The sequence below is a fragment of the Planococcus sp. YIM B11945 genome (genome assembly GCF_050864155.1).
Lineage (GTDB): Bacteria > Bacillota > Bacilli > Bacillales_A > Planococcaceae > Planococcus.
In genome coordinates this window covers 625,229-674,323 of the sequence record NZ_JBOZWR010000001.1, presented here as the reverse complement: position 1 = coordinate 674,323, position 49,095 = coordinate 625,229, and the positions used below count along the sequence as shown (strand labels likewise).

At 44.0% G+C, this 49,095-nt stretch carries 55 protein-coding genes (1 of these 55 running past the window's edge); 44 read left to right on the top strand and 11 right to left on the bottom strand.

Going from position 1 to position 49,095, the window contains the following annotated elements; all coding sequences use genetic code 11:
- Positions 1 to 25 precede the first annotated feature (25 nt).
- The 6 genes from ACRRQV_RS03550 to ACRRQV_RS03525 all read left to right on the top strand — a co-directional run bounded on the left by ACRRQV_RS03550 (position 26) and on the right by ACRRQV_RS03525 (position 5,124).
- Positions 26 to 697, top strand: coding sequence for a methionine ABC transporter permease (locus tag ACRRQV_RS03550; protein ID WP_432527685.1), 672 nt, complete (start codon positions 26 to 28; stop codon positions 695 to 697).
- A gap of 18 nt (positions 698 to 715) precedes the next feature.
- Positions 716 to 1,534: a MetQ/NlpA family ABC transporter substrate-binding protein gene (locus tag ACRRQV_RS03545; protein ID WP_432527683.1), complete on the top strand. Its 819-nt coding sequence runs from the start codon at positions 716 to 718 to the stop codon at positions 1,532 to 1,534.
- A 15-nt stretch (positions 1,535 to 1,549) separates the two neighbouring features.
- A complete protein-coding gene (locus ACRRQV_RS03540; RefSeq protein ID WP_432527749.1) occupies positions 1,550 to 2,629 on the top strand; it encodes an iron-containing alcohol dehydrogenase family protein in 1,080 nt (359 codons plus the stop codon).
- 531 nt (positions 2,630 to 3,160) lie between these two features.
- A complete protein-coding gene (locus ACRRQV_RS03535; RefSeq protein ID WP_432527681.1) occupies positions 3,161 to 3,745 on the top strand; it encodes a bifunctional transcriptional activator/DNA repair enzyme AdaA in 585 nt (194 codons plus the stop codon).
- Complete coding sequence (locus ACRRQV_RS03530) at positions 3,735 to 4,637, top strand: DNA-3-methyladenine glycosylase family protein (protein WP_432527679.1); 903 nt, start codon at positions 3,735 to 3,737, stop codon at positions 4,635 to 4,637. Before ACRRQV_RS03535 ends, ACRRQV_RS03530 begins: the two co-directional genes overlap by 11 nt.
- A complete protein-coding gene (locus ACRRQV_RS03525) occupies positions 4,630 to 5,124 on the top strand; it encodes a methylated-DNA--[protein]-cysteine S-methyltransferase (RefSeq protein WP_432527677.1) in 495 nt (164 codons plus the stop codon). Before ACRRQV_RS03530 ends, ACRRQV_RS03525 begins: the two co-directional genes overlap by 8 nt.
- Positions 5,125 to 5,706: 582 nt before the next feature.
- Here the strand turns inward: ACRRQV_RS03525 and ACRRQV_RS03520 are convergent.
- Complete coding sequence (locus ACRRQV_RS03520; RefSeq protein WP_432527675.1) at positions 5,707 to 6,150, bottom strand: GNAT family N-acetyltransferase; 444 nt, start codon at positions 6,148 to 6,150, stop codon at positions 5,707 to 5,709.
- Between the two features lie 259 nt (positions 6,151 to 6,409).
- Between ACRRQV_RS03520 and ACRRQV_RS03515 the strand changes: the two genes are divergently transcribed.
- Both ACRRQV_RS03515 and ACRRQV_RS03510 read left to right on the top strand, forming a co-directional pair.
- Positions 6,410 to 6,985: a dihydrofolate reductase family protein gene (locus ACRRQV_RS03515; protein ID WP_432527673.1), complete on the top strand. Its 576-nt coding sequence runs from the start codon at positions 6,410 to 6,412 to the stop codon at positions 6,983 to 6,985.
- Positions 6,986 to 7,591: 606 nt separating this feature from the next.
- Positions 7,592 to 8,767 carry a NupC/NupG family nucleoside CNT transporter gene (locus ACRRQV_RS03510; RefSeq protein ID WP_432527671.1) on the top strand — a complete coding sequence of 392 codons (1,176 nt, stop codon included), beginning with the start codon at positions 7,592 to 7,594 and terminating at the stop codon, positions 8,765 to 8,767.
- Positions 8,768 to 8,826: 59 nt separating this feature from the next.
- Here ACRRQV_RS03510 and ACRRQV_RS03505 read toward each other — a convergent pair whose 3' ends face one another.
- Together ACRRQV_RS03505 and ACRRQV_RS03500 are read right to left on the bottom strand one after the other, a co-directional pair.
- Positions 8,827 to 9,996, bottom strand: coding sequence for an MFS transporter (locus ACRRQV_RS03505; protein WP_432527669.1), 1,170 nt, complete (start codon positions 9,994 to 9,996; stop codon positions 8,827 to 8,829).
- Positions 9,997 to 10,060: 64 nt separating this feature from the next.
- Complete coding sequence (locus ACRRQV_RS03500) at positions 10,061 to 10,639, bottom strand: TetR/AcrR family transcriptional regulator (RefSeq protein WP_432527667.1); 579 nt, start codon at positions 10,637 to 10,639, stop codon at positions 10,061 to 10,063.
- A 148-nt stretch (positions 10,640 to 10,787) separates the two neighbouring features.
- Here ACRRQV_RS03500 and ACRRQV_RS03495 point away from each other — a divergent pair, with 148 nt between their 5' ends.
- From ACRRQV_RS03495 to ACRRQV_RS03480, 4 genes are all read left to right on the top strand, one after another.
- Entirely contained in the window at positions 10,788 to 11,006 is a 219-nt protein-coding gene (locus tag ACRRQV_RS03495; protein WP_432527665.1) for a hypothetical protein, read from the top strand.
- Between the two features lie 160 nt (positions 11,007 to 11,166).
- Positions 11,167 to 11,436: an excalibur calcium-binding domain-containing protein gene (locus ACRRQV_RS03490; RefSeq protein ID WP_432527663.1), complete on the top strand. Its 270-nt coding sequence runs from the start codon at positions 11,167 to 11,169 to the stop codon at positions 11,434 to 11,436.
- Positions 11,437 to 11,713: 277 nt separating this feature from the next.
- Complete coding sequence (locus ACRRQV_RS03485) at positions 11,714 to 12,040, top strand: IDEAL domain-containing protein (protein WP_432527661.1); 327 nt, start codon at positions 11,714 to 11,716, stop codon at positions 12,038 to 12,040.
- 180 nt (positions 12,041 to 12,220) lie between these two features.
- Entirely contained in the window at positions 12,221 to 12,757 is a 537-nt protein-coding gene (locus tag ACRRQV_RS03480; protein WP_432527659.1) for an RNA 2'-phosphotransferase, read from the top strand.
- A 305-nt stretch (positions 12,758 to 13,062) separates the two neighbouring features.
- Here the strand turns inward: ACRRQV_RS03480 and ACRRQV_RS03475 are convergent, their stop codons facing one another.
- Positions 13,063 to 13,797 (bottom strand): Bax inhibitor-1/YccA family protein, encoded by a 735-nt coding sequence (locus ACRRQV_RS03475; protein ID WP_432527657.1) that lies wholly within the window; start codon positions 13,795 to 13,797, stop codon positions 13,063 to 13,065.
- A gap of 285 nt (positions 13,798 to 14,082) precedes the next feature.
- Here ACRRQV_RS03475 and ACRRQV_RS03470 point away from each other — a divergent pair, with 285 nt between their 5' ends.
- The 3 genes from ACRRQV_RS03470 to ACRRQV_RS03460 all read left to right on the top strand — a co-directional run bounded on the left by ACRRQV_RS03470 (position 14,083) and on the right by ACRRQV_RS03460 (position 17,207).
- Positions 14,083 to 14,274: a hypothetical protein gene (locus ACRRQV_RS03470; RefSeq protein WP_432527655.1), complete on the top strand. Its 192-nt coding sequence runs from the start codon at positions 14,083 to 14,085 to the stop codon at positions 14,272 to 14,274.
- Positions 14,267 to 15,673 (top strand): amidase, encoded by a 1,407-nt coding sequence (locus ACRRQV_RS03465; protein WP_432527653.1) that lies wholly within the window; start codon positions 14,267 to 14,269, stop codon positions 15,671 to 15,673. Before ACRRQV_RS03470 ends, ACRRQV_RS03465 begins: the two co-directional genes overlap by 8 nt.
- Before the next feature lie 235 nt (positions 15,674 to 15,908).
- On the top strand, positions 15,909 to 17,207 hold the full coding sequence (locus ACRRQV_RS03460; RefSeq protein WP_432527651.1) for a M48 family metallopeptidase: 1,299 nt from the start codon (positions 15,909 to 15,911) through the stop codon (positions 17,205 to 17,207).
- A gap of 83 nt (positions 17,208 to 17,290) precedes the next feature.
- Here ACRRQV_RS03460 and ACRRQV_RS03455 read toward each other — a convergent pair whose 3' ends face one another.
- Positions 17,291 to 18,049: a GDSL-type esterase/lipase family protein gene (locus ACRRQV_RS03455; RefSeq protein ID WP_432527649.1), complete on the bottom strand. Its 759-nt coding sequence runs from the start codon at positions 18,047 to 18,049 to the stop codon at positions 17,291 to 17,293.
- A 696-nt stretch (positions 18,050 to 18,745) separates the two neighbouring features.
- On the opposite strand from ACRRQV_RS03455, the gene ACRRQV_RS03450 reads away from it, so the two are divergent.
- The 9 genes from ACRRQV_RS03450 (at position 18,746) to ACRRQV_RS03410 (ending at position 24,877) form a co-directional block, all read left to right on the top strand.
- Positions 18,746 to 19,126: a DUF1259 domain-containing protein gene (locus tag ACRRQV_RS03450; protein ID WP_432527647.1), complete on the top strand. Its 381-nt coding sequence runs from the start codon at positions 18,746 to 18,748 to the stop codon at positions 19,124 to 19,126.
- A 157-nt stretch (positions 19,127 to 19,283) separates the two neighbouring features.
- Positions 19,284 to 19,445 (top strand): hypothetical protein, encoded by a 162-nt coding sequence (locus tag ACRRQV_RS03445; RefSeq protein WP_432527645.1) that lies wholly within the window; start codon positions 19,284 to 19,286, stop codon positions 19,443 to 19,445.
- Between the two features lie 239 nt (positions 19,446 to 19,684).
- Positions 19,685 to 20,350, top strand: a complete 666-nt coding sequence (locus tag ACRRQV_RS03440; RefSeq protein ID WP_432527643.1) for an O-methyltransferase — start codon at positions 19,685 to 19,687, stop codon at positions 20,348 to 20,350.
- A gap of 153 nt (positions 20,351 to 20,503) precedes the next feature.
- Complete coding sequence (locus ACRRQV_RS03435; protein ID WP_432527641.1) at positions 20,504 to 21,022, top strand: cysteine hydrolase family protein; 519 nt, start codon at positions 20,504 to 20,506, stop codon at positions 21,020 to 21,022.
- Between the two features lie 66 nt (positions 21,023 to 21,088).
- Positions 21,089 to 21,295 (top strand): hypothetical protein, encoded by a 207-nt coding sequence (locus tag ACRRQV_RS03430; protein ID WP_432527639.1) that lies wholly within the window; start codon positions 21,089 to 21,091, stop codon positions 21,293 to 21,295.
- A 137-nt stretch (positions 21,296 to 21,432) separates the two neighbouring features.
- Entirely contained in the window at positions 21,433 to 22,206 is a 774-nt protein-coding gene (locus ACRRQV_RS03425; protein WP_432527637.1) for an SDR family oxidoreductase, read from the top strand.
- Between the two features lie 111 nt (positions 22,207 to 22,317).
- Complete coding sequence (locus tag ACRRQV_RS03420) at positions 22,318 to 22,698, top strand: DMT family transporter (protein ID WP_432527635.1); 381 nt, start codon at positions 22,318 to 22,320, stop codon at positions 22,696 to 22,698.
- Between the two features lie 230 nt (positions 22,699 to 22,928).
- Positions 22,929 to 24,134 (top strand): Bcr/CflA family efflux MFS transporter, encoded by a 1,206-nt coding sequence (locus ACRRQV_RS03415; RefSeq protein WP_432527633.1) that lies wholly within the window; start codon positions 22,929 to 22,931, stop codon positions 24,132 to 24,134.
- A 35-nt stretch (positions 24,135 to 24,169) separates the two neighbouring features.
- Complete coding sequence (locus ACRRQV_RS03410; protein ID WP_432527631.1) at positions 24,170 to 24,877, top strand: methyltransferase domain-containing protein; 708 nt, start codon at positions 24,170 to 24,172, stop codon at positions 24,875 to 24,877.
- Between the two features lie 124 nt (positions 24,878 to 25,001).
- Here ACRRQV_RS03410 and ACRRQV_RS03405 read toward each other — a convergent pair whose 3' ends face one another.
- On the bottom strand, positions 25,002 to 26,414 hold the full coding sequence (locus tag ACRRQV_RS03405) for an amino acid permease (protein WP_432527629.1): 1,413 nt from the start codon (positions 26,412 to 26,414) through the stop codon (positions 25,002 to 25,004).
- Between the two features lie 372 nt (positions 26,415 to 26,786).
- Positions 26,787 to 27,146, bottom strand: a complete 360-nt coding sequence (locus tag ACRRQV_RS03400) for a GNAT family N-acetyltransferase (RefSeq protein WP_432527627.1) — start codon at positions 27,144 to 27,146, stop codon at positions 26,787 to 26,789.
- A 384-nt stretch (positions 27,147 to 27,530) separates the two neighbouring features.
- Between ACRRQV_RS03400 and ACRRQV_RS03395 the strand changes: the two genes are divergently transcribed.
- Positions 27,531 to 28,052, top strand: a complete 522-nt coding sequence (locus ACRRQV_RS03395) for a peroxiredoxin family protein (protein ID WP_432527625.1) — start codon at positions 27,531 to 27,533, stop codon at positions 28,050 to 28,052.
- 49 nt (positions 28,053 to 28,101) lie between these two features.
- On the opposite strand, the gene ACRRQV_RS03390 is transcribed toward ACRRQV_RS03395, so the two are convergent.
- The 3 genes from ACRRQV_RS03390 to ACRRQV_RS03380 form a co-directional block, all read right to left on the bottom strand.
- Positions 28,102 to 28,251 (bottom strand): hypothetical protein, encoded by a 150-nt coding sequence (locus ACRRQV_RS03390; protein ID WP_432527623.1) that lies wholly within the window; start codon positions 28,249 to 28,251, stop codon positions 28,102 to 28,104.
- 138 nt (positions 28,252 to 28,389) lie between these two features.
- The gene (locus ACRRQV_RS03385) at positions 28,390 to 30,183 is read right to left on the bottom strand and encodes a M3 family oligoendopeptidase (RefSeq protein ID WP_432527621.1); all 1,794 of its coding nucleotides are present in this window, start codon (positions 30,181 to 30,183) and stop codon (positions 28,390 to 28,392) included.
- A 68-nt stretch (positions 30,184 to 30,251) separates the two neighbouring features.
- Positions 30,252 to 31,457, bottom strand: a complete 1,206-nt coding sequence (locus ACRRQV_RS03380; RefSeq protein WP_432527619.1) for an MFS transporter — start codon at positions 31,455 to 31,457, stop codon at positions 30,252 to 30,254.
- A 383-nt stretch (positions 31,458 to 31,840) separates the two neighbouring features.
- On the opposite strand from ACRRQV_RS03380, the gene ACRRQV_RS03375 reads away from it, so the two are divergent.
- From ACRRQV_RS03375 to ACRRQV_RS03360, 4 genes are all read left to right on the top strand, one after another.
- Positions 31,841 to 32,314 (top strand): HIT family protein, encoded by a 474-nt coding sequence (locus tag ACRRQV_RS03375; protein WP_432527747.1) that lies wholly within the window; start codon positions 31,841 to 31,843, stop codon positions 32,312 to 32,314.
- A gap of 307 nt (positions 32,315 to 32,621) precedes the next feature.
- Positions 32,622 to 33,191: a hypothetical protein gene (locus ACRRQV_RS03370; protein ID WP_432527617.1), complete on the top strand. Its 570-nt coding sequence runs from the start codon at positions 32,622 to 32,624 to the stop codon at positions 33,189 to 33,191.
- A complete protein-coding gene (locus ACRRQV_RS03365) occupies positions 33,192 to 34,307 on the top strand; it encodes an MGDG synthase family glycosyltransferase (protein ID WP_432527615.1) in 1,116 nt (371 codons plus the stop codon).
- Between the two features lie 19 nt (positions 34,308 to 34,326).
- Complete coding sequence (locus ACRRQV_RS03360) at positions 34,327 to 34,905, top strand: DedA family protein (protein WP_432527613.1); 579 nt, start codon at positions 34,327 to 34,329, stop codon at positions 34,903 to 34,905.
- On the opposite strand, the gene ACRRQV_RS03355 is transcribed toward ACRRQV_RS03360, so the two are convergent.
- The gene (locus ACRRQV_RS03355) at positions 34,862 to 35,311 is read right to left on the bottom strand and encodes a DUF2809 domain-containing protein (protein ID WP_432527611.1); all 450 of its coding nucleotides are present in this window, start codon (positions 35,309 to 35,311) and stop codon (positions 34,862 to 34,864) included. The two genes, ACRRQV_RS03360 and ACRRQV_RS03355, sit on opposite strands and share 44 nt — an antisense overlap.
- A 212-nt stretch (positions 35,312 to 35,523) precedes the next feature.
- Here ACRRQV_RS03355 and ACRRQV_RS03350 point away from each other — a divergent pair, with 212 nt between their 5' ends.
- From ACRRQV_RS03350 to ACRRQV_RS03280, 15 genes are all read left to right on the top strand, one after another.
- Positions 35,524 to 36,393, top strand: coding sequence for an HD domain-containing protein (locus tag ACRRQV_RS03350; RefSeq protein WP_432527609.1), 870 nt, complete (start codon positions 35,524 to 35,526; stop codon positions 36,391 to 36,393).
- 21 nt (positions 36,394 to 36,414) lie between these two features.
- Positions 36,415 to 37,410, top strand: a complete 996-nt coding sequence (locus ACRRQV_RS03345) for a macro domain-containing protein (RefSeq protein ID WP_432527607.1) — start codon at positions 36,415 to 36,417, stop codon at positions 37,408 to 37,410.
- A gap of 83 nt (positions 37,411 to 37,493) precedes the next feature.
- Positions 37,494 to 38,138 (top strand): vWA domain-containing protein, encoded by a 645-nt coding sequence (locus ACRRQV_RS03340; RefSeq protein ID WP_432527605.1) that lies wholly within the window; start codon positions 37,494 to 37,496, stop codon positions 38,136 to 38,138.
- Positions 38,139 to 38,274: 136 nt separating this feature from the next.
- Positions 38,275 to 39,261, top strand: a complete 987-nt coding sequence (locus tag ACRRQV_RS03335; RefSeq protein ID WP_432527745.1) for an aldo/keto reductase — start codon at positions 38,275 to 38,277, stop codon at positions 39,259 to 39,261.
- Between the two features lie 127 nt (positions 39,262 to 39,388).
- Positions 39,389 to 40,126 (top strand): SDR family oxidoreductase, encoded by a 738-nt coding sequence (locus tag ACRRQV_RS03330; protein ID WP_432527603.1) that lies wholly within the window; start codon positions 39,389 to 39,391, stop codon positions 40,124 to 40,126.
- Between the two features lie 275 nt (positions 40,127 to 40,401).
- The gene (locus tag ACRRQV_RS03325) at positions 40,402 to 40,545 is read left to right on the top strand and encodes a hypothetical protein (RefSeq protein ID WP_432527601.1); all 144 of its coding nucleotides are present in this window, start codon (positions 40,402 to 40,404) and stop codon (positions 40,543 to 40,545) included.
- Positions 40,542 to 40,715: a hypothetical protein gene (locus tag ACRRQV_RS03320; protein ID WP_432527599.1), complete on the top strand. Its 174-nt coding sequence runs from the start codon at positions 40,542 to 40,544 to the stop codon at positions 40,713 to 40,715. The genes ACRRQV_RS03325 and ACRRQV_RS03320 overlap by 4 nt, the downstream gene beginning before the upstream one ends.
- 276 nt (positions 40,716 to 40,991) lie before the next feature.
- Complete coding sequence (locus tag ACRRQV_RS03315; RefSeq protein ID WP_432527597.1) at positions 40,992 to 41,591, top strand: TetR/AcrR family transcriptional regulator; 600 nt, start codon at positions 40,992 to 40,994, stop codon at positions 41,589 to 41,591.
- 216 nt (positions 41,592 to 41,807) lie between these two features.
- Positions 41,808 to 42,311 (top strand): DNA topology modulation protein, encoded by a 504-nt coding sequence (locus tag ACRRQV_RS03310; RefSeq protein ID WP_432527595.1) that lies wholly within the window; start codon positions 41,808 to 41,810, stop codon positions 42,309 to 42,311.
- A gap of 483 nt (positions 42,312 to 42,794) precedes the next feature.
- The gene (locus ACRRQV_RS03305; RefSeq protein ID WP_432527593.1) at positions 42,795 to 44,270 is read left to right on the top strand and encodes a PTS mannitol transporter subunit IICB; all 1,476 of its coding nucleotides are present in this window, start codon (positions 42,795 to 42,797) and stop codon (positions 44,268 to 44,270) included.
- A gap of 28 nt (positions 44,271 to 44,298) precedes the next feature.
- On the top strand, positions 44,299 to 44,736 hold the full coding sequence (locus tag ACRRQV_RS03300) for a PTS sugar transporter subunit IIA (RefSeq protein WP_432527591.1): 438 nt from the start codon (positions 44,299 to 44,301) through the stop codon (positions 44,734 to 44,736).
- Positions 44,737 to 45,888 carry a mannitol-1-phosphate 5-dehydrogenase gene (locus ACRRQV_RS03295; protein ID WP_432527589.1) on the top strand — a complete coding sequence of 384 codons (1,152 nt, stop codon included), beginning with the start codon at positions 44,737 to 44,739 and terminating at the stop codon, positions 45,886 to 45,888.
- Between the two features lie 427 nt (positions 45,889 to 46,315).
- Positions 46,316 to 47,584: an extracellular solute-binding protein gene (locus tag ACRRQV_RS03290; protein WP_432527587.1), complete on the top strand. Its 1,269-nt coding sequence runs from the start codon at positions 46,316 to 46,318 to the stop codon at positions 47,582 to 47,584.
- Between the two features lie 86 nt (positions 47,585 to 47,670).
- Entirely contained in the window at positions 47,671 to 48,549 is an 879-nt protein-coding gene (locus tag ACRRQV_RS03285; RefSeq protein WP_432527585.1) for a carbohydrate ABC transporter permease, read from the top strand.
- A gap of 12 nt (positions 48,550 to 48,561) precedes the next feature.
- Positions 48,562 to 49,095, top strand: partial view of a carbohydrate ABC transporter permease gene (locus ACRRQV_RS03280; protein WP_432527583.1) — the 5' portion only. The gene runs 297 nt beyond the window's last position; the window shows 534 of its 831 coding nt (coding positions 1-534); its start codon is at positions 48,562 to 48,564; the stop codon falls past the right edge of the window.

The window sequence follows — 49,095 nt, the reverse complement described above, 5'->3', positions numbered from 1 at the left end:
GGCGCAAAAGTGGAGGTGATCGGCAATGGGGTTTGATTTTCAGCACATGATGGAATTATGGCCGGATATTTCAAAAGCATTCGGCGAAACGCTTTACATGATCGGCGTCTCGCTCGCAATTGCCATTGTGGCCGGGCTGCCGCTCGGCATCGTTCTTTTTGTAACTGACAAAGGCTTGTTTTTGGAAAACCGTTTCGTCAAATCCGTCCTCGGCTTTATCGTCAATATGGTGCGATCGATTCCGTTCATCATATTACTCGTTGCGCTCATTCCGTTGACGAAGCTGCTGGTCGATTCAACGATTGGTCCGGCAGCAGCAAGCGTCTCGCTGTCCGTCGCAGCCATTCCGTTTTTTGCCCGCATGGTTGAAACGTCGCTGCGCGAAATCGATAAAGGCGTGATCGAAGCGGCTGTAGCGGTGGGTGCCACGCCTTGGATGATCATCAAAGACGTCTTGTTGCCGGAAGCAAAACCGGGCATCATTCAAGGCGTCACCATTACGATCATTTCGCTTGTCGCCTACTCGGCAATGGCAGGGGTAGTCGGAGGCGGGGGGATTGGTGACTTGGCCATCCGTTTCGGCTACTACCGCTACGACAACACCATCATGATCGTCACCGTCATCATTTTGATTGTTCTCGTCCAAATCCTGCAGCAATTTGGGGATTGGGCGTCTAAAGCAATAGATAAACGATAGCAAAAGGAGAGAAGACACATGAAAAAAGTTTTATTGCCCACTATTTTACTTGTATTGACTATGATTTTAGCTGCGTGTGGAGGAGAAGAATCGAACGCTGACAGCAAAACGGCGAAACTCGGCGGAACGGCAGGGCCTTACAGCGATATGTTGAACAAAGCGTTCAAACCGGCGCTTGAAGCAAAAGGCTACACGGTTGAAATTACCGAATTCAGCGATTATATCCAACCGAATAACGCGTTGAACAACGGCGACATCGACGCCAATTTATTCCAGCATACGGTCTACTTGGAAAACTTTTCAAAAGAAAACGACATGGAGCTGACGGGATTACAGACGGTTCCGACAGCGCCAATGGGAATTTATTCGAATGAGTACGATTCCATTGAAAGCATAAAAGACGGCGCGACGATTGCGATTCCGAACGATCCGGTGAATGCGGCGCGGACGTTCCTCATCCTACAGGACAACGGCTTGATCAAACTGAATCCAGCTGCAGAAGAATTGACGGTATCGGAAAAAGACATTCAAGAAAACACGAAAAACTTGGTGTTCCAGCCAATCGAAGCAGGCGGCTTGCCGCGCGCGGTTGAAAGTTCGGACTTGGCCGCTGTACCAGGAAACTTTGCTTTAGCGGCAGACATGAATCTGTTGGATGCCCTTGTTCTTGAAGATATGCCGGATGAGTACCGCAACGTGGTGGCTGTAACGACGAAAAACAAAGATACGCAGCTGTCAAAAGATTTGCTGGAAATCGTCGAGTCGCCCGAATTTGAAGAACTGATCGACAAAGATTTTGAAGGCTTCGGAAAACCGGAGTGGATGGAAAATCGGTAAGGAAGTAGGGGTTTGATGGAAGAAATTATCGTCAAAGGCGCACCGGCTGAGTATAGTTGCGGTGCAGGTATACTACAAAACCTAGAAGAAAAACTGGCTGCCAGAGGAATCCGAAAAGCGCTGCTGCTGACAGGGAAGAAGTCCTGGGAAGCGCTGCAGCCGTATTTTCCGCAGCTAGAAACGATTGAACTGGCGTTTGACCGATACAACGGTGAAAGTTCCCTGGCCGAAATCAAACGCGTCTCTAACATTGCGAACGCTTTAGGGGTCGACGCCATTATCGGCGCAGGCGGAGGCAAAGTGCTCGATATTGCCAAAGGCGTGGCCTTTGAGGCCAGCATCAAGTCGGTGCTGATTCCGACGCTCGCCTCTAATTGTGCGCCGTGGACGCCGCTCAGCGTCATCTACTCAGAAGAAGGCGTGATGACCCATTTCACTGTTTATCCTGGGGCCCTCGATTTGCTGCTGGTCGAACCGCGTGTATTGCTGAATGCACCTACAGCATTATTTATTGCGGGCATCGGCGATACGCTTGCTAAATGGTACGAAGCGGACGTCCAAATCAGCCGCTTTGAAAATCCGCCGATAGCCTTGAAGGTTGCCCATTATACAGCAAAACTTTGTGCCGACGAAATGTTTTTGAATGCGGAAACGGCAATTGCCGACGCTGAACAGGGCATCTTGTCCGAAGCGTTTATCAACGTGGCTGAAACGATCATTATGCTGGGAGGGATGGTCGGGGGTTTCGGCGACAAATACGGCCGGGTCGCTGGCGCGCATGCCATCCACAACGGCATGACGATTTCACCCGAGTCGCACCAAGCGTTGCATGGAGACAAGGTGGCGTATGGCGTTCTGGTGCAGCTATTGCTGGAGAATAAACCAAGCGAAGCGGAGCGGGTCATAGCCTTTTACAAAAAAATAGGATTGCCGGTATCACTCAAAGAATTGGGAATACCGGACGAATGGATCGAGGGAATTGCTGTCCAGTCGACGCGTGAAAATGAAACGATTCATGTTTTGGCGGCTGGAAAAGTCCATGCGGATCAAGTGGCGCTCGCTATGCGAAAGCTTGAGGAACTGGTTGGCGTCTAGTAGCCGGTATTATAAACATCGATGCCTTTCAATTGGTCAACACTCAAACAAAAAAACGTTTAAAAAATGTGCAATCATAATTTTAATAAAGCCGGAACGTCCGCAAAGAATGGAAAATTCTTTGCGGACGTTCTTTTCGTTGGATGTCGCCTTGAATCAACTGACCCAACCATCTTTTTTGTGTTGTGCATATACGTGTTTGAATCGCTATTGCTGCTTTATGAATAAATAGACCATAAGCACAAAATCGAGGACGAATTAGAAGCTGCTGGTTGATAGAATAAGGTGAAGCGGCAAATTGAACCAGATTATGCAAAAGATTCAGCACCCATCCTATACAATAGACTTAAGACAGTGGAAAGAGGAAGCAGGAATAAGCTTGAAAGCTTCGGCTGAAAAGCAAGCGAAGTTCGCATAATCCATCGATATAGCCAGGTGCCGCGCCGAGTGTCAGCGAGCAAGTGCATAAAACAATGAGCAACCAGGTTCAGTGGAGTTGGATCAGCAACTCGCTCGAGAGGAGTGAAGGTAATGGTAAAAGAAAAATCGTTTTCCTTTAAAGAAATGTGGGAAAAAATCATCGCTTGCGACCGGAAATACGACGGTTTGTTTTTTACGGCCGTCAAAACGACCGGCATTTATTGCCGCCCTTCTTGCAGATCTCGAAAACCGAAAAAGCAAAACGTTGAATTTTATGCAACGCTTCAAGAAGCTGAAAGCCGGGGCTATCGTGCTTGCAAAAGATGCCAGCCGGAAGTGGAGCTTTCGCCCAACAGCGAATTCACGCGAAAGGTGATTTCGTTTTTGCTGGAGAATTACAGAGCGAAACTAAGTTTAGAAAAGTTGAGCGGACAAATAGGGATGAGCCCTTCTTATTTGAATCGGCTATTCAAACAAGAAACGGGGGAGACGCCTCGGACGTATCTTGAAAAAGTGCGGATCGACAAGGCGGCAAATTTATTGAAGAAGACAAATAAAACCAATCTTGAAATCTGTTTTGAAGCAGGCTTTCAAAGTCCTTCTCATTTCTACAAAGCGTTTCGGCAACTGAAAAACTTTTCGCCAAGCGAATACAGAAAAAAGAATGAGGAATTCCAGTGTGAACATGAAAACTGAAGAGCCTATCTTAACGTTGCGAGTGCCCGCTGAATTTAATTTCGAAGAATGCCTAGTGGTCTTGGAGCGATCCCCTTTAGAAAATTTGTATGGAATTCGAAATAAGCACATAAGAAAACTGCTCGTTCATGAAGGCGAAATGATTTTTATTGAAATTGCCCATGCCGAATGTGCTCTTCGTATCGAGTTTCTGACGGGTACTCCTTCGAGTGGGGGAATTAGCGCAGTGCAAGCCTTTGTCGAGGAGTGGTTTGATCTGCAAACGGATTTATTGCCATTCTATGAAATGGCCGCACAAGATCCCATTCTGCATGAACTCGTTAAGAAGCATTATGGGCTAAGGCTGCTGTGCATTCCGGATTTGTTTGAAGTATTGAGCTGGGCGGTGATGGGCCAGCAAATCAACTTGGCGTTCGCTTATACAATGAAAAAACGGTTTGTCGAAAATTTTGGGGAATCGTTTGTGGTAGACGGGGAAACACATTGGGCATTTCCAACATGTGAAAAAATTGCCGAAATTGAAGTGGATGAGTTGCGCCAGCTGCAATTTACTGCAAAAAAAGCCGAATATATCATCGGAATTGCACGAGCAATGGCGAATGGGGACCTTTCGAAACAAGCGCTTATGCGCGAAAAGGATGAACAGAAAGTGGAACAGGCATTAACGGCCATTCGCGGAATTGGGCCGTGGACGGCCAACTATGCAATGATGCGCTGTCTGCACGTGCCATCGGCTTTCCCGTTAGTAGATGTCGGGCTGCACAACGCGTTGAAAAAACTGTTGGAGCGGGAACATAAACCTGCCTTGTCGGAAGTTGAAGCCTTATCAAAAAAATGGAATGGGTGGCAGGCTTATGCCGCCTTTTACCTGTGGAGGACGTTATATGAGTGAATTGTATTATTTAGATTTTCAATCGCCGATTGGCGCCGTCGAAATCATTGGGACGCCTGACGGGATTTCTTCGGTTTTATTCAAAGAAGAAGACGTACTCGTTCACCTGCCAGGACCCGAGACGCCGCAAGTGTTGATGGATTGCCTGAAAGAACTGACCGAATATTTCAAAGGAGAACGCATGCACTTTACTGTTCCGCTCATCTCCGAAGGGACGGAATTTCAGTGGAAAGTTTGGCAAGCCTTGAAGAATATCCGCTATGCCGAAACCGCTTCGTACCGAGAGGTTGCCGATGCTGTCGGGTCTCCTAAAGCGGTCAGGGCTGTCGGAAACGCGAACAGCAAGAACAAAATCAGCATCATTGTTCCGTGCCACCGCGTCATCGGCTCCAACGGCAAATTGACGGGCTACGCGGGAAGTTTGAGCCGGAAAGAATGGCTGCTTCAGCATGAACAGGCAGTTAAGCATCAGCAGACAATCGTGTGAAAAGTGGAACGCCTGAATACGTAAAGCCGAAAAGACGGGTTGAGTGTCTTTTCGGCTTTTTGATTTTGCTTATACTAAGTTGAACTTAAGAATCGTCATTTCATCTACCGCTTCGGTCGCTTTGGCCATGGCTCTACGCGATTTATGTAGCGAGTAGTACTCCTGTCTCTGCATCGCTGCGCTAGCTTCGTGACAAAGTAACTGCCCCACACTCCCTTTGTGGCAATTCCCTGCCTAGCCCGTGGACGCGCCGAAGCTAAGAGATTTCTTACTACTATGAGAGACTAGTTGTAGAATTGCTGTTTTACTGCTAGCAGGCTAGAAGATATGGAGCACACCAGCGGAGACGCCTGCGGGATAGCGAAGTGCCGAAATCCACTCGGGCAAAAAGCCCGAGTTAGTTCGGCGCGAGCCCGCGGCAAGCGCAGCTGGTTTGCGGAATATCGACAAGTGAGAATCATTAGTTCAACTTATATAGAAGAGATGACCAGCAGGATCACTCTATTACTGCTAGCAGATATGGAGCAGTTTTGCGGAATATCGACAAGTGGGCATCATTAGTTCAACTTATATAGATTGGAATTATTGTTTTAGCCGCTTATACATAACAATGTGCGGTCCGATAGGCGGGTAGTCGAACACTTCTCCGTGGGGCAAGAACCCCAGTTTGGAGTAGTAGTCCTGAACGGTCGTTCGGCCTTTACACCACAGCAAATCAGCGCCGCGGTTTCGAATGATGCTTTCAGCAAAAGCTACTGCGGCACTTCCTGCCCCGAGGTTTGTAAAATCGCTCAACGTTGCCATTGCTCTAAGGCGGTATTGGAGAGTTGACGGGAAATCGGGGTTCTTTTCCCTGCAAAAAGAAGCGACGCTAATTAATTTATTATGATAGAATGCCCCGACATGGAAACTGTGTTCTTTGTAATCGGTATCGTATTTGCAATCGTCAAGAATCTGGTGGGGACGCAAGACGGTGTGCCGGATGATATAGGTCAGTTCCGCGTGAATTTCTCTCGTTTCGATCATTTGGGGTGGGCTCCTATCCACAGTTATTTTCCTGTTTTAACCATTCTTCTTTATTTCCATTATTCCTGCTTTTTTCAAAAAAATAAGGGAAAAGTACGATGTGGACAGTGCAATAGAGAAGGTTTAATATATATTTATTTGTAAATCAAAAATATGATAGATTTGGCATTTTACCAGTTTTTAAGATTAAATCAGAAGTAAAGAGTCTTGAAAGGCATTTTATAGTTGCAGGTTCCTACTAATATTAGGAGGAGTTCAAATGAGAAAGATTAAAATGCTAAACCGGGTATCGCTCGACGGTTATTTTGCCAGCTTAAATGAAGCGGCAAATGGAATGGATTGGTTTGTGCAAGATCCCGAAGTCGATCTTGCAGTCCGCGCCCATGACAGCCGTGCCGATACGCTCTTGTTAGGTGCAGAAACTTTCCGTCTATTTGAAAAAAGCTGGGTGCCGATTAAAAACGATCCGAATGCGCCCGAGCAATTAATTGCTATTGCGGAAGAGTTGACTGAGATGACCAAAATTACCTTTTCAACGAAATTGAGAAAATCCGATTGGGAGAATTCCTTATTCTATGATGGAGATTTACTCAATGTGGTGAAGAACCTGAAAAAAGAAGAAGGATCTGATATTCTCATCCTTGGCAGTGGTTCCATCGTTCAACAGCTCGCCGACCATAGATTGATCGACGAATATTTCTTTATTGTCACTCCGGTTGTTGCCGGAACAGGCAAGCAGTTGTTCAAAGATACACAGCAATTCGGACTGACACTTTTAAACATTCAGGCGTTTAGCTCCGGAAATGTATTGCTGCATTATGGTCTGAAAGAGTAAAACTATTTTTCAAAAAGGGCGTCCAATAGCCGGATTGGCCCTTTTTTTGTTTTAGCTACAGCTTTTGCGCAATTACGGCAATGCTATTCATGCAGTGCTGACGCATTTTGCTTTATTTCTCCTAGCAAAACTACTCCGATCCTTTAATTTCTTTTTTGAAAGACCGTGGAGACTAATAATCCCGAATAAGAAAAACGGTTCAGACGTATTTTCGAATAAGCTAATGAAAACCATCGGCCGAAGGGAAAAAGTATTCCTAGCCATTAACTGGTGCAAATAGAAGATTTTTGAATCTATTTCTATCTATAGTATTGAAAAAACTCCATTTATGGAAGTGAATTATAAAAAACATTCCTATCTTTCTGAAAAGAAGGAATAGCGTATATATTTAATTATATCAAAATAATTTAAGTTGATAAATTTATCTGCAGAAAGGTTTAAATTATTTACTTTTTGGGTTAAATCTATTAAACTCATCTAGTGCATTGTTATTTTGTGATAATGAAAGCGATTTTACGTAATAGGTATAAGGCGCAAGGAAGTTCAAACAAATTTAGCCTGGGTTTACCGGTTGAAAAAATTCTAATAGTTTGGAGTTAAAATGAAATGGCAGTTCTAATTGGAATTATCGGAATCTTGTTGCTGATAGGGATCTCTTGGGCGATGTCAAACGATAAGAAAAACATCAATTACCGCGCAGTCGTCATAATGATGGCGGTTCAATTTTTCTTAGCTTGGTTTATGCTCAATACGTCTATCGGTAAAAAGGTATTGCAAAAAGTTGTGGATCTCTTTAACAAAGTTTTGTCTTTTGGGAATGAAGGGATTGCCTTTGTTTTTGGGGACTTAGCAGGAAAAGATTACTTTTTCATCAATGTGCTCATGATGATCGTCTTCGTTTCTGCGTTGCTTTCCATCTTGACGTATACGCGCATTTTGCCGCTGGCCATTAAATACATCGGCGGAGCAGTAGCAAAAATTACAGGATTGCCGAAAGTTGAGTCATTTGTTGCGGTCAACTCCATGGTATTTGGAGACACGACAGCGATTCTTTCCGTAAAATCATATTTGCACAAATTATCTCCAAACCGCTTGTTTATTGTCGTTACATCTTCTTTGGTAGCGGTATCATGTTCAATTCTCGGCGCTTACATGCAGCTGATTCCAGCTGAATTTGTTCTAGTGGCATTGCCTATTAACGTATTTTCTGGATTAATTCTTGCGTCCATTGTAGCACCAGTAACGAATGAGGACGATGATGATATCGACATCAAAGAAATGATTCCTGAAAAGTCTTTGTTTGAAGCAATCGGCAACGGAGCTTTGATCGGCGGAAAAACGGCTTTGATTGTTGGCGCTATGCTGATTACATACATTGGTTTGCTGGCCATGGTCAACTATATCTTAAGCAATACCGTTGGGTTGACGTTCCAGGAAATCGTCGGGTATATCTTTGCACCGGTCGCATTTATCATGGGGATTCCAACATCTGAAATCGTTAGAGCCGGTTCCATCATGGGAACAAAAGTGGCTGCCAACGAATTTGTAGCTATGCTTGATTTCGTAAAAATAATGCCGGATCTATCTGCGAAAACAGTCGGTATTGTTTCGGCTTTCTTGATCTCTTTTGCAAACTTTTCGTCAATCGGAATTATTTTGGGGACGGTTCAAGCCTTAAACCAAGAAAAAGCCAGCGAATTGGCGAAAGTCGGTTTGAAAGTATTGTTCGTTGCTACAATGGGATCGGTTATGACCGGAACCATCGTCGGGATCTTCCTTTAAGAATTGAAAATGCAAAACCGCTCACTGCTTCTATAAAAGAAGCAGTGAGCGGTTTTTTATTATGCCTTTATAGTTGATTCTAAAGGAGATTTCCAAGCAAACGTCAACGCGATTCCAATTGCCAGCACGACTGTCGCAAAATAGAACGGGTAATTCAAATCAATGTCGAACAAAATGCCGCCGATGATTGGGCCGATGATGTTGCCGATGCTCGTAAACATCGAGTTCATGCCGCCGACAAATCCTTGCTCGTCTCCTGCGATTTTCGATAAATATGTCGTAACAGCCGGGCGCATCAAGTCAAAACCGACAAACACCGTCATCGTCACCACTAAAATCGACCAATAGCCCGTTACATACGTCAACACCAAGACAAGAGCGGTAGAGACGATCAAGCTGTAGCGGATCAAAGCAATTTCGCCGATCCATTGAGTCAGCCGGTCAAACAAGCCGACTTGGACAATGACCCCGACAATCGCCCCAAGCGAAATGACAATGGCGATGTCTTTTGCCGTAAAGCCGAATTTGTGGTCCACAAAAAGTGCAAACAGCGATTCAAACGAAGCCAGTCCGAAAGACGAGATGAGAATGACCATAAAAGCGATAAAATACATTGGCGAAAGAATGCGGCGGAACCCGGTAGCTTGTATGATCTGTTCTTCCACTTTGTAGCTGCGTTCCGGTTCTTTTAAAATAATCAGCGACAAAATCGCCGCAAGCAAGCCGAACCCGGCCGCAAAGAAGAAGGGAAGCCGTGTGCCGATTTCCGCCAAGAAGCCGCCGATCCCCGGTCCAATGATAAAACCAGTTGAAATCGCAGCGGACATATAGCCCAGTGCCTTCGGACGCGTGCTTGTGGTCGTGATATCCGCGATAAACGCAGTAACTGCCGGCATGATGAATGCCGCACTCACACCGCCTAATACCCGTGATACGAACAGCACTTCAACCGTTTTGCCGATCCCGAACAAAAACTCCGAGAAACTGAAAATAAACAGGCCGATAATGATCATCGGCTTTCGGCCGAACCGGTCGACCCAGCGCCCGGATATCGGCGACACGATCAATTGCGCAAGCGCAAAAGCGGACACCATATAACCGACAACCGTACCGGAAATGTTCAGCTCGTTCATGATCGTTGGAGTGACCGGAATGACGAGCCCGATGCCTAAAAAGGCGATAAACAAATTGATTAATAATGTAGAAAGAACTAACTTGTAACTTTTCACGTGAATGGCCTCCTAATGCGGTGAAACTTTTTCTTGTTGAATAAACCAAATCTTTGAAAGTGAGCTATCGGACTAAACCGCGCCAAAAAATGGGCCACACTGCATTCAGGCGTTTTTCATAGCCTTCGACTCCGCTATAGACAAATTCCGTCATGGTGCCTTCGCTTACGGTGAGGAATGCTAGTGCGGCGCTTGAATAGTCATCGGAATACAAAATGCTCTCTATGCGCTCCCGTTCCCTAAGCACCCTCGTTAAATGGCGCTGCATATTGTCGATAAACGGACTGATCAATTCGCCGACTTCTTTTTCCAACTTGACTGGCGGAAAATAAGCCACCCGCAAAATGAATTTCATCTGTTCATTTTCCTGGCTTTCTTGAATAAACCATTTAAAATACCCGATCAAACTCGCTTCAAGCGATTGGTTCCGGCTTTCGCTGAAATATGCGGCTAAGTGCTTCCGCTGCGTATCAAGTGCATACTTCATGGCAGAAAGGAATAAGTCGTCTTTCCCTGAAAAATGAGCGTAAATTGAAGGCTTCTTAATGCCGGCCTCCGCTGCAATTTGGCTTAAGGAAGCACCCTCGTAGCCGTCTTTTGCAAAATAGTCTAAAGCGATGAGAAGAAGTTTGGTAGATTTCATTTATTCACCTTCCTAACGGTCGTTAGTTTATTTTGGCATAAAGGGATAGGGGAGTCAATAAAGGTTTTGCGCATGACTATAATCATTTGTAGTTTTCAAGTACTGAATAAAAGAATAGACGTCTAATAAATTCTCCTGTTGACCGCGTTTGATCAGCGATTGTTTTAGATGGCAAACAGCAAATAAACTTTTAGCTGATAATCCAAACGCTACAAAGCTTTCAGGACAATTCATCCGTATATCTTCAGCGATAACTATATTTAAGAAGGGGTGGGAAAAAGATGCACTGAAAGAAGTCATCGATTCAAAGCACCCAACAACTACGAATGACAACAAAAAACGGGCTGCCGACCTGATGAAAAAATAAATAGCTATTTAAATATTAACTCGTATGATGCAGCTATTGGCACAATTCTGACTTTCTGTTATAGTTTTAAAGTCTCGTACTTAAAACAATATTTGGGTTTGATTATTCCTAATGTCAGTTTAAACGACGATATAAACTAGAGCCGAAAAGGGGAAAACAGATGAAAAAAATTATGGTAGCTTTTTTGTCAGTAGCGATTGCGTTCAGCTTTACTTATAGTGTTGCACCGGTTGATACGGCAGACGCTAAAGCTAAATCTTTTGCCAATTGCAAAGAAGTAAACAAAGTATATAAAGGCGGCATTGCCAAAACATCTAAAGTGAAAAACAAAGGCGGTAAAACAAAATACAAGCCGCACGTTTCAAAATCGCTTTACGAAGCGAATAAAGGAAAAGACCGCGATAAAGATTCCATCGCCTGCGAGCGATAAGAGCCGCCTCCGCCTAATGCAAAATTAAAAAACAGCCCCCGTTGAACGTAATTTTTCAACGGGGGCTGTTTTATTTTCTGAAAATAAGGGAACACCTTATATTAATATAAAACTTTATGGTGTCTCGAATTAAAGGCATATAAATTGTAATCCAAAAAGGACACGCGTAAAATTCTAATTAGCAACATTGGTGATACAACAAGTTGCAACAATATTAAAATGGAACAACACTCGCTGTCAGAAAGAGCGAGAAAACCTAAAAAGAAGGTGCAAACCCATGTTAAATGATAAAAAAACCATCTTAAAAATAAGCGACTGGGTGAAAGGCATTTCCCGCCACGGGGAGCTGATCATCGGTTTCATCGATTCTATAAATTTGGACCAAGAAGCGGTTTACCTAATCGTAGCCGAAAGTGACAACGAGGAATTGATCGGCAAAACCATTCCGATGTCCATCAAGCAAGTCGAAAGCATTCCGCAAAACGATACAAAAGACGTTGCGCAGCTGGAGTTCTTAATTGATCTTGCTTTATCAACAGGCGATGAGGCGTGGTTCCACGAGCTGACTGCTGAATTGAATTTGAAGAAGCAAGCGGTGAATTAAGGTTGGTTAAACAAAGATGACAAATAGAAAAAACGAAAGGATTCTACTCATCCTTTCGTTTTTTCTTTGGAAACAATTCGGTTCTCTTTCCATGGCACATGAGCCAGCAAAAACCGCCATGTTAATTGGATATATAAGGCTGGCTTCGACATATCTTACGATAAAAGGAGAGGTTATACAGTGCAAAACAAGAGGGATAAATTAAGCGTATTTATTAGCCTGATACTCAGGCATAACCCTCAGGCTGCTGGCATTTCTTTGGATGAATTTGGTTATGCCAGCGTAGAGGAATTGATAAAAGGCGTAAACAAAACGGGCAGAAGCTTAGATTTCGAAACCCTTAAAACGATTGTGAAGGAAGATAAAAAGAACAGATACAGCTTCAATGAATCAATGACGTTGATCAGAGCCAATCAGGGACATTCGTTAAACGTCAAAGTTTCTCTTAGGGAATTAGCACCTCCTGAGTTTCTTTACCACGGAACGGCAAAGGGCTCTCTAAACAGCATTCTTAGCAGTGGAATCAATAAAAGGAACAGGTTATATGTGCATCTTTCAGATAACAAAGAAACTGCGTTGCAAGTTGGCAAAAGGCATGGAGTGCCTGTTGTTTTAACAGTAGAGTCGGGGAAGATGTATAGAGATGGCCACCGATTCTACTTATCTGAAAACAATGTATGGCAAGTTGATTTTGTGCCAACAGAATATTTAGCATGACGATGCAACGGAAGTTTTATTGAAGTGCCGTTCTCTTTGTCGAAACAATTCTATCAAGGTATGGATACAAAAACAGCCACCTTCGAAACCAATGGGCTTCGAAGGTGGCTGTTTTGATTTGCCTAGCAAACTACGGTTTCTGTCCGTTAAAGCCCGATTGAGGCGACAGGATGTCGGTTACATAGGCGTTGCCGCAGGACGCGGCGCTTTTAGCCTATGTTCCTTAACTAACACTCAGTGGGGGGATGAAGCCCCCCCACTGAGTGAAGTTTCTCTTTATAAACACCTCAAAAACTTTTGCGATGCTACCGGCTCCGTATTTTACTCAGCAACCGAAGAATTTCTAAATACAGCCAAATCAGCGTCACAAGCAAACCGAAAGCGCCGTACCATTCGAAATACTTCGGGACGCGTTTTGCTGAGGCATTTTCGATATAGTCAAAATCCAGCACAAGGTTCAGCGCAGCAACTATGACGATGATTACGCTGATGGCAATGCCGATAGGAGAAGCTTCGTGCAGAAACGGGATTTCAAATCCGGCAAACCGGCCGATAAATGAAATCAAGTACACCAGGAAAATCGCTCCCGTCGCTGCGAAGACGCCGAGCCTGAAGTTCTGGGTTACCTTAATGAAGCCGGATTTGTACGCGAGCAATAAACTCAGCAAGACGCCTATCGTCAGCAGCACGGCCTGGAAGACGATCCCTTCGAATTGGACTTCGTAGCGGGCGGATATTGCGCCGATGAACAAACCTTCCAGCAAAGCGTAGAGAGGAGCTGTGAAGGGCGATGCTTTCGGAACAAAGATCGTTATCAAACCCACGATCAGGCTGCCGATGGCTCCAACAAGAATCAACGGAGTGGCGCTATTCGGGTCGGTCATAAACTGGTCCCAGGAATAAAGGAATGTAGCCATTAACAACAGCAGCAAAACGAAGGTTTTATTCACTGTGCCTTGGATGGTCATTGTTCTATCGGTGCCCGAGTTCCTGTATTTATCAAACGCAGCGTCTTTCAAACTTGGATTTCCGCTTCTCAAAAATGATCACCTCTTCTATATATTGTTAAGTTTTATCCCGCTTTAACGGGCAGTAAGACTCCTACTTCTACAGGTGGGAGATCAAGAAACCCCCACTGAGTGAAGTTTCTCTTTATTATAGCCTTTTATTGCATTCCTACACCAAATTCAGTTCAATCCGTTTTTAATCGGCATAGTTTTGAGTTAAACGGGTAAAAACGAAGAAAGCACGACTTAGGAATGCAGAAGCGAATGATTTTTTGATGAGAAATGATCATCCAAAATTATCAAAAGGAGGAAACCCGAGTGGAATACAAAGACTATATTAAGCAAGGCTTGGAATTGCAAGGGCTGCCTGTTACAAAAATCGACATTCCGTTTATATTCGATATGCTTGCAACCGTCCGGCACGCTCAAACGGCGCTGCTGAATTTTCCGGAAGTGAAAAGCACAGTGCCGATGGCGATTGTCGATAAGGAGGAGATCCTTCGTGACTGATTTAGCATTCTTAAACGCGTCGCAGCTCGCGCCGATGATCGAGAAAAAAGAGCTTTCCCCGGTTGAATTGACGGATCACCTTTTTGCCCGAATTGATAAAATGAATCCCAATTTAAATGCCTATATCACGATCCTGCATGAAGAAGCGCGTGGACAGGCAAAACAAGCGGAAGAAAACATCATGAAAGGCGGCTATAAAGGGCCGCTTCACGGCATACCGGTGGCGATTAAAGACAATTACCAAACAAGTGGAATCCGGACGACGGCTGGCGCAAAACTATTCGCCGATTTTATTCCCGTTGAACAGTCGACTGCCGTCAACAAGTTGCAAAAAGCAGGCGGCATTATGCTCGGCAAGCTGCACATGCATCAACTTGGCGGCGGATTGACGGGAAACAACCCGGATTTTGGCGTTTCGCGAAATCCGTGGAATCCGACCTATATTACAGGCGGTTCAAGCAGCGGAAGCGCCGCGGCGCTCGCAGCCGGAATGGCAACGACAGCAACCGGGACCGATACGTTCGGATCCATTCGAATTCCTGCCGCGATGAGCGGGGTTTACGGGTTAAAGCCGACTTTTGGGCTGATCAGCACATACGGAATTCTTCCTACCGCATTTTCCCTAGACCATGCCGGTCCGATGGCGCGGTCCGTTTCCGATTTGGCGCTCATGCTCAATGCGATGGCAGGCTATGATCCTCTCGACCCGAATAGTTTAAACGTTAAAGTGCCCGATTACGCCAAAGGATTAAATGAAGAAATTGCAGACGTTAAAATCGGGATACCGACCTTTTATCTAGAAGGTTTAGCGCCGGATATCGAAAAGCTGTTTAACAAAGCGATAGCCAAGCTCGAAAAATTAGGAGCCCACATCAAGCAAATGGACATTCCGGAATTGGCATTGGGCGCATTTTCTGGCCACGTGATTACGTCCGCGGAAGCAGCTGCGTACAATTACGAGTCTTTAAAAAGCAAGCCGGAACTCTACCCGCAAGATGTCCGGGTGCTTCTTTCTGCAGGTGCGCTCTCCAGCGCCGCCCAATACGTCCGTGCGCAGCAAGCAAGGCGAGTACTGGCTCAAGCAATTAAAAAAGCATTGAAGGAAGTGGATGTCTTGCTCGGTCCGGCTTCGCCCATCACCACTCCGAAAATCAGTGAAGTCTGGTCCATGCAAAACATGGAAGTGGTAAAAGCGTGTTTGCCGTTTATGGCGCCGGCAAACTTAGCGGGCATACCTAGCCTAGCCGTACCGATGGGGCACGATTCGAACGGGCTTCCTGCCGGGATGCAATTTATGGGAAATCATATGTGCGAGAGTCTTCTGCTGCGGGTTGGAAAAGCATGGGAGAGTATGAAACCGGTTCAGTACAACTTGATTAAACTGGAAGAGATATTATGAGCAAAGCCTTTTAGCAAACTGACGGTAAAACTTTTATAGCTTATAAAACAGCCTGAGATGCCTTCAGGCTGTTTTTTTGGGGGCAACCTATTCAAATGCTGCTTAACTGATGGAACAAAAATCCCTAGTCTGATTTTTCATTGTATTTGTAGAAAATTTCAGAAAATAATATTTGTTTAGTGAATAAATTATGCTATTATATGTAAGATATTACTAAAATTTAAGGAGAATATTAATGGACAGGTCACGGATTCAATCTAATAGGGAAACCACGTATTTTGTAATTAGCCTCACCGTCAGCATCCTCGTTTACATATTGGCATTGGTGTCGATCATCGGAATTGCTGTTGCTCTTATTGTTTTTGCATTTATGCTTTTTGCCAATGCGATGATGCTTGGATTTATCCGCGGAAATGGCGTGCGGATTCACGAAAGGCAGTTTCCGGATGTCTACGAAAGCGTACAAGCGTTGTCAAAAGAAATGGGCTTGAAAAAAGTGCCGGATGTCTTTGTCGTTCAATCCGAAGGGGCTTTGAATGCCTTTGCCACTCGGTTCTGGGGGCGGGATATGGTCGTTTTGTATTCTGAGGTGTTTGAATTGGCGCGCGAACAAGGGACGGATGAACTGAATTTCATTATTGCCCATGAATTGGCGCATGTGAAGCGGCGCCATGTATGGAAAAACCTGTTGATTATGCCAGCCGGGTTTATACCGTTTTTAAGCCAAGCTTACAGCCGTTCTTGCGAATATACGTGCGACCGCCATGCGGCTTTTGTGATTCAAAACGCTGCAGCATCCAAACGGGCACTGACGCTTCTTGGCATCGGCAAGAAATTGTACGCAGAAGTTAATGAAGAGGCGTACCGGGAACAAATTGAAACCGAATCGAACGGCTTGGTTTGGCTGAGCGAAGTGCTTTCTTCGCATCCGCGTTTGCCGAAGCGCATTCAAGCGATTCAACAATTTGAACAAAATGGCGGGCGCATCTATTCGCCCAATCAAGGCAAAATCGTCCTCAGCGCTTTATTAATGGCAGGCGCTTTAACCGCCGTTTATTTTGTCAGCATCCTCCTTTTCGCCGGGGGGAGTATGGCGTATTCTGGATTGTTGTCTTCAGGAATGGAAGATCCGTTTGCACTGAACGATGATTTTTACAGTATAGAAGGGCAAACCGATTTGATGGTCGCTGCTAACGACGGCGACTTGGCAGGAGCAGAACAAGCGCTGGCTAATGGCGATGATATCCATGCGAAGGATTCAGAAGGCGCGGATGCATTGATGTATGCCATCTATATAGGGGATTTGGAGTTGATTTCCTATCTTCTTGAAGCGGGTGCCGATGCCAATACGGCTGATGATTATTCGACAGGGCTAGGAGTTGCGCTGATCAATGAAGATTACCAAACGGCTTTAAAATTGATGGAATACGGGGCTGACCCGAACGCCAGAGATGGAAACGGGATGACGGCACTTGATATTTTTGGGGTATCATCGGAACAGGAATTAAAATCGGCATTGGAATCGGGCATTTAACATACAGTTTGCCGGAAAATAGAAAAATAGGTTTTGAACAAAACGCTGCAGCCCAATTAAACATGGGCTGCAGCGTTTTTTCATTAATGATGGTGAGTGTAATCGCGTTCAAAAGCACGGAATCCGATTTTAGCCAGTTTTACATGTCCAGCTTTTGTTGGATGAATGTCTCCCCGAATGACAAATTTTTCTTGGTTGTTGCCGAATGCTTTATAGGCATCCGTCAGTTCCACGTCTCTGAAGTCATCGGCCAACTCTTCGTACTCCTCATTAATCTCTGGCAAATATTGATCGGCTACCCGGTGCAGCGGGTCTTTCACTTGGAACGGGTTGTAGACGTTGTACAAAACGATTTCTCCATCAGATAAGGAGCGTAATTCGTGAATGATTTCACGGAGATCGTCAAAAACATCGCTGCTGGCCAATTTTTTTGCAAGCAATTGATGGAAGAGCTTGCTGTTGCCGCGGCTTTCAGCTTTTGCTTTGTTTAAAATCTCCAGAAAATCGTTTCCGCCGATGGTTACAGTTACGAATTCCGCTTGTCTAACGGTTTGCCGGAACTTTTTGTTGGTTTCCAGAGCGCCAAGCAAGTCATCGGTTTGCAAGCCTGGAATTCCTAAATTGTGGACCCGCACATCGGCTTTGTCCCCGATTAAATACGGAAACGCGTAATTGGCTGGGCGATCGTTATCCCGGTGAGGGCTCAAGCCAAAGGGAATCGAGTCACCCAAAGCGACAAGAGAGTCTTTTCCGTGATTGTGATAACCATTCGCAAAAGCACTGCTTACCGGCAAGGAAAAGACCATTAGAAACACAATGAATATTCTAGCTAATTTGCTCATAAGGCACCTCCTTTCCGTAGTTTTTACATACATTATAAATTAAGTATTCAGAAATGTCTGTATAATTTATAAATATTTTATTAAAAAGGATGGAATTTTAATATTTAGGAACTGGAAATTCATGTGACTATCCAGAAAAAATAAAAGGCAAAGGATCAATTTAGGGAACTATTTTTGCGGGAAATGAACTTTTTTTGAATTTATTTGCACTTAGAATGCAAAATGCTGTAAATTTATAGGCTTAAAACGGCAATAAAAGAATAAAAATTAAAAATATTTTTAAAAAAATCATTATTCCCGAAAAACGTGCTTGCTAAACTTCCAAAAATGAGTAGAAATTCAATATGGTAATCTTTCTATTTAGTTAGGTCCTAAGATTCACAAATGATAAGTAGAGAGTACATAAATCCTTTAGGTGAATCAACTGAATGAAAAAAGAAAAGAGAAAATAAAAGAAGAAAATATAACAGAATAATGACCAAAATTTATTTTTTTATTAACTATTTACATTCTGTATAATTCTTTGTAGTATTTTCATATCACCAATTAATCAAATTGCTAACCGGTTTCCTTTTTTATGATAAATAAGTATCAGTCAAAAAGAAAGTCTCTTATTGGAGGAGATTGTTAGAAAAAGCGTTCTTTAATACTGAGTTAACAAATAAAGAAATAGATAAAATGATGGAGGTTGTTTTTTTGGAACAAACAGCAGAAAAAATAAGCCGATTGCTCGATGTTGAAATTGAAGTATCGGGTGGATCCGCTTTTATTAAAAAGAAAAGATCGTTTCGCTTGAAAAGCGGAAAGCATCTTATTTCGGTCACCTTGGATTTGGATATTTCTTTTTCATCCATTCAGCAAGACGGAACTGCATCAAATAAAGCAGAAATCATCATGCTTCCTGAAGAATTCCCGGTTTTCTCGGCTGCCTTATTGCATTATCCGATTCCTTTGCCTATTACGTATTCACAGCGCTTTGCGGTCAAAGGTGATCTTTACAAAGTGCAACTGGAGTCCCAGGAAATTCCTGAGAATTTCGTAGAACGCCTTGAAGCAGCACTATTGGCCATCGACTGATCTACTTTTGTATTTTTGAAATTAGGAACAAGGCACAATCACATAAATAATTGTCCACAGTTTTCTTTTTGTAGCATATTTCTCGTTGGAATTCATGAAACACAGTTTGGCGTTACTGACTTATTAAAACTACTCACTTAAATGGAGGTTGTTCAGGATGACTACTATCGAAAAAGAACTGATGACAATGGGGAATACGACCAAAAAAGCAACTCAATCATACAAAGAGTTTGTGGAAGGCTACAAAGAATTTAAACTCAAAAAAACTCAGTTATTAAATATTTACCATGCACAGCAAGCCGATAAAGTAGAAGCTTAAAGCCATTATCCATCTACCTTTCATAAAAAAGCGTTCGACTTGCATTTTGCCGAGTCGAACGCTTTTTTATTGATTTAATATAAATAACCAAATACGATTTAAAAGTAAGTATATGATTGTTTACAGATGAATGGCGGTTGTGGAATTTGCCCATCTGGGATACGTGAAAAAAAGGTCAAACAGAAGCTGAAAAAAGATGTCAGACGAAGAATGGAACTAACAGTGAGGGAGCAGGTTAAATGAGACAAATTAACGATTACATTGATTCAGTGTTTACCAAGCAAGACACGATTTTAGAAGAAGTACTCGTTTCGATTGAAGATAATGGCATGCGTCCGATTTCGGTCTCGCCGCCTTCAGGAAAATTATTGACGATGCTCGTATCGGTGTCAGGAGCGAAAAGGGTGCTGGAAATCGGAGCTCTCGGGGGGTACAGCGGAATTTGCCTAGCCAGCGGATTTGGCGGACTGGAATGCATGCTGACATCGCTTGAATTGCAGGAAAGCTACGCCAAACTTGCCCAACACAATTTGGAAAAAGCAGGGTTTGGCAGCCAAAATGCGTATATGACGGGACCAGCGTTGGAAAGCCTGGAGAAGTTAAAACAGAAAGGCGAAACGTTCGATTTTTTCTTCATTGACGCCGACAAAGACAACTACGAAAATTACTTGACTGCCTGCATCGAACTCGCAGAAAATGGCGCCCTGATTGTGGCGGATAATGTTTTAGCGGGCGGAAGCGTTGCAGATCCCAACATGGAAGCGAAGCGGAATACCGAAGTCATGAAGAAATTCAATGAGGCGGTTGCGAACCATCCGCTGTTGGAATCCATCTTGATTCCGATCGGCGATGGTTTGACGGTTTCAAAAGTAAAGAAGTTAGGGACTGGAAAGCAATTTCGTTGAGGTTGTTTTTTTGCACGTTTGGTTAAATGCTTCTGCACTCAATTAGGTTTTTTTCTTGATTCTGCTGCATATTGAACGTTTCTAACAGGGATTTTAAGAAAAATGGCGAATGTATAGTCTTAATGGACATGTCAGGAATAGGAGTTGATAGGTATGCCAAAAACCGCTTTGCTCGTTATCGACGCACAAAATGAAATGTTCGCTGAATCGAATCCGGTCTTTCAACATGACAAACTGCTAGAGAACCTTCAGTCGTTAATTGAAAAAGCCCGTTCGGCCGATGTTGCCGTTTATTTTGTTCAGCACAATGACGGCGGGCTTGTAAAGGGCACGCACGATTGGGAAATCCCTTCGGTGATTCAGCCGAAAGAAGGGGAGCCGATTATTCAAAAATGGACACCAGACGCTTTTCATGAAACCGCGTTGCATGATCAATTAAAAGCAGCGGGCATAAATCAGTTGGTGCTTGTCGGCAATCAAACGGAGTATTGCGTCGATATGACATGCCGCCGGGCGTTCAGCCTTGGCTATAACGTGACTTTGGCTAAAGATGCGCATGGAACGTGGGATTCAGAACCGCTAAGCGCAAAACAAATCATCGACCATCATAACGGCGTGTTAAGAACATTTGCTGCGATAAAAGAAACGAAGGAAATTCAGTTTACCGAATAAAAGAGGATAAAGTCCATTCTTATGCTAAAGATAAATCTATTAAGAAGAATTTGGATTGGGGAGACCATGGAACGCTTTGACATGAGTTTTAAAAATAAAAAAGTACGTGTGTATTTCGGTTTGATCGTGCCGGTCATTATTGTGGCGATTATTATGCATTTTGTTTTGCCGCCTGCATATCAAATGATTCCCACATTTTTAGTATTGTCCGGAATTGCTGTATTTTATCTTTGGGTGCTTATTGATCGGCGCAGGCAAAAAGGAAATAAATAGCTTTCATTCTCCGTTAAAACCATCTTTCTATAGATGGTTTTTTAAGTGAATCGGGCATGAAATAGCGGGAATATGTATTGTAGGGAGCATTTTGCGTTTTCAAACCATATTTAATGTTTTATTTATTGAGGAGGCCAATGATGAGCTTGAATGGAAAAATAGCCATTGTCACTGGCGCTAGCCGGTTAAATGGAATTGGAGCCGCGATTTGCCGCGAGCTGGCGGCAAGCGGCTGCCAAATCTTTTTTACGTATTGGACAAAGTACGATAAGCAAATGCCATGGAGCATAGATTCAAATGAACCAGAGATGCTTGAAAAGGAATTAAAAGAAATGGGCGTAAACGTTTTCCGTCTAGAAACAGATCTGAGCCAGAATGAGGCAGTCAAGCATTTATTAGTCTGCGTAACGGAGCAACTGGGAGATCCGGACATCTTGATCAATAACGCTGCCTATTCTACCAGCAACGATTTTACTTCGCTTACTGCGGAAGAGTTGGATCGGCATTACTTTGTCAACATTCGGGCAACGACGCTGCTCAGCAGCCAATTTGCACGAAACTTCAAGAAAAAGGCCGGCGGGCGGATCGTCAACCTCACTTCCGGGCAATTTCAAGGGCCGATGCCCGGTGAACTGGCCTATGCAACGACAAAAGGAGCAATCGATGCGTTGACGATTACTTTGGCTGCAGAACTCGCACCTATCGGCATAACGGTCAATGCCTTAAATCCAGGGCCTACGGATACAGGATGGATGTCAGAAGCAATAAAAGACAGCTTAGAACCCCGCTTTCCATTTGGCAGAATTGGGGAACCAAGAGATGCTGCTAAGACGATAAAATTTTTAGTGAGCAGCGACGCAGAATGGATCACAGGCCAGATTATTCATTCTGAAGGCGGATTTCGCCGGTAAAAGGATTATTCCATTTGCTTTAAGGGGAACTAAGAAATAAGCTGCCGCTGCATGCGAAGATGGTTTAGGGTCGTGCAAAGCTTCTAGAATAGTCAAGTGGAGGTCAGATTTATGCCCTATCTTTTTTTAGCGCTCGCGATAATCGGAGAACTCATCGGTTCATCGCTATTGAAAGCATCAGAAGGATTTTCAAAGCTTGTTCCAACTGCAGGAATGATCGCATCGTTTGTCTTTTCTTTCTTCTTTTTGTCTTTAGCCCTCAAATACATTCCTTTGAATGTTGCTTATGCAATTTGGTCAGGGCTTGGCATGGTCGCCACTACCATAATTTCCGTTCTCATCTGGAAAGAAAAAATCAATTTTGCTAGTGTAGCAGGCATCGTGTTGATTATTATCGGTGTGGTAATTTTGAATTTTTACGGTCCAAGCCAGGGAGAGTCAGCAAAAGCCGGAAAATCAGCCATTCAGCAAAATGAAGCAGAAACACGTTGACCCATTTCCTTAACGGGAGCGGGTTTTTTACATTGGAAAGAAACGCTGTTTTCTTGAAAAGTACTTTCAAATTTGAATTCTTTTGTTTATGTGACCCTAAGGGTGATAGGCTTATTAATGTACATAGAAAATTGAAGAACTCGCTAGATTTAAATCAAGGATCCATCTGCTTTAAAAAAATGGTTTAAGGTAAATCAAAAGAGTTTGAATAAGAAAGGTGCAGGATAAAAATGATTCAAAATCCAACAGGAAAAGCGCGGCTGGGGCTGGCGCTTCTTCTCAGTTTGCTGGGGATTTTAGCCCCGCTCAACATCGATATGTATTTGCCAAGTTTTCCGGGGATTGCTGCGGATTTCGGAGCTCGAGCCTCGCTCGTGCAATTAAGTTTAACGACATGCCTCATCGGTCTCGCTGTCGGTCAGCTAATTATGGGTCCGATCAGTGATGCGCAAGGCAGAAGAAAGCCAATATTGATTGCCGTTTCGTTGTTTGCACTTTCTTCTATTCTATGCGCACTTTCAACGTCGATCACCATGCTGATTGTGGCGCGATTTTTGCAAGGCTTCACCGCATCTGCCGGCGTTGTTTTGTCGCGTGCAGTTGTCCGCGATGTGTTCAGTGGACGGGAACTGACAAAGTTCTATTCATTGCTGATGGTCATCAATTCGACGGCACCATTAGCTGCGCCGCTCGCAGGTGGGGCGATTCTCGCTTTGCCTTTTGCCAACTGGCAGACGATTTTTTATTTTTTAGGCTTTCTTGGAATTCTGATTGTGGTGACGGTCGGGGCTAAATTGCCCGAAACCTTGCCGCTTGAAAAGCGCAGTCCGAGTTCAATCGGGCAGTCGGTTCGGACAATGGGCAGTCTGCTGAGGGACCGGGCGTATATTGGCTATACGCTGATTGCAGGCTTTGTCCACGGCGGCAGTTTCGCTTATGTTTCCGGAACGCCGTTTGTTTACCAAGGAATATACGGTGTTTCGCCTCAAGCCTTTAGCGTGCTGTTCGGCATGAACGGGCTTGCTATCATATTGGGAAGTTACTTGATCGGCAAGTTTAGCGGAATAATCCCGGAAAAACGGCTGCTGCAAATCGCTGTCATGGCTGCCAGTGCTGCCAGCTTTGTATTGCTGATTGCCACCATTCTTCAAGGGCCGCTCGCGTCCATCGTCGTTCCTATTTTTATTTATATGATCACAATCGGCATGATTTTGACCAGTTCGTTTACGCTGGCACTGCGCGAACAAGGTCACCGTGCGGGCAGTGCGAGTGCGGTCATCGGCATGCTTCCGCTTTTGATCGGGGCCATTGTATCGCCTTTTGTCGGTATTGATGAAACAACGGCAGTACCAATGGGAGCAATTTTGTTTATTACTTCTTTCATCGGTTTGATCGCCTTTTACACGCTGCCTGCAAAAAAGGAAGTTTTCAGTTAGATTGAAAAAATTGCAAAAAGGAAACGAGGTGCAGGATGAAAGAACATGTAAAAGAAATCTTCAACCAACTGGCTGCAATTTATGAAAATTCTGTTGATGCTACAAGCCTGTACAATTCCGAATACGAACGCCCGGCCATGATGGCTGAACTTCCTCGTGATCTAAGCGGCATGAACGTATTCGACGCCGGTTGTGCAGCAGGCTGGTATACAGAGCAATTAGCCGATCGCTGTGCAACAGTAACCGCAGTCGATCTTAGTCCTGAAATGGTGGAAGCCGCAAAAAGGCGGGTGGGGGAGCGAGCCGACGTTTTATGCCTCGATTTGGAAAACGAGTTGCCTTTTCAAGCGGAATCGTTCGATCTGATCCTCAGCTCTTTGACGCTGCATTACCTTCCTGATTGGAACGGGGCTTTCGCTGAATTCCGCCGGGTGTTAAAGCCAGGCGGCATCTTGCTGTTTTCAGTCCATCATCCGTTTACGGACATTCGATTGCTTCAAACGCCAGCTTATTTTTCCATTGAACCAATCATTGACCGGTGGAATAAAGAAGGCAAAGAATTCGACGTGCCGTTTTACCGGCGGCCGCTGAGCGGCATACTGAATACGGTGTTGAAACAGTTCACCTTGGAAAAAGTCATTGAACCTCAACCAACAGCGAGCTTTAAAGAACGATACCGCGAAGGATTTGAGCGGCTGATGGCAGGGCCGCAATTTATAATCATTAAAGCTACTAAAAATTAGCCGTTATAGAAGATGCAGAACTGCCATCAAACCATCAAAAAAAGCAGCCTCAGTTCGGTGGGAATTCCGGACACAGGCTGCTTTTTTGATGGTTTTATTTCGTTGCAGGCATCAACGAGCACCTTTACAACTTCGCTAGATTCTTTTGGGCAATCAAGCTCTTTTGTTCCATTTTGTTTTTTGCTACCAGGTTGTAGTACAAGTAGCAAGCGATCATAAACGGAATGCCGCAATACAAAGCGATTCGTTGCTCCTCAATAAACGCCAGGCTGACAAGAATCAATAGATTCAACCCAAAAGCCAATAGAGGAACAATCGGATAAAGTGGCATTTTGAATTTCAAGTCTTTCACATCTCCGCCTTGGCCAAGATAAGCTCTGCGCCCAAGATAAGCGGAAAGAGCGATGGAAGCCCATACCACGACACAGCCAAACCCTGCGATTGACAACAGCCACAAGTAAACCGTATCTTCTGCGAACACGCCGCACAAGAGGGAGAGGCAGCCGACAAGCATGCTGGCAATTAAGGCATTGAGTGGAACCCCTTTTTTCGTCAGCTTGCCGAACCGGCTGCTGATCATTCCTTTGCTGGACATGGACCAAAGCATGCGAGAAGTCGCGTAAAGCCCAGAATTTGCGACAGACAAAACCGCGGTAATGATGACAAAATTCATAATATCAGCTGCGTACGGAATGCCAATTTTGTCAAACACGACGACGAACGGGCTCTCGACCAATCCAGCTTCTTGCCAAGGGAACAATCCCGCAAGGACAAACATGGCCAGTACAAAGAAGATCAAGATGCGCCAAATGGTGCTATTGATGGCTTTTGGAATGTTCTTTTCTGGGTCTTCACTTTCACCGGCTGCAATCCCGACCAATTCCGTTCCTTGGAAAGAGAAATTGACGCCAATCATGGTGATAAGTATGGCAATCAGGCCATTTGGAAACAATCCGCCGTGGTCCGTAAAATTCGAGAGCATAGGAGCAGCTGCGCCGCCGTCCATTTCCAAGAAACCGAACATCGCAGCACCGCCTAAAAGAATAAATGCAATGATCGTTAGCACCTTTATGCCAGCAAACCAGAATTCCACTTCGGCGAAACTTTTTGAAGAAAAGGCGTTGACAGCAAAAAGCAATACCGCAAACAGCACACACCATACCCAAGTCGAGATATCCGGGAACCAGCGCTTCATTAAAATACTGACGGTTATTAACTCCAACCCGATCGTTACGGCCCAGTTAAGCCATGAAATCCAGCCCACCATGTAACCGGTCGAAGGGGAAATGTATTTTGTGGCATAAGTTTGGTAAGATCCGGCATCAGGCAATGAAACCGACAACTCGCCCAAGCAAAGCATGGTCAAGTACATGACAAATCCTCCGAAAATATAAGCGAGCAATGCTCCGCCGGGTCCTGCTTCTCCAATGGTAAAACCTGATCCTAAAAATAATCCTGTTCCAATAACCCCGCCAAGCGCAATCATCGATAAATGGCGGCCTTTTAATTCTCTTTTTAATCCTTGCTGTTCGATCATTCTACTTCCCCCTGTTGTGTCAACTTCTTAAGATGCAAGCGCTTTTTTTTGAAAAATTCCACTGGCTGATGACTAGTGATAAAAAAATGTCTTGTTAAATAAAAAATTCCTCCAACCAACTATGTTCCATCTTACCGGTTTGAAAACTTGGAGTAAAAAAGGCCAGTAAATGAAAAAAGCCAATCGTTTAGACCTATAAAAAAATCCTTAAATATTATACCAATAAATGAATTTTTCTAAACCATCTTGATTTATTATTTTAAATTTATGATTTCCTTGTAGAGAATCGAATAAAAATGACATGATAAAAACCAAGCAAGAAAGCGAATTCCGCTTTTTGCTTGGTTTTTTATTAAAGCAATGAATTCCTTTTCAAACTGCGTGATAGGTTTCTTTGCATTTTGCTAAGAAAGTATTAGTTTCTTTGTTAGCATGCATTTCAAGAGTGTCGTGTAATTGTTGAACCTTTTCAACCATGGTCTGGCCAATTCCTTCATTTCGGAATGACGGGTTGACTGAAACGTGGTGAATTGTAAACGACTCATTGTTTACTTCAATTCCGATCAAGCCCACGATGTCATCATCAAGTTTCCATAAATACAAATTCCAATTCGGATTTTCTTCATAGTGCTGCATCATGGATTGCAACGTTTTCAAGTCCCGTCCGCCTGGCATAAACGACATTAAACCCATGGCGACTTTTTCGGCCGATTTTTTGTATTTGGTTAACACATCTCATCCTCCTTCAATACTGTACTGCTTATCATTAAATTGATAAATGAAAAATATAATTCTGCACTGCTCCGAATGAGCATGCAGCTTGATTGAAATGACGGCTATTTCTTACTCTGCCGGATCCTAACTTTCCCTGAAAATAGAAAGTGGCACTTTCACTCTAGCTTAAACAAGTTATCACCGAGAAGATAGAGGGTAAAAAGCTTATCTTTGTCCATGGCATTAAACAGTTTGGCCTACCGTTTTTTGGTGATTTTTTACTTTTTTCTGTTGTCTCCTATAGAAAAATGATTTTGTTAAAAGTAAGTTGGCTAGAAAAAGGGTTACAAAACTTTCAACCGGGAAAATGAATATAAAATTTAGTGTTAGGGAGGTATTCTCATGAGCGGTTTCGCACTTGGACAAGAAACACCGGATTTTTCACTTCCAGCCACTACAGGAGAAACGTTTACGTTTAACGATCATAAAAGCAAGCAAGCCGGATGGCACCTCATCGTGTTTTTCAGAGGGTCTTGGTGTTCGGCCTGCATTAAAACGCTCAAAGATTTAGAAGAGAACAAGGCTTATTTTAAAGGCGAAAACATTCACGTGATCACTATTTCTACCGATTTCCTTGACGATTTAACGGCCATGGCCGAAGAACATCAATTTTCGTTTCCTGTACTGGCGGATGAAAATTTAGAGGCATTGAAGGCTTATGAAGTTTACTTTCATGGGGATGGCGCACCTTTTGAGGATACCGGCACGCACGGGGAACCGGCTTATTTTTTGGTCAATGATAAAGGAGAACTTCTTTATCAGCAAAGGCAAACCAACCCGTATGGACGACCGACAGCGGCAGAAATCCAACAAATTGTTGCTTTTATCCGCAAAAAATTGGATAGAAGCAAAATAGGTGCTTAATGCCAGACGCCTGGACAATGTTCCAGGCGATTTTCTATGTGAGAAGGGTTCAGCAGCTTTTGTTTTCCTTCTTTTTTGAAGAAGTTCCCATCGAAACGCCTAAAGCAATTGCAATACATAAGTATACGATATTATCTAACGTTATCCACAAAACGAAAAATGGCAGTGCCATGGTCCAAGCATACTGTGGTTTATTCATTGTCCCATCTCCTTTTTTTCTTTTATATATTATTATACGGATGAATTGTCAGAAAGTTTCATGGTTCGGAAAGAAAAAGGAGTTTGACGCCGCGTGCAAAAGCAAAGGACGCATTTTCTCAGCTGTGCGTCCTTTGCTTTATGACTTCTTGATGAAAGACAGACGAATAAACTCTTCGACGTCTTTTGCGCAGTGGTCCATTCCTTTTTTCCAAAACGTTTTTTCGGTTATGTCTTCTCCAAGATGCTTCATCGCTAAATCTTCAATGGCCATGCTTCCTGAATCCCGAAGCAGCGCCAAGTATTTCGGTTCAAAATTTTTTCCTTCATCCAGCGCTTTCACATACAAACTGACCGAAAACAAATACCCGAAAGTATAAGGGAAGTTGTAGAACGGAGAGGACGTGATATAAAAATGCGGCGTCGACATCCAAGAACGTGAGGAAATAGAATCCATCGCCCCTTGATGCGCTTCGTTCATTGCATCGAACATCAATGTATTCAATTCGCCGGCAGAAAGAACGCCTTCTTTCCGTTTTTGGTAGAACCGTTCTTCAAACAAAAATCTGCCATGCAAGTTCATAAAATTCATGGCACTGCGTTTGATCTTTTCATCTAATAAAAACAACTTTTCTTCGGTTGTCGCAGCGTTTTCTATTGCGGCATTCAAAACGATCATTTCTGCGAAAGTTGATGCGGACTCGGCCATGCTGAGCGGATAATTGCGGTTCAGCCCGTTTACCGAGTTCATTGCGTAATTGTGAAAAGCATGGCCCAATTCATGAGTCAGCGTCAAGAGGCTGGTCATGGAACCATCGAATGTCATGAAAATCCGGGATTCTCCTGTCAGCGGAAAGCCTGCGCAGAAAGCGATGCTGGATTTATTTTTCCGCTTGGCCGATTCAACCCAGTTGTTGGCAAATGCGCTGCGTGCAAAAACTTCGAGCTTGGGACCGAAAGCCGCAAATTGGCGCAGCATGAAATCGATTCCTTCTTGGTAACCCACGCTCGGGTTTTTGTCATTGATGGGTGCCCAAAAATCATGCGAAAGCAACTTTTCTTTTCCCAATAACGCCGCTTTGTAATTCAAGTAGTCAACAAACGGCTGTTTATGCTCAAGAACTGCTTGCCACATGGCCTCGAGCGTTTCTGCTTTCATTCGATTGTCCTTTAACGGCATGGAAAGGGGGTGTTGGATTCCATGTTTTTGATCGGTTTGAATTCGGAAACCGACGATGCGATTTAAGATATGTGCCAGCAAATCTTCTTTTTTGGCCAATTCACTTTCTAAGGCAAGAAACGCCTTTTTACGGATTTCTTCATTGGGGTGAGAACGGTATCCAAGCGCTTGGCCAAACGAGCACTTTCTTTGTTTTCCGTTAATGGGAACAATTACGCGGATGTCCTCTAAAATCGAGCGGTAAAGCTGGCCCCAGGAATGAAAGCCGTCTACCGCCAACATAGCGATCAGCTCTTCTTCTTCGTCGGATAACTGCAAGGCAGCTTCGAGCTGCCATTGGGTCAAAACAAACGAATAGTCCTTTAAAGCGCTGCTTTGCAAAAACTCCTTATCAAGCTCAGAAACAATTTTTTGGAATTTCTGAAGAACAGTAGAAAAGCGGGCTTTAAGCTTTGTGCTGGTTCCTTGGAGAACTTTTGCGTGTTGGTTTGAGGGGTTTTCAGCAAGCAGACAGGTGGCGAAAGATGAGATTTGGGAAACTGCTTTTTGGAGCTCGCCGACTTTTTCCAATAGATTTGATAATTTATGGGTTTCTTCTATAGTGGTGAACTTAGAAACTGCAGCAAGCTGATTTTCCAATAAAGACAGTTCGGTTTCGATCCATTCACTTAGAGTTGCTAATTCTGTGGAATTGCCGCTTCCAGGGAAAATTGAATTCAAATCCCATTTTTTAAAATCGATTGTCTGTTTCATGCTATTCTCCTTTTCTTTATTGAAAGTTTCATGGAAACAGGCAGCCAGAAAAATCCGGCTGCCATTTTTTATTCGTGAACGGAATGCAGTGATTGAGCTTTTCCTTTAAAAGAAATTAAGCCGACCATTGCCAGCAAAAGTCCTGAAAAGAGAAAAGCGCTGCGAACACCAAACAGGTCAGCTAATATCCCCATTAGCAGAGAAGCGACACCAAACGTGCCGGTTCCGATCGCCCCAAGGGTCGTAAACACCATTGGCAAATGGTCTTTTGGAACGCTCGTTTGAACGAGTGTTTGCTGAGGTATGTTTTTCAGCTGGGCAAAAACACCGAGCAGCAATGACAAAATTAATGCGGCCCAAGGCAAACTCGTTAAACCGAATAAAACCGTTGCAAAGCAGGAGGCAACGGCCCCGAAAAAAACAAAGAAGCTAAAATTTTTGTCTACAATCGAAGAGAACTTCAAGCAAAACAGGCTGCCGCCGATCAAGCCCAAACTGAATGCCCCGTTAATATATCCCCACCACGCTTCGCCTGCATGCAAGACGTCGCTGACAAACACATAGAGAATGGCCGCAATCCAAACGGTTCCAGCGATTGTCTCGAAAAAGTCCATCCATGCAATGCGCTTTAATGTGGGCGTTTTCGAAACCGTATGCCAGCCCAGTTTCAACTGATCCCATTTCCCTATTGTGTTTGATGATGTAAATTCGGCTTTCACCAAAAATACAAGCAAGGCTCTTGAACAGAAAAACAAGCCCGCAGTCGCCCAAATCAATCCATTCGCTGAAGCAAGGACAAGCAATAAACTGCCGATAAACCACATAACCGTCTGAATCAACTGCGTGACGGTTTCCGTAATGCTGTTGGCTTTCAGCAATAGTTCATCATTGACGTAAACGGGCAATAACGATTTTGTCACAGGGGTGGCGCAACCATCTAAAAAAGCAATACAGGCAATGATGAAAAACACCGCGTAATATGTTGTAGATGTCATCGCTGGAAGCAATATTGCCAAGGTGATCATCAGGATGGTTTTTACAGTTTGTGAACCAGCCAACAACCCTTTTAAATTGAAACGTCCCATCAAAAGCGGCGTTAAAGCGTTTGAAACAAACATAGCAGTGGTGATCAGAAACGGCACAAAAGCAGCAGCTGTTGCTGAACCCGTTAAACGGAAAATGACGCTGATGACGCTGACAATATACAAAACATCGCCGATATTGGCGAGTGACTGCCCGGCCAACAGCAAGTGGAAATTCTTATTAAACTTCATGTGAAATCCCCCAAGTATTTATCTTTTTAAATAGCGATAAACAAGAGGAGATATCAGATTGGACGATTTGACACGCGCGTTGCTCCTTTCATAGAGGCGATAAATCTTGGAGGAAGTGATTCATCGAAAATTTCGATTATTATCATTATACTATAATGTTCTGGAAACAAAATGGCGTTTGTTGAAAAAAATGGATATAATTAATGCGTAACCCGACATATGGGAAGGAAAATTTGTGGCCTGATGAAATTCAACATATTATTTTTTTGGAGGCTGATTAAAGTCTCAGCAAGGCGAGTGGATAAAATGGAGTTTTTTGAAAACATTCTTGCTTTTAAACTTGAATAAATTCATTAGAGTACCGGTTTCTGCCGATATGCTGTATTAAAAATAAGGAGGCGAAATCATTGGAAGAAAACGAGAAATGCTTAGGCTGTGCATTAACATCGAAAAGCCTGCCCGTCCTTGTGGTATATGAAGATGACAATGTCTGTTGCTTTTTAGACCACGATCCATTTAACGAAGGACATACGTTGATTTTGCCGAAGCAGCATTATCATTATATCGATGAAATGGACGGAGAGACAATAAATTCCATCATGCACGCAACTCAACTAGTATCAAAAGCGATTAAGAACCTCTTTAACCCTGACGGCATAACGATTTGCCAAAATGGCGGCAAATTTGACGATCTGACTCATTTTCATATGCACGTGGTGCCTCGCTTTGAAAACCAGCCATTTGCTGAATTCTATACCGATGAGCCTTGGGAAAATGAGAAACTGAGAAACAAACTGCCTTTCACGCGTATTGAAATAGCGGAAGCCATTCAACACATGATGGAGCAAAAACTATAAATCCGTTTCACGTCGTTTGATCAGGTAAAGAGAATGAGATTTTTCATTCTCTTTTTTCATTTTGCTGCTAAAAAACTTCTATATAAGAACCCTGCTGCAGCAGGCGAGCTATGAACCTTTTGCAGATTTAAGCTTCAACAGAGTTACATTGATCTTGCTTGGCAACGTTTCTCACTCAAGTCTCCAAGTTTATAACTTTCTAAGCCTTAAGTCTTACAGCAAAAAAGCCCAGCGCCTGATGTGCCGGGAATTTGCTGCATGTACACTATTAGTATAGTTACAGCTTTGGACGGGAGGAGTTGGAGAAATGGAAGTATATATAGTCTTTACGGATACGAAGACGGCTTTCTCCAAATTGATTAAATTTTATACGCAGCATGCCTATAGCCATGTGTCGCTGTCGTTTGATCCGGGACTGGATCAAATGTACAGTTTTGGCCGAAAAGACGGCATGTCAGGGAGCAGCATCGGATTTGTCAAAGAGGACAAAAACATGAAATTGTTTCAGCGGGCGCATTGCGCAATAGCAAAATTCCCTGTCCCTGAGAAGAGCTATTATAAAATGCGCAAATGTATAAAGGACATGGAGAAAAATCAGGAACATTACAAGTACAATATGACGGGTTTGTTCGGCGTCGTGATGAAAAAAGAGCTTCAGCGCTCGAATGCCTATTTCTGCTCTCAGTTTGTTGCGGAAGTGCTCATGCAGGCAGGTTTGAACATTTCCGACAAACCGAGTGGACTTGTCATGCCGAGCGATCTTTATTCACTGGAGCAACTTGAATTCATTTATACTGGCGCATTGAACGCTTATCCTTTATTGGATTCTATCCCTTATGGCTACGAAGAAGAGCCACTTTTAATGGAGGCGCTGTAAATGAAAAAAATAGTGTTTTTTCCGCTGCTCAATAGCATGCCGTCGGGCCACCACCAAGTGGCAGATGCGTTGTGCGAGGTGTTGTCAAACGGCAAAGGTGACATCGAATGCAAGAAAATCGATTTGTTGAGCGAATGGAACCGGCATGTGGAAGCGGCGGCGGTCAATACGTATTTAAAATGGATCCGAAAGGCGCCGAACTCCTATGCATGGGTGTACCGCCAGCTCGCTTATAAACCCCAAAAAAACCACTCGTTCGGTTTTTACGAAGCGATGTTTTTAAAAAAGGTAGAGCGTATTGTAGAAACTGAGAATCCTGACTTGATCGTGTGCACGCACGGGTTTCCGTCGCTTTTTATCAATAAATTAAAAAGGGAAGGTAAATGCAGTGTGCCTTGCTTGAACGTCTATACGGATTTTTTCATGAACGATGTCTGGGGCAAGAGCCATATCGACTATCATTTTGTGCCGAACAACTCCATGCGGCTCGAACTGCAAAACGAGTTTCGTGTTCCAGCTGGCCGCATCATCATCACGGGCATTCCAGTCAGCCCGGTATTTGATGAGAATGCAAGTAAAAAAGGTGAAGACGATGACTTTACGATTATGGTTTCGGGCGGCAGCACAGGGTTAGGGAATATCGGAAAAATCATGGAAGCGGGAATCGGCCAACCAAGTTGCCGCTACGCCATTCTTTGCGGCACAAATCACCAATTGTACGAACACATTAAAAACAGGAACATTTCGTCCGTTGCACCTTATCCTTACATTGCCTCCAAAGACGAAATGAACCGCCTTTACAGCGAGGCGGACGCCATTGTCACAAAACCAGGCGGAGTGACGGTCAGCGAAGCGTTAAAAAAAGAAGTTCCCATTTTTATCTATTCCGCGCTTCCGGGGCAAGAAGAAATCAATTTGCGCTTTTTGGCTGAACAAGGCCTTGTGTTCAAAATTCCGCAAGACGCCAACTTGCCGGAATTTATTTGCGAAACTTTAAACAATAAAGACAAAATGAACGCATACCGCGAAGCCGTAAAACGCTTTAAAGATTCATTGGCTTTCTCCGACGCTTCGGCGATCGGCATATGGATTGAACAAGTTTTAGCAGCAGAGTAAGGGGGAAGGAGGTGCCGAAATGCTTGAAGCCATTCTCGGTTTTTTGGAATCCATTGGATTGATTGGGCTTTTTGCGGTCATTTTTATTGAAGGATCTTCTTTGCCTTTTCCCGGGGTTCTTGTCGTATTGGCATACGGCGGGCTCTTGAAAATGGACTTTTTGGATACGGCTTTGGTTTCGGCCGGGATGGCAGCCTTTTACAGTTTGGCTAGCCTTCTTCCTTATTATTTAGGAGACAAGATGGGGCAGCGGCTCCACAAAAAATTTCAAAACGGCATTAATCGGGCAGCCAAACTTTTTCGGCGCTACGGAATATGGAGCATTGCGCTATCGCGGCCGTTTGGCATCGGCAATTACATTTCCTATATGGCCGGGATGAGCCGCGTCGGCATTCGCACATACTTGGCGCTGACGTTTTCAGGAATTTTTCCGTGGTGTTTTGCCATTTTGTGGCTCGGCAATTACTTCAATGGCAACTACGAAGCGTTCCAGGCGTTTTACCACGAATTTCATTTTATCGTTTACAGCGCTGTTGCCTTTTTAGTGGCTGTTTTTATCGTTTTTTCCTCTCGAAAACAACTGGTACGTTCAAAATAAAAGGTACTGCTTTGTCCAAAGCGGCGGCAATCCCTATTCCTGCCGCATAGCGGAGCAAATCGATTAACAGAAAGCCGTGCCCTAAAATCAATGCCCCGACCGTCGTTTCGCGGAATTGATTGATCCACTCCGCTTGGTACAGCTGGCTGAACTCGACGCTGAAACAAAACAGCAGGCTAAGTGATGCTGCAAGGCGAATTTTCTTGTAAACCAGAAAAAATCGGCAGCCGAAATAAACCTTCATCGCCCAAAGTGCATCGCCGGCATGATCGGCTAAGAAAGTTGAAAGCGCCGAAGCATAAGCTCGAATGGCTAAGCCCGTCATCACGGCGAGCAGAGCAGCGGCCAAATAAATGGCACGTTTTTTATTGCCAGTTTGAATACGTATAGAAGATGGAGAAGCCAAGTGCATCCCTCTTTTTCGAAGATTTGTCTAAAAGTGTACGGGTCTTTCTTGCGGGAAGCAAGCAACAATAAAATCGGAAGCGGCAGTAGATCGCTTTACCAATGCTAGAATCCAATCCAGCCGGATCATGGCTGGTTTTAATTTTGAAAGCGTGTAATTCAGAATCTGTTACAATGGACACAACATCTTCTCGGATAAAGGAGTGGCCGTTTGTGAATAAGCTAATCGACAAAGCGCTGCAGTTTGCGGCAGTCAAGCACCATGGGCAGATGCGCAAAGGAACAAACATCCCGTATATCACCCATCCGGTTGCGGTGGCTTTAATGCTGCAAAAAGAAAAACAGAGGGATGAAGTTGTGGCTGCTGGCTTGCTTCATGATACGCTCGAAGACACCGAGGCAACCGAATCGGAACTGGAAGCACTTTTTGGCCTAGACGTCTTAAATCTTGTGAAAGCGGCTACAGAACCGGACAAATCCTTGCCTTGGGAAGAGCGGAAACTGCATACCGTCTCCCGGCTTTCTTTCAGGTCCACGGAAGAACTCCATCTTATTATTGCGGACAAATGGCATAATCTCCAGTCGATCAAAAACGACGTGGATAGATTGGGCGAAAGCGTCTGGTCCCGGTTCAACCGTGGCAAACGCGAGCAATCCTGGTACTATATGGGCATCGCCCACGCATTAAAAGCCAGAAAGAAAGAAGTGCCGCTCGTCCGGGAGTTTGAACGGGATGTGTTTCAGCTGTTTGTCGGGGTGGACAAGCTGGCTGAGGCAGACATTGAGCTGTTATTCCGCTGCGCGTTTTTAATTGATCCGTTTGACCGGCAAGAGCTGAAACACCGCGGACTTGAACGGTTTGCCGAAGAAATCAAAGCGAGTTCCCGCGCGCTTGTTAAGAAGGAAGATTACGAATCGATCAAGCCGCTTTGGAATTTTTTGCACTTAAAAGGCGTGGAATTTGAATGGACTGCCGAAGGGCCATTCATCATCCTGACTTTTTTGCAGGAATTAAAGGACCGGCTTGCCTGGTCAGATGAACAATTATACAAGCAGTATGTGAAGCACCATAACAAACTGTAACGAGAAAAGGAGAGGAAATTCATGCCTTTAGCAATTGTTCGCAATGACATCACCAAAATGAATTCAGATGCCATCGTCAACGCGGCGAATTCAGCGCTTCAAATGGGAGGCGGCGTATGCGGGGCGATTTTCCAGGCCGCGGGTGCACGTAAACTGCAAGCCGCATGCGATAAAATTGGCCATTGCCCGGCCGGGGAAGCGGTATTGACCGACGGGTTTGATTTGGATGCGAAATTCATCATCCATGCCGTTGGGCCGATCTGGCATGGAGGCGGACAAGGCGAAGAGCAGCTGCTGCGTGCTTGCTACAAGAATTCGCTGCAGCTTGCGCTTGAACATGGCTGCGAATCGATTGCGTTTCCGCTCATTTCCTCCGGCATTTACGGCTATCCGAAAGACCAGGCGCTGCACGTAGCGATGAATGAGATTGGGAAGTTTTTGATGGACCACGAAATGCAAGTGTATCTCGTCGTATTCGATGCAAAAGCGTTTGGGTTGAGCAGGAAACTCTTTAAAGAAATAGAAGCCTATATCGATGAACATTATGTCGATGAACAGGAAATGTCTTATTCGCGCAACCGAAAAATCATGGAGCAGGAATTGCGGATGCAGTCTGCCATGCAAAGCCCACTCGAAAGTTTGCAGGAAAAGAGCTTGACCGACATTCTCGGCCAAATAGATGAATCGTTTTCACGGCGTTTGCTTCGGTTTATCGACCAGAAAGGCATGACGGACGTGGATGCGTATAAAAAAGCGAACATCGACCGTAAGCTTTTTTCGAAAATCAAAAATTCGCCGGACTACACGCCGCTCAAAAAAACCATTGTCGCATTTGCCATCGCGTTGGAACTGGATTTAGATGAAACGAACGAATTGTTGAACACGGCAGGCTATGCCTTGTCCAACAGCCACAAATTCGATGTCATCATCAAGTATTTTATTGAAGAAAAGAACTACGATATTTTTGAAATCAATGAAGTGCTGTTTAGCTATGGGCAGCTGCTGCTCGGGGCATGAAATGTCGCTTGAGAGGCGACCTGTTCGATTGAAGAAAATCGTATCCTTAAGTTGTAAAGAACACACTTAAGGAGGACGACTGAATGACGAAAACAGAATTGGTATTCATACTCGATAAAAGCGGTTCGATGGCAGGGCTTGAGAGCGACACGATCGGCGGATTTAACGCCCTGCTTGCCAAACAGCAAAAAGAGCAAGGTGAAGCTACGGTGACGACGGTTTTATTCAACCACCAGTACGAATTGCTGCACGACCGCATACCGGTGAACAGCGTAACGCCCATGACAGAACGGGAATACGAAGTGGGTGGAACGACTGCGCTGCTGGATGCCATCGGGTCAACGATCCAAAAAATCGGCAACGCACAAAAGCGGACACGGGAACAAGACCGCGCCGGCAAAGTGATGATAGTCATCACGACGGACGGCTTGGAAAACGCCAGTTGTGAGTACACTCACGAAAAAATTAAAACGATGATTGCCAGCCAAAAAGAAAAGTACCAGTGGGAGTTTATCTTTTTAGGCGCAAATATTGATGCCGTGGCGACTGCAGGGAAATTTGGCATCGCTGAAGAGTTTGCAGTGAATTACCATGCAGATGAAGCAGGTACAGAGTTGAATTTCAACGTACTAAGCGAAACCGTCAGTTCGTTCCGGAAAGGCAAAAAAATCGACCGGAACTGGAAACAGAACATCGAAGCCGATTTCCAAGGGCGGAAACGGCAATAAATTTGGGAGAAGCCACATTTTGTTGTGGCTTTTTTTCTTGTCTATCGGATTTTAGGCGATTGAAAGGGGTATAGGGAAGCATGTGTTTTTTTAGGAAGGCTGCTTTAACATTATAAAAAGAAAGCGAGTGGACAAAATGCAGACACGAAAATTAGGAAGCCAAGGCTTGGAAGTTTCGGCAATCGGTTTGGGATGCATGGGCATGTCCGATTTTTACGGCGGCCGCGACGACAACGAATCGATCAAAACGCTGCATCATGCGATTGAAGAAGGCATTACGCTTCTGGATACGGCGGATATGTACGGAGTCGGTGCAAACGAAGAATTGGTGGGCCGCGCAATCAAAAACCGCCGCGACCGGGTAGTGCTTGCGACAAAATTTGGCAACGTCCGGGCAGAAGACGGATCGTTCCTCGGCATCAGTGGCCATCCGGATTACGTGAAACAAGCGTGCGACGCGAGCCTTCGGAGGTTGGGGGTCGACCACATCGACTTGTACTATCAGCACCGCGTAGATCCGAAAGTTCCAATCGAAGAAACCGTCGGCGCCATGAGCGATTTGGTGCAGGCCGGGAAAGTCCGCTATTTGGGTTTGTCGGAAGCGGGCGTCCAAACGATTCAAAAAGCCGCAGCCGTCCATCCGATTACCGCGCTGCAAACCGAATATTCGCTTTGGAGCCGGGATGTGGAGGATGAAATCTTGCCGGCAGTGCGCGAACTCGGCATCGGTTTTGTGCCATACAGCCCGCTCGGCCGCGGCTTTTTGACCGGCCAAATCAAATCGTTTGAAGACTTGGAAGAAGACGACTACCGCCGATTCTCGCCGCGCTTCCAAGGCGACAACTTCCAGAAAAACTTGGATTTGGTTAAAAAAGTGGAAGAAATGGCTGCGGAGAAAGAATGCAAACCCGCACAGTTGGCGCTAGCATGGCTGCTTGCGCAAGGAGAAGACATTGTGCCAATTCCGGGAACGAAGCGCATCAAGTATTTGGATGAAAATATCGGAGCGCTTGGTGTACAGTTGGAGCCGGATGATTTAGCACGGATCAATGATATCGCACCAAAAGGCGCTGCTGCTGGAACGCGGTATCCCGAAGCGGGGATGAAAGGCGTTAATTTATAACACTTTGGCTGCTCGGCAAGCAAAGTGCCTTATTTGGACAGTCAGAAGCAGCTAATAAGCGGCATTGCGACACGTGTTAGAATAAAAAGGAACCGACAATGGATAGAGAAACGGAGATGTTTGGATTATGGCAGCAAGCAAAACAGCAATTATCACGGGCGCAAGCAGCGGAATCGGGCAAGCGACCGCTAAAGAATTAGCAGGCAGAGGTTATCAAGTAATGCTCGCCGCGAGACGCGTTGAACGCTTGGAGGACTTGAAACAAGAAATCGAAGCGCTTGGCGGAAAAGCCGCGTATTTGGCAACAGATGTAACTTCTGCCGACCAAATGAACGCATTGGCGGAAGAAACGTTGAAACAATTTGGGCGCATTGATGTATTAGTGAACAACGCGGGCCTTATGCCGTTGTCGTTCTTGAACAAATTAAAAGTCGACGAATGGGACAAAATGATCGACGTGAACATTAAAGGTGTATTGTATGGAATCGCGGCAGTTCTTCCGCATATGGAACAGCAAAAAGAAGGCCACATTCTGAACATTTCCTCCGTAGCGGGACATTCGATTACACCGGGGAGCGCGGTCTACAGTGGCACGAAATTTGCGGTGCGGGCTATTTCCGAAGGGCTTCGCCAGGAAATCGATCCAGCGCTGAACATCCGTGTCACCATTGTCTCGCCGGGTGCAGTTGCGACGGAACTTGTCAATTCAATTACCGATGAAGACGTTTTGGAAGGCTTTAAGAGCGGTCCGGAAATGAAATTCCTGGAAGCGGAAGACATTGCACGCGCAATCGGCTATGCAGTTGAACAGCCTGATTATGTCGACGTCAACGAAATCTTGATCAGACCGCGGCAGCAGCCTTGATTAGAATAATTTTAAAAAGTGGGATTCCTTTTTTAGGGTTCCTGCTTTTTTTATGTGAAGAAAAAGGAAGGGGAGAGTTTGTCGCAATTCGCAGCTCGTTTGTCGTAATTCAAGTCGTGTATGTCGCAATTCGATGCGATTTAATCGTAACTCAGTGCGTATGTCGTAATTCGGCAAGCTTTGGTCGTAATTCACACTCTGTATGTCGTAACTCGTAAGCTGATGAAACTTTTTCTCCTTTTTCGGAAAAAAAGAAACGGAAGGGGAGGGGAGTAATGGACAAGCATCCAAAAATCAATGTCCCTAAGTCCAATTTTGAACGGGCGTTCGATGCTGAGGTGCTGCTTTTATTTTCCGTAATGCTCGTTTATCTTTTCAGCCAATATGGCGCTTTGCCGGATTGTTTCTTCTTCCGGTGATTGGAACAGTACTGTGGATTTTTATAAGCGTCATCGCGAAAATGCCGCATGCGTTCAATTTCCTCAACTTAACGGAGTCGAATGCGGAAGCGCATTACCCGAATGGACGGCTGAAGGTTAATGGGCTGAAAAACGAGTGCGTCATCTTATGTATCAAATCATTCAAATAGCTGGGAACGGGCAAATGGATTAGGGTCAGTTATATTGGCAAGAGTTTTAATAGTGATTCCGGGAAGTGTGGCGTTTTTCTTCATTCGCATACTGCGCTTTTAAGTTATTCGCTAAACTGTGAGTAACCCACAGTTATGAATTGTTATCCACAACGACTGAAAGTTATTAACTTTTTGACAATACAACTGTACTAAATAAAACGGGAGAGGAAAAATATTTTGATACAGTCGTATTAAAAAGACTGAATATTACTATTATTGTGATAACATAGAAGTATGCCAAAACTAATTGATTCTAATAAAAGAAAAGACTGGATTGCAGAAGCTGCCTGGAGAGTAATTTTAAAGCATGGGATTGAAGGGGCATCAGCGAGAAATATTGCGAAAGAGGCTGGATTGTCTTTAGGATCACTGCGTTATTATTTTACAACGCAAGAAGAATTGATGGAATATGCCAATAGGCTAATCTATGAAAGGATTACAAAGCGAGCCGATGAAATCTTTAAAAAAGACATCGATCCAAGAGAAAAAATTGTGCAGGTATTGTATGAGCTTATCCCAAAAGGCGGAGAGTTGGCCCAAGAAACTGAAGTGAGGTTAGCTTTTAAAGTTCATGCACTCCATACGAAAGCTTCGTATGCAGGTGATGAAGACGGGGTCTATATGGCTGTCAAAACCGTCATGTCCAATTTGGTGCTGCTAAATTTGTTGAAGAAGGAAACGAATCTGGCATTGGAGACAGAACGGCTTTATTCTTTTATGGACGGCTTGGCATTAGACAGCTTACTGAGACCTGAACATTTGGATGAAACTAAAATCGGAGAATTGCTCATCTATCATTTAAATACCATTTGCAAAGAAGAAACTAGAGGATAAGCAATACCTTTAGTTTCTTTTTCTGCAGTATACACTAATTTCGTATAGTTATGCACCATGAAATTAGTTTACATAATTATAATACTGAATAAAATATTCTTTTTTTTTGGCTATATACCAGTGTTTGTGAACTATGCTTATTTTGTTTTCGTTATAATGTTTAAATTGCTGACTTAGAAGAGAACTAAATTTTAATAAGAGAGAGGTGCCATATTAATGAAGAGAATTGCCATTATAGGATCGGTTGGATCAGGAAAATCCACTTTGGCTAGAAAACTGGGAAACAAACTGAATATCGAGGTGTTTCATTTAGACGCACTGTTTTGGAAAGCCGGATGGCAGGCAACTTCAAAAGAAGAACAGCGAAATGTGCAGATTAGATTGGTCGAACGGCAGCAGTGGATTATTGATGGCAACTACAACGGAACTATGGATATCCGGTTGAATGCAGCCGATACCATCATTTTTTTGGATTTTAATCGAATCCTTTGCACATACCGGATATTAAAACGAATGATCCGCTATCGAAATAAGCCCCGGCCAGATATGGCGGAAGGCATCAAAGAGCGGTTCGATGTGAATTTTGTAAAATGGGTATGGCGCTATCCGAAAACCAACCGCCCCCTTGTACTTAGCCGGATTGACCAATTAAAAGAAACAAAAACGATCATCGTGTTAAAAACTCCGCACCAAGCAAAACGGTTTCTGGATGCGCATTAATGTTGAATAAGAAAATTTCAATCGATTATTTAAGGGAATTTAACCTGTTAATTATTATAAAATTCAGAAAATAATAAAACCAAATTCATTGGGGATATGTTACTATTTATTTAAAAGCACAATTTAATGGGATTTGAGAATATTTAGGCTTTCCGATGAATAGTATTCTCTATGTGCAATTTGGAAACAAGAGGAGTATGATTTTATTTGTAGTAAAGGCTTCTATAAAAAGAGCTATTTTTTAGAGGATTTTACAATATTGGATTAAGCGGCAGTCAGAAGAGGTAGAAAGACTAAGTGGAGTTTTTTAGGTTTTGACGTCTCTGCTTAATTACATATATATAGAAGGGAGGGTTATCAAACTAGAAAATCCATAATAGGCGATTCTGTTTCCTTTCTTTCGGTTTTATGCAAGGAAATGACGTTCTGGCTATAGTTGTACATTGAAAACTAAATACATTTTTAAGAAGAGAGGGATATTACATGGCAGAAGCTACAACTCGCGCTAAAATTCAGCGTTTTGGTAGTTATTTAAGCGGAATGATTATGCCAAACATCGGGGCTTTTATCGCCTGGGGACTTATTACAGCTTTATTTATTCCAGATGGCTGGATTCCGAATGAAAAATTAGGGTCATTGGTTGGTCCAATGATTACGTATTTATTGCCATTGTTGATCGGTTTTACCGGTGGGCGTTTGGTTTATGATTTCCGAGGCGGTGTGCTTGGTGCGATTGCGACCATGGGGGTAATCGTCGGAGCAGATATTCCGATGTTCCTTGGCGCCATGATCATGGGACCTTTAGCCGGTTATTTAATGAAACTAATCGATGGTTTGTTCCAGCATCGCATCAGAACCGGTTTTGAAATGCTTTACAACAACTTCTCGGCCGGTATTCTTGGAGCGATCCTAGCAGGAATTTCCGTCTATTTCATCGGTCCGATTGTCACTTCGTTGACGAACGCTTTGGCGTCCGGCGTAGAAGTGATCGTAGATGCGGGATTGCTTCCGCTTGCGAGCATCATCATTGAGCCAGCCAAAATCTTGTTCTTGAACAACGCCATTAACCACGGTATATTGAGCCCGTTAGGCGTCGAGCAAGCAGCAGATGCCGGCAAATCGGTGTTGTTCTTGCTTGAAAGCAATCCGGGGCCAGGACTTGGGATTTTGCTTGCTTTTTCTATATTTGGAAAAGGCGTTTCCAAAAGTTCGGCTCCTGGAGCTGCGATTATCCAATTCTTGGGCGGGATTCACGAAATTTATTTCCCTTATGTTTTGATGAAACCAATGTTGATTCTTGCGGTAATTGCAGGCGGAATCAGCGGCGTCTTTACCTTTACGTTATTTGATGCAGGACTTGTGGCAACACCTTCACCGGGCAGTATTTTTGCGTTAATGGCTTTGACGCCTCAAGGCAATTACCCGGGCGTGATTTTAGGTGTTGTGATTGCGGCAGCTGTTTCTTTCGCAGTCGCTTCGGTCGTATTGAAAACAAGCAAAGCTGAAGAAGAAGATTTAGGTGCAGCTGCTGAAAGAATGCAAGAAATGAAAGGCAAGAAAAGCGATGCAACAGGTTATTTAACGCCTCAACCAGCTGCCGGCGTAATTGGCGAAGATACGGGCAGCCGCCAAGACGATAACACGCAGGCGGTCCAAGCAAAATCTGGAATAGCGGCAAGCGACATTCATAAAGTGGTTTTTGCGTGTGATGCAGGAATGGGCTCAAGTGCCATGGGAGCTTCTATTTTACGCAACAAGTTTAAGAAAGCTCAAATTGATATTCCAGTATCCAATACGGCGATCAACCAATTGCCTAGCGATGCAGATATAGTCGTGACGCATAAAGACTTGACCGAAAGAGCAAAAGCGAAGCTTCCGCAAGCGGAACACATTTCAGTGGAGAACTTCATGAACAGCCCTGAATACGACAAGCTCGCAGAGCGGTTGAAACAACAATAAGAGACTATGATTCAGGAGTGGTGAAAAAATGGCAAAAGCGGTATTAAGCAAAGAAAACATCAAGTTAAACGTAAATTTAAACAGCAAAGACGAAGCCATTCGCTATACTGGCGCTATTTTGGTAGACGGCGGCTATGTTGAATCTGTTTATGTCGACAAAATGTTTGAGCGGGAAGAAATGGCCACTACGTATATGGGCAATTTCCTGGCTATTCCCCACGGCACGGACGAAGCTAAAAAGAACGTATTGGAAACCGGCATTTCGGTCGTAACCGTTCCAAATGGCGTGGACTTCGGTGACGGCAACATTGCGAAAATTCTAATTGGCATCGCGGGCAAAGGCGATGAGCATTTGCAGATCCTCTCTAACATCGCCATTGTTTGCTCGGACGAAGACAATATCGACAAAATCTTGAATGCCAATTCCGAACAAGAAATTATGGACCTGTTTAGCGAGGTGCAGTAAATGCGAGCAGTTCATTTTGGAGCCGGCAATATTGGACGCGGTTTTATCGGCGCGCTCTTGTATAAATCCGGCTATGAAACCCTTTTTCTTGATGTTAACGAAACCGTCATTCAAGCATTGAATGACGATCAGGCATACGAAGTGACATTGGTTGGCACCGAACAGGAAATCATACCTGTGAGAAATGTCAGCGGCATTAACAGCAGCACCCATGCGGATTTGGCGGCGCAAGCTATCAGCGAAGCAGACTTGGTGACAGCTGCGGTTGGGCCGAACGTTTTGCCATATATCGCCGAATTGCTGGCGACAGGATTGAAATTAAGAATGCAAAAGAGCTCTGAAGCGCTAAATGTGATTGCGTGTGAAAACATGATCAACGGCAGCACGCTTTTGAAAAAACACGTGTACGGGTATTTTTCTGAAGAAGAAAAACAAACTGCCGATCAATTGATCGGTTTCCCTGATGCGGCGGTGGACCGGATTGTGCCCGATCAACGGCCGGGCCATCCATTAGCTGTTGCAGTTGAACCGTATTACGAATGGGTAGTCGAACAAACGGCGATCAAAGGAAAGCGGCCCGAAGTAGAAGGCATCACGTATGTGGATGATTTGAATCCATATATCGAACGCAAGCTCTTCACGGTGAACACAGGTCACACGGTCCCCGCTTATTTGGGCCATTTTAAAGGCTATCAAACCATCAACGAAGCCATGGCGGATGAAGAAATTGAACGAGTTCTTCAAGGAGCCCTAGCGGAAACAGGTGAAGTCGTGGTGCGCCAGCATAAATTTGACAATGCTGAACACGAAGCTTATATCCAAAAAATCATCGGCCGATTCCAAAATCCCTATATTTCGGATTTCGTCACACGTGTGGCTCGTGGTCCGATCCGCAAACTCGGCCATAACGACCGGCTGATCCGCCCGGCCAGCTTGTATATGCAGCTGACTGGCAAAGAACCCGTCAATCTGGCAACTGTTATTGCAGGGGTATTGTTGTACGAAAATGATCAAGATGATGAAGCACGCCGCCTTCAAGAACAAATTGCAGAACAAGGGTATGAAAGAACGCTGCAAAGTGTTTCTGGCCTTGATGCAAGTGATCCATTAATTGCAGTCGTGATGAAACAATTGCACGCTATGAAAAAATAAGACTAAAAAGACGATGCACCAGGCGAAAGCTTGGCGGCATCGTCTTTTTTAATGGCTAAAAGAATCTTTTATTAGCTTTTTCAAAGAACTTAGTCCCGGTATGCGGCTCAATCAGAAATGAAATGAATGAATTAGAGCTTACTGATACCACTCGTAAATTCTATGAGCTAGGAAACAGAGGCATGTGCCATAAATAAGGGCTGTCAGCGAAAATCCGCTCACAGTCTTTTTTGTTGGATTCAAAAAGAGAAGCACAATGCTGAGAATAAATTTGCTTTGTAAGTCTAATTATTATAATATTTAGAAAACAACAATTTTAGTTACCAAAACCTAGGGTTTTTGAGAGGAGGAAGCATTAAGCGCAATAATAAAGGCATTACCAATAACCTATGAAAAAGCTTTATATCTGAAAAGGGAGGTTAAATTTGTGAACAAAAAATTGTTATTATCGCTTTTAATTATCCTTTCAATGTTTTTAGCGGCATGTGGCGGAGGCGGTTCTGGAGATACAACGGCCGATGGCAAAACGAAAATAACCTTTATCAATGGCTTTACTGGCGGTGATGGGGATTACATGAAAAAGATAACGGCTGGATTTAATGAATCACAAGACAAATACGTAGTGGAAGAGTCGCAAGAAAAAGATCACTATACAAAATTTAAAACCGGAAATTATGATTTAGTGGTCATTCATACCGATCTTCTTGAAACCTATCGAAAAGATAATATGATACAAGATATCAGTCCGCTGATGGAAACGGCGGGAATCAGTCCAGACGATTTCCATCCAGTGGCAAAAGAGCAAGTCACGTTTGATAACGGTACTTTTGCGGTTCCTCTAGATATTCACCCGATGACTATGTTTTATAACAAAGCATTGGCTCCTGAAGCCCCAGCAACTTATGAAGACATGAAAGCTTTGTCCAGTTCGCTGCAAAGTGAAGATCCCAACCTATTTGCAACAGGCATTCCTAGTGCAGGGCTTGGCGAATGGTTTATCATGACAATGGCTGCACAAAATAATGTTAACTTAACTGATGGCGATCATATGAATTTTGCCCAAGAAGAATTTGCAGATGCATTAATGGTGTACCACGATATGATTTTCAAAGACAAGATCTCCCCTAAAGGCCTTGGGCTCGATGGAGAATTCCAAGCCTTTATGAAGCAAGTCGATAAAGGTGGAAGTGCAGTTCAAACTGCCACTGCCCTTACCGGACCGTGGTACTACCAAGCTGTTTTAGAAGCTTATGGCGATGATTTAGGAATTGCATCAGCTCCGCAGCTTGGCGATCAACCTGGAGTATACGGAGGCGGCCATACGATTGCATTGCCTGCTTCTGTAACGGATGAAACAAAAATAGCGGGAATTTCTGAATTTCTTAAATATATGTACGAACCGGAAAACTTGGCTAACTGGGCTGAAAGCGGACAAGCTCCAACTCATTTAGCGACCCTTGAACTCGTAGGGCAAGATGAAGAAAAATATCCATTGTCTGTTCAAAACGGCAAACAGTTTGATTCTTTTGTAGGTGCTCCAAAACTCTATCAGTACCGCGAACAAGTGCGCTATATGGTTGAGAACGTGTATCCGCAAATTGTAGGCGAAGAAGGGTTGACGAAAGAAAAATTAATGAGTGAATTGGAAAAAGCAACAGAGCAAGCCACTCAAATTGCGGAAACTGCCCCTCAATAAGTGGAGCAAAACTAACAGCACGGCATTTCATTGCTAAAAAGAATGGAATGCCGTTTTATCTTACCAATGGGGGTGTAAATTGAACTATGCGAATTTCTCGGACATGGTCCATATTAATGTATCTGCCGTTTCTCATTTGTTTTGTGTTGTTTTTAATTGTCCCATTGGTTTATGGCCTGTATATCAGCCTCCATCAATGGTCCATTTTTGCAGGTAATGGCGGTTTTGTCGGGCTTGACAATTACATATCGATTTTAACGCCGGGCAATGTGTACAGCAACGCTTTTTTCCTTGGATTAAAAAATACGCTGATTTTTGTAGCCATCAGCGTAATTCCGTTGCTTTTAATCAGTTTAGCGCTCGCGCTGCTTATCGATAGCATTCCAAAAAAATTGAAAGTTTTTTACCGGACCGTCTTTTTTATTTCTTATGCCGTTTCTGTCACTGCTGTGTCTGCCATTTTCAAGTGGCTTTTCACTGGAAATGGGGGCTATGTGAATAACGTTTTAAATAGTTTTGGGCTCGGCTCTCTCAACTGGCTAAATGAACAGCCGCATGCCTGGATTGCTATTTTAATCGCAACTGTCTGGTGGACGATCGGCTTTAACATGATTTTATTCATTAATGCACTTGATGAAGTGGACGCAAATCTCTACGAGGCGGCCGAGCTGGATGGCGCAAATTGGTGGGATAAATTTTCCAACATCACGTTTCCTTCTATTAAAGGCGTGTTTGTCTTTTTAGCGATCATCACGGTCATTGCTTCGTTCAATTTGTATGGCCAAACCTTATTGATGACGGCCGGAGGACCCGGGCAAAGCACCCAAACTTTGATAATGGTCATTCAGCAGATGGTTTTCAACCAAAACAATTTGGGCATGGGTTCAGCCATGGCAATGGTCATGGGGTTTGTGATGATGGCAATAGTGGCAGTTCAATATTTCTACTCATTCCGCAAAAGGTAAGGAGAGAAACCTATGAAAAAATCGAAAGGCAAAAATGCGGTGATCGTTTTCTTTGCTTCCATCATTGCCATTTTGTTTTTATTGCCCTTAATCTTTATGCTTTTCACTTCTTTTAAAGCACTAGCAGAAGCGATGTCGTCGTCTGCTTTGTTTCCGACAAGTTGGACCCTTGAAAATTACAGCAGTATTTTAGGGATTGGCGCCGAAGTTCCGGTTCTTCGCTGGTTGTTCAATACTGCCATCGTGACCGTAGCAGGAACCATATTGGTCGTTTTTGTTGACGTTCTAGCCGCGTACTCATTGGCTCGATTGAACTTGCCTGGAAAAAAGTTTTTCCTTAGCATCGTCATTGCATCGCTTACCATTCCAAGCATCATTACGCTTTTTCCGGCCTTTTATCTTTTCCGGCAGTTTGAATTAATCAATACGTATGCACCGCTGATTTTAATTTATTCCGCAAACACGATGGGGGTGTTTCTTATCTACAGTTTTTTAGTGAGTTTCCCGAAAGATCTCGAGGAAGCAGCGTTGATCGATGGCGCCTCG

Coding starts and splice junctions, on each gene's coding strand:
- ACRRQV_RS03540 (WP_432527749.1), top strand. CDS start 1,550: ATGGAAGAAATTATCGTCAAAGGCGCACCGGCTGAGTATAGTTGCGGT.
- ACRRQV_RS03500 (WP_432527667.1), bottom strand. CDS start 10,639: ATGAAATCTACCAAACTTCTTCTCATCGCTTTAGACTATTTTGCAAAA.
- ACRRQV_RS03285 (WP_432527585.1), top strand. CDS start 47,671: ATGCGAATTTCTCGGACATGGTCCATATTAATGTATCTGCCGTTTCTC.
- ACRRQV_RS03305 (WP_432527593.1), top strand. CDS start 42,795: ATGGCAGAAGCTACAACTCGCGCTAAAATTCAGCGTTTTGGTAGTTAT.
- ACRRQV_RS03440 (WP_432527643.1), top strand. CDS start 19,685: ATGAGACAAATTAACGATTACATTGATTCAGTGTTTACCAAGCAAGAC.
- ACRRQV_RS03385 (WP_432527621.1), bottom strand. CDS start 30,183: ATGAAACAGACAATCGATTTTAAAAAATGGGATTTGAATTCAATTTTC.
- ACRRQV_RS03365 (WP_432527615.1), top strand. CDS start 33,192: ATGAAAAAAATAGTGTTTTTTCCGCTGCTCAATAGCATGCCGTCGGGC.
- ACRRQV_RS03425 (WP_432527637.1), top strand. CDS start 21,433: ATGATGAGCTTGAATGGAAAAATAGCCATTGTCACTGGCGCTAGCCGG.
- ACRRQV_RS03545 (WP_432527683.1), top strand. CDS start 716: ATGAAAAAAGTTTTATTGCCCACTATTTTACTTGTATTGACTATGATT.
- ACRRQV_RS03405 (WP_432527629.1), bottom strand. CDS start 26,414: ATGATCGAACAGCAAGGATTAAAAAGAGAATTAAAAGGCCGCCATTTA.
- ACRRQV_RS03550 (WP_432527685.1), top strand. CDS start 26: ATGGGGTTTGATTTTCAGCACATGATGGAATTATGGCCGGATATTTCA.
- ACRRQV_RS03415 (WP_432527633.1), top strand. CDS start 22,929: ATGATTCAAAATCCAACAGGAAAAGCGCGGCTGGGGCTGGCGCTTCTT.
- ACRRQV_RS03510 (WP_432527671.1), top strand. CDS start 7,592: ATGGCAGTTCTAATTGGAATTATCGGAATCTTGTTGCTGATAGGGATC.
- ACRRQV_RS03525 (WP_432527677.1), top strand. CDS start 4,630: ATGAGTGAATTGTATTATTTAGATTTTCAATCGCCGATTGGCGCCGTC.
- ACRRQV_RS03395 (WP_432527625.1), top strand. CDS start 27,531: ATGAGCGGTTTCGCACTTGGACAAGAAACACCGGATTTTTCACTTCCA.
- ACRRQV_RS03485 (WP_432527661.1), top strand. CDS start 11,714: ATGTTAAATGATAAAAAAACCATCTTAAAAATAAGCGACTGGGTGAAA.
- ACRRQV_RS03360 (WP_432527613.1), top strand. CDS start 34,327: ATGCTTGAAGCCATTCTCGGTTTTTTGGAATCCATTGGATTGATTGGG.
- ACRRQV_RS03340 (WP_432527605.1), top strand. CDS start 37,494: ATGACGAAAACAGAATTGGTATTCATACTCGATAAAAGCGGTTCGATG.
- ACRRQV_RS03535 (WP_432527681.1), top strand. CDS start 3,161: ATGGTAAAAGAAAAATCGTTTTCCTTTAAAGAAATGTGGGAAAAAATC.
- ACRRQV_RS03345 (WP_432527607.1), top strand. CDS start 36,415: ATGCCTTTAGCAATTGTTCGCAATGACATCACCAAAATGAATTCAGAT.
- ACRRQV_RS03335 (WP_432527745.1), top strand. CDS start 38,275: ATGCAGACACGAAAATTAGGAAGCCAAGGCTTGGAAGTTTCGGCAATC.
- ACRRQV_RS03420 (WP_432527635.1), top strand. CDS start 22,318: ATGCCCTATCTTTTTTTAGCGCTCGCGATAATCGGAGAACTCATCGGT.
- ACRRQV_RS03490 (WP_432527663.1), top strand. CDS start 11,167: ATGAAAAAAATTATGGTAGCTTTTTTGTCAGTAGCGATTGCGTTCAGC.
- ACRRQV_RS03430 (WP_432527639.1), top strand. CDS start 21,089: ATGGAACGCTTTGACATGAGTTTTAAAAATAAAAAAGTACGTGTGTAT.
- ACRRQV_RS03300 (WP_432527591.1), top strand. CDS start 44,299: ATGGCAAAAGCGGTATTAAGCAAAGAAAACATCAAGTTAAACGTAAAT.
- ACRRQV_RS03330 (WP_432527603.1), top strand. CDS start 39,389: ATGGCAGCAAGCAAAACAGCAATTATCACGGGCGCAAGCAGCGGAATC.
- ACRRQV_RS03325 (WP_432527601.1), top strand. CDS start 40,402: ATGGACAAGCATCCAAAAATCAATGTCCCTAAGTCCAATTTTGAACGG.
- ACRRQV_RS03310 (WP_432527595.1), top strand. CDS start 41,808: ATGAAGAGAATTGCCATTATAGGATCGGTTGGATCAGGAAAATCCACT.
- ACRRQV_RS03455 (WP_432527649.1), bottom strand. CDS start 18,049: ATGAGCAAATTAGCTAGAATATTCATTGTGTTTCTAATGGTCTTTTCC.
- ACRRQV_RS03445 (WP_432527645.1), top strand. CDS start 19,284: ATGACTACTATCGAAAAAGAACTGATGACAATGGGGAATACGACCAAA.
- ACRRQV_RS03295 (WP_432527589.1), top strand. CDS start 44,737: ATGCGAGCAGTTCATTTTGGAGCCGGCAATATTGGACGCGGTTTTATC.
- ACRRQV_RS03370 (WP_432527617.1), top strand. CDS start 32,622: ATGGAAGTATATATAGTCTTTACGGATACGAAGACGGCTTTCTCCAAA.
- ACRRQV_RS03530 (WP_432527679.1), top strand. CDS start 3,735: ATGAAAACTGAAGAGCCTATCTTAACGTTGCGAGTGCCCGCTGAATTT.
- ACRRQV_RS03460 (WP_432527651.1), top strand. CDS start 15,909: ATGGACAGGTCACGGATTCAATCTAATAGGGAAACCACGTATTTTGTA.
- ACRRQV_RS03380 (WP_432527619.1), bottom strand. CDS start 31,457: ATGAAGTTTAATAAGAATTTCCACTTGCTGTTGGCCGGGCAGTCACTC.
- ACRRQV_RS03435 (WP_432527641.1), top strand. CDS start 20,504: ATGCCAAAAACCGCTTTGCTCGTTATCGACGCACAAAATGAAATGTTC.
- ACRRQV_RS03520 (WP_432527675.1), bottom strand. CDS start 6,150: ATGATCGAAACGAGAGAAATTCACGCGGAACTGACCTATATCATCCGG.
- ACRRQV_RS03410 (WP_432527631.1), top strand. CDS start 24,170: ATGAAAGAACATGTAAAAGAAATCTTCAACCAACTGGCTGCAATTTAT.
- ACRRQV_RS03515 (WP_432527673.1), top strand. CDS start 6,410: ATGAGAAAGATTAAAATGCTAAACCGGGTATCGCTCGACGGTTATTTT.
- ACRRQV_RS03390 (WP_432527623.1), bottom strand. CDS start 28,251: ATGAATAAACCACAGTATGCTTGGACCATGGCACTGCCATTTTTCGTT.
- ACRRQV_RS03315 (WP_432527597.1), top strand. CDS start 40,992: ATGCCAAAACTAATTGATTCTAATAAAAGAAAAGACTGGATTGCAGAA.